At 44.7% G+C, this 53,223-nt stretch carries 47 protein-coding genes, 1 tRNA gene and 1 pseudogene (1 of these 49 cut by a window edge); 26 read left to right on the top strand and 23 right to left on the bottom strand.

What is annotated here, in order from left to right:
• The first annotated feature begins 232 nt into the window (after positions 1–232).
• A complete protein-coding gene (locus tag H6G17_RS02640; protein ID WP_192153863.1) occupies positions 233–1,009 on the top strand; it encodes a class I SAM-dependent methyltransferase in 777 nt (258 codons plus the stop codon).
• A 52-nt stretch (positions 1,010–1,061) separates the two neighbouring features.
• Here the strand turns inward: H6G17_RS02640 and nadA are convergent, their stop codons facing one another.
• Positions 1,062–2,042 carry a quinolinate synthase NadA gene (gene nadA, locus H6G17_RS02635; protein ID WP_192153861.1) on the bottom strand — a complete coding sequence of 327 codons (981 nt, stop codon included), beginning with the start codon at positions 2,040–2,042 and terminating at the stop codon, positions 1,062–1,064.
• 162 nt (positions 2,043–2,204) lie between these two features.
• Between nadA and H6G17_RS02630 the strand changes: the two genes are divergently transcribed.
• Both H6G17_RS02630 and H6G17_RS02625 read left to right on the top strand, forming a co-directional pair.
• The gene (locus H6G17_RS02630; RefSeq protein WP_192153859.1) at positions 2,205–3,131 is read left to right on the top strand and encodes a TIGR04168 family protein; all 927 of its coding nucleotides are present in this window, start codon (positions 2,205–2,207) and stop codon (positions 3,129–3,131) included.
• A 61-nt stretch (positions 3,132–3,192) separates the two neighbouring features.
• Positions 3,193–3,276: transfer RNA gene (locus H6G17_RS02625), tRNA-Ser, on the top strand.
• On the opposite strand, the gene H6G17_RS02620 is transcribed toward H6G17_RS02625, so the two are convergent.
• The gene (locus H6G17_RS02620; protein ID WP_192153857.1) at positions 3,277–5,229 is read right to left on the bottom strand and encodes an ABC-F family ATP-binding cassette domain-containing protein; all 1,953 of its coding nucleotides are present in this window, start codon (positions 5,227–5,229) and stop codon (positions 3,277–3,279) included.
• 131 nt (positions 5,230–5,360) lie between these two features.
• Positions 5,361–6,179: an NAD(+) diphosphatase gene (gene nudC, locus H6G17_RS02615; RefSeq protein ID WP_192153855.1), complete on the bottom strand. Its 819-nt coding sequence runs from the start codon at positions 6,177–6,179 to the stop codon at positions 5,361–5,363.
• A 144-nt stretch (positions 6,180–6,323) separates the two neighbouring features.
• On the opposite strand from nudC, the gene mug reads away from it, so the two are divergent.
• Positions 6,324–6,875, top strand: a complete 552-nt coding sequence (mug, locus tag H6G17_RS02610) for a G/U mismatch-specific DNA glycosylase (RefSeq protein WP_192153854.1) — start codon at positions 6,324–6,326, stop codon at positions 6,873–6,875.
• Here the strand turns inward: mug and H6G17_RS02605 are convergent.
• Positions 6,832–7,413: a PadR family transcriptional regulator gene (locus H6G17_RS02605; protein ID WP_106546385.1), complete on the bottom strand. Its 582-nt coding sequence runs from the start codon at positions 7,411–7,413 to the stop codon at positions 6,832–6,834. The two genes, mug and H6G17_RS02605, sit on opposite strands and share 44 nt — an antisense overlap.
• A gap of 371 nt (positions 7,414–7,784) precedes the next feature.
• Here H6G17_RS02605 and H6G17_RS02600 point away from each other — a divergent pair, with 371 nt between their 5' ends.
• Complete coding sequence (locus tag H6G17_RS02600) at positions 7,785–8,195, top strand: hypothetical protein (protein ID WP_192153852.1); 411 nt, start codon at positions 7,785–7,787, stop codon at positions 8,193–8,195.
• A gap of 137 nt (positions 8,196–8,332) precedes the next feature.
• On the opposite strand, the gene H6G17_RS02595 is transcribed toward H6G17_RS02600, so the two are convergent.
• A complete protein-coding gene (locus H6G17_RS02595; RefSeq protein ID WP_192153850.1) occupies positions 8,333–8,683 on the bottom strand; it encodes a DUF6717 family protein in 351 nt (116 codons plus the stop codon).
• A gap of 90 nt (positions 8,684–8,773) precedes the next feature.
• Between H6G17_RS02595 and egtC the strand changes: the two genes are divergently transcribed.
• The 3 genes from egtC to egtD all read left to right on the top strand — a co-directional run bounded on the left by egtC (position 8,774) and on the right by egtD (position 12,129).
• Positions 8,774–9,562 (top strand): ergothioneine biosynthesis protein EgtC, encoded by a 789-nt coding sequence (gene egtC / locus H6G17_RS02590; RefSeq protein WP_192153848.1) that lies wholly within the window; start codon positions 8,774–8,776, stop codon positions 9,560–9,562.
• On the top strand, positions 9,537–10,868 hold the full coding sequence (locus H6G17_RS02585; protein ID WP_192153846.1) for an SUMF1/EgtB/PvdO family nonheme iron enzyme: 1,332 nt from the start codon (positions 9,537–9,539) through the stop codon (positions 10,866–10,868). The genes egtC and H6G17_RS02585 overlap by 26 nt, the downstream gene beginning before the upstream one ends.
• Before the next feature lie 226 nt (positions 10,869–11,094).
• A complete protein-coding gene (gene egtD / locus H6G17_RS02580; protein WP_192153844.1) occupies positions 11,095–12,129 on the top strand; it encodes an L-histidine N(alpha)-methyltransferase in 1,035 nt (344 codons plus the stop codon).
• Positions 12,130–12,172: 43 nt separating this feature from the next.
• Here egtD and H6G17_RS02575 read toward each other — a convergent pair whose 3' ends face one another.
• Both H6G17_RS02575 and H6G17_RS33275 read right to left on the bottom strand, forming a co-directional pair.
• Positions 12,173–13,702, bottom strand: a complete 1,530-nt coding sequence (locus tag H6G17_RS02575) for a serine/threonine-protein kinase (RefSeq protein WP_192153842.1) — start codon at positions 13,700–13,702, stop codon at positions 12,173–12,175.
• 110 nt (positions 13,703–13,812) lie between these two features.
• The gene (locus tag H6G17_RS33275; RefSeq protein WP_192153840.1) at positions 13,813–15,093 is read right to left on the bottom strand and encodes an anhydro-N-acetylmuramic acid kinase; all 1,281 of its coding nucleotides are present in this window, start codon (positions 15,091–15,093) and stop codon (positions 13,813–13,815) included.
• A gap of 97 nt (positions 15,094–15,190) precedes the next feature.
• Here H6G17_RS33275 and H6G17_RS02565 point away from each other — a divergent pair, with 97 nt between their 5' ends.
• Positions 15,191–15,751 (top strand): thermonuclease family protein, encoded by a 561-nt coding sequence (locus H6G17_RS02565; protein WP_192153838.1) that lies wholly within the window; start codon positions 15,191–15,193, stop codon positions 15,749–15,751.
• Positions 15,752–15,938: 187 nt separating this feature from the next.
• Here the strand turns inward: H6G17_RS02565 and H6G17_RS34485 are convergent.
• A pseudogene (locus H6G17_RS34485) lies at positions 15,939–17,491 on the bottom strand (ABC transporter permease subunit).
• A 168-nt stretch (positions 17,492–17,659) separates the two neighbouring features.
• Between H6G17_RS34485 and H6G17_RS02555 the strand changes: the two are divergent.
• Positions 17,660–18,427 (top strand): amino acid ABC transporter ATP-binding protein, encoded by a 768-nt coding sequence (locus H6G17_RS02555; protein ID WP_192153836.1) that lies wholly within the window; start codon positions 17,660–17,662, stop codon positions 18,425–18,427.
• Between the two features lie 24 nt (positions 18,428–18,451).
• On the opposite strand, the gene crtO is transcribed toward H6G17_RS02555, so the two are convergent.
• Together crtO and H6G17_RS02545 are read right to left on the bottom strand one after the other, a co-directional pair.
• Complete coding sequence (gene crtO / locus H6G17_RS02550) at positions 18,452–20,152, bottom strand: beta-carotene ketolase CrtO (protein ID WP_192153834.1); 1,701 nt, start codon at positions 20,150–20,152, stop codon at positions 18,452–18,454.
• Between the two features lie 354 nt (positions 20,153–20,506).
• Entirely contained in the window at positions 20,507–21,004 is a 498-nt protein-coding gene (locus H6G17_RS02545; RefSeq protein WP_192153832.1) for a molybdenum cofactor biosynthesis protein MoaE, read from the bottom strand.
• A 472-nt stretch (positions 21,005–21,476) separates the two neighbouring features.
• Here H6G17_RS02545 and H6G17_RS02540 point away from each other — a divergent pair, with 472 nt between their 5' ends.
• A complete protein-coding gene (locus H6G17_RS02540; protein WP_192153830.1) occupies positions 21,477–24,290 on the top strand; it encodes a PAS domain S-box protein in 2,814 nt (937 codons plus the stop codon).
• 388 nt (positions 24,291–24,678) lie between these two features.
• On the opposite strand, the gene H6G17_RS02535 is transcribed toward H6G17_RS02540, so the two are convergent.
• Together H6G17_RS02535 and rimI are read right to left on the bottom strand one after the other, a co-directional pair.
• Positions 24,679–27,153: an ATP-dependent Clp protease ATP-binding subunit gene (locus H6G17_RS02535; protein WP_192153828.1), complete on the bottom strand. Its 2,475-nt coding sequence runs from the start codon at positions 27,151–27,153 to the stop codon at positions 24,679–24,681.
• Positions 27,154–27,551: 398 nt separating this feature from the next.
• Entirely contained in the window at positions 27,552–28,175 is a 624-nt protein-coding gene (gene rimI, locus H6G17_RS02530) for a ribosomal protein S18-alanine N-acetyltransferase (protein ID WP_192153896.1), read from the bottom strand.
• Positions 28,176–28,355: 180 nt separating this feature from the next.
• On the opposite strand from rimI, the gene lysA reads away from it, so the two are divergent.
• The 3 genes from lysA (at position 28,356) to H6G17_RS02515 (ending at position 31,566) form a co-directional block, all read left to right on the top strand.
• Positions 28,356–29,780 (top strand): diaminopimelate decarboxylase, encoded by a 1,425-nt coding sequence (lysA, locus tag H6G17_RS02525; protein WP_192153826.1) that lies wholly within the window; start codon positions 28,356–28,358, stop codon positions 29,778–29,780.
• Between the two features lie 104 nt (positions 29,781–29,884).
• Complete coding sequence (cdaA, locus tag H6G17_RS02520) at positions 29,885–30,823, top strand: diadenylate cyclase CdaA (protein WP_015157366.1); 939 nt, start codon at positions 29,885–29,887, stop codon at positions 30,821–30,823.
• Positions 30,820–31,566, top strand: coding sequence for an isoprenyl transferase (locus H6G17_RS02515; protein WP_192153824.1), 747 nt, complete (start codon positions 30,820–30,822; stop codon positions 31,564–31,566). Before cdaA ends, H6G17_RS02515 begins: the two co-directional genes overlap by 4 nt.
• A 108-nt stretch (positions 31,567–31,674) precedes the next feature.
• On the opposite strand, the gene H6G17_RS02510 is transcribed toward H6G17_RS02515, so the two are convergent.
• Both H6G17_RS02510 and H6G17_RS02505 read right to left on the bottom strand, forming a co-directional pair.
• The gene (locus tag H6G17_RS02510) at positions 31,675–31,947 is read right to left on the bottom strand and encodes a DUF3143 domain-containing protein (protein WP_192153822.1); all 273 of its coding nucleotides are present in this window, start codon (positions 31,945–31,947) and stop codon (positions 31,675–31,677) included.
• Positions 31,948–32,021: 74 nt separating this feature from the next.
• Entirely contained in the window at positions 32,022–32,552 is a 531-nt protein-coding gene (locus tag H6G17_RS02505; protein WP_347276401.1) for a J domain-containing protein, read from the bottom strand.
• 601 nt (positions 32,553–33,153) lie between these two features.
• Here H6G17_RS02505 and H6G17_RS02500 point away from each other — a divergent pair.
• Positions 33,154–35,079: an iron uptake porin gene (locus H6G17_RS02500; RefSeq protein WP_192153820.1), complete on the top strand. Its 1,926-nt coding sequence runs from the start codon at positions 33,154–33,156 to the stop codon at positions 35,077–35,079.
• A gap of 12 nt (positions 35,080–35,091) precedes the next feature.
• On the opposite strand, the gene H6G17_RS02495 is transcribed toward H6G17_RS02500, so the two are convergent.
• From H6G17_RS02495 to H6G17_RS02485, 3 genes are all read right to left on the bottom strand, one after another.
• Positions 35,092–35,355, bottom strand: coding sequence for a DUF1830 domain-containing protein (locus tag H6G17_RS02495; RefSeq protein WP_192153818.1), 264 nt, complete (start codon positions 35,353–35,355; stop codon positions 35,092–35,094).
• A complete protein-coding gene (locus H6G17_RS02490; RefSeq protein WP_192153816.1) occupies positions 35,339–35,833 on the bottom strand; it encodes a pentapeptide repeat-containing protein in 495 nt (164 codons plus the stop codon). Before H6G17_RS02490 ends, H6G17_RS02495 begins: the two co-directional genes overlap by 17 nt.
• Positions 35,834–36,073: 240 nt before the next feature.
• Positions 36,074–37,039 carry an orange carotenoid-binding protein gene (locus tag H6G17_RS02485; RefSeq protein WP_192153891.1) on the bottom strand — a complete coding sequence of 322 codons (966 nt, stop codon included), beginning with the start codon at positions 37,037–37,039 and terminating at the stop codon, positions 36,074–36,076.
• Positions 37,040–37,394: 355 nt separating this feature from the next.
• Between H6G17_RS02485 and H6G17_RS02480 the strand changes: the two genes are divergently transcribed.
• Both H6G17_RS02480 and H6G17_RS02475 read left to right on the top strand, forming a co-directional pair.
• The gene (locus tag H6G17_RS02480; protein ID WP_192153814.1) at positions 37,395–37,586 is read left to right on the top strand and encodes a DUF2949 domain-containing protein; all 192 of its coding nucleotides are present in this window, start codon (positions 37,395–37,397) and stop codon (positions 37,584–37,586) included.
• A gap of 74 nt (positions 37,587–37,660) precedes the next feature.
• The gene (locus tag H6G17_RS02475; RefSeq protein WP_192153812.1) at positions 37,661–38,443 is read left to right on the top strand and encodes an MOSC N-terminal beta barrel domain-containing protein; all 783 of its coding nucleotides are present in this window, start codon (positions 37,661–37,663) and stop codon (positions 38,441–38,443) included.
• Positions 38,444–38,536: 93 nt separating this feature from the next.
• On the opposite strand, the gene H6G17_RS02470 is transcribed toward H6G17_RS02475, so the two are convergent.
• Entirely contained in the window at positions 38,537–39,064 is a 528-nt protein-coding gene (locus tag H6G17_RS02470) for a GrpB family protein (protein ID WP_192153810.1), read from the bottom strand.
• Positions 39,065–39,342: 278 nt separating this feature from the next.
• Here H6G17_RS02470 and pcrA point away from each other — a divergent pair, with 278 nt between their 5' ends.
• From pcrA to H6G17_RS02435, 7 genes are all read left to right on the top strand, one after another.
• A complete protein-coding gene (gene pcrA, locus H6G17_RS02465; RefSeq protein WP_192153808.1) occupies positions 39,343–41,727 on the top strand; it encodes a DNA helicase PcrA in 2,385 nt (794 codons plus the stop codon).
• Between the two features lie 48 nt (positions 41,728–41,775).
• Positions 41,776–42,333: a Uma2 family endonuclease gene (locus H6G17_RS02460; RefSeq protein WP_192153806.1), complete on the top strand. Its 558-nt coding sequence runs from the start codon at positions 41,776–41,778 to the stop codon at positions 42,331–42,333.
• A 153-nt stretch (positions 42,334–42,486) separates the two neighbouring features.
• Positions 42,487–42,819 (top strand): hypothetical protein, encoded by a 333-nt coding sequence (locus tag H6G17_RS02455; protein ID WP_192153804.1) that lies wholly within the window; start codon positions 42,487–42,489, stop codon positions 42,817–42,819.
• 346 nt (positions 42,820–43,165) lie between these two features.
• Positions 43,166–44,719: a photosystem II chlorophyll-binding protein CP47 gene (gene psbB, locus H6G17_RS02450; protein WP_192153802.1), complete on the top strand. Its 1,554-nt coding sequence runs from the start codon at positions 43,166–43,168 to the stop codon at positions 44,717–44,719.
• A 129-nt stretch (positions 44,720–44,848) separates the two neighbouring features.
• A complete protein-coding gene (locus H6G17_RS02445; protein WP_009632497.1) occupies positions 44,849–44,947 on the top strand; it encodes a photosystem II reaction center protein T in 99 nt (32 codons plus the stop codon).
• A gap of 203 nt (positions 44,948–45,150) precedes the next feature.
• Positions 45,151–45,684, top strand: a complete 534-nt coding sequence (gene nrdR, locus H6G17_RS02440) for a transcriptional regulator NrdR (protein ID WP_192153800.1) — start codon at positions 45,151–45,153, stop codon at positions 45,682–45,684.
• A 345-nt stretch (positions 45,685–46,029) separates the two neighbouring features.
• Positions 46,030–47,172 (top strand): 30S ribosomal protein S1, encoded by a 1,143-nt coding sequence (locus H6G17_RS02435; protein ID WP_192153798.1) that lies wholly within the window; start codon positions 46,030–46,032, stop codon positions 47,170–47,172.
• A 217-nt stretch (positions 47,173–47,389) separates the two neighbouring features.
• Here the strand turns inward: H6G17_RS02435 and H6G17_RS02430 are convergent, their stop codons facing one another.
• The gene (locus H6G17_RS02430) at positions 47,390–47,932 is read right to left on the bottom strand and encodes a GNAT family N-acetyltransferase (protein WP_192153796.1); all 543 of its coding nucleotides are present in this window, start codon (positions 47,930–47,932) and stop codon (positions 47,390–47,392) included.
• 50 nt (positions 47,933–47,982) lie between these two features.
• On the opposite strand from H6G17_RS02430, the gene H6G17_RS02425 reads away from it, so the two are divergent.
• Positions 47,983–48,717, top strand: a complete 735-nt coding sequence (locus H6G17_RS02425; RefSeq protein ID WP_192153794.1) for an HAD family hydrolase — start codon at positions 47,983–47,985, stop codon at positions 48,715–48,717.
• An 84-nt stretch (positions 48,718–48,801) separates the two neighbouring features.
• Entirely contained in the window at positions 48,802–49,704 is a 903-nt protein-coding gene (locus tag H6G17_RS02420) for a class II fructose-bisphosphate aldolase (protein WP_192153792.1), read from the top strand.
• A gap of 9 nt (positions 49,705–49,713) precedes the next feature.
• Here H6G17_RS02420 and H6G17_RS02415 read toward each other — a convergent pair whose 3' ends face one another.
• From H6G17_RS02415 to H6G17_RS02400, 4 genes are all read right to left on the bottom strand, one after another.
• A complete protein-coding gene (locus H6G17_RS02415; RefSeq protein ID WP_192153790.1) occupies positions 49,714–49,986 on the bottom strand; it encodes a hypothetical protein in 273 nt (90 codons plus the stop codon).
• Positions 49,987–50,220: 234 nt separating this feature from the next.
• Positions 50,221–50,544, bottom strand: coding sequence for a hypothetical protein (locus H6G17_RS02410; RefSeq protein WP_192153788.1), 324 nt, complete (start codon positions 50,542–50,544; stop codon positions 50,221–50,223).
• Between the two features lie 119 nt (positions 50,545–50,663).
• The gene (locus H6G17_RS02405) at positions 50,664–52,244 is read right to left on the bottom strand and encodes an NAD(P)H-quinone oxidoreductase subunit 4 (RefSeq protein ID WP_192153786.1); all 1,581 of its coding nucleotides are present in this window, start codon (positions 52,242–52,244) and stop codon (positions 50,664–50,666) included.
• A 152-nt stretch (positions 52,245–52,396) separates the two neighbouring features.
• A protein-coding gene (locus H6G17_RS02400; RefSeq protein WP_192153784.1) for an NAD(P)H-quinone oxidoreductase subunit 5 crosses the window boundary here: on the bottom strand, positions 52,397–53,223 show its end. It continues 1,237 nt past the right edge of the window; the window shows 827 of its 2,064 coding nt (coding positions 1,238–2,064); its start codon lies off the right edge, out of view; the stop codon is at positions 52,397–52,399.

Here is a 53,223-nt window from a genome sequence, read left to right as displayed (position 1 = left end):
CACTCTGACTCCATCCCGAACTCAGGTGTGAAACGCGACTGCGGCGACGATACTCTGGGGGTCGCCCCACGGCACAATAGCTCCGCGCCAGGTTCATTTTTCCTCAAAAGCCTCGCTCTACAGAGCGAGGCTTTTGCTATGATGCACATTGTAAAGTAAAATTTTGTGTTGGTTAAACTTACATACTAAGGTACAGAGTAAATTTGTTTAAAAATAGATATAGATAAGGTTAATGCAGAGCAAGCAAAATATTATAGCTCTCAGAAAGACACAGTTTCAGCAGCGCCTCTTACTCAATCATCAGTTGATTGAAATAGTCAAGCATACAGAAAGCCACGCTTTTTTGACAAATCCAGCTGCTCACAATGTTTATCTATACTTGACGAACTACGTCCGAGTTTGTTCTGAAGCTTGGTTCAAAACTAAGTTAACAACTTTGCGCGTACTAGATTGGGGATGCGGTAAAGGTCACATTTCTTTTTTACTACGTGAAATGGGTGCTATGGTAACTAGTTGTGATGTGACTAGTGGTGCAGCATTTGGTCAGGATGCGCCTATTATCGATCGCGCATCCATATCAGTCGTCTCTTTAGAACATCCCTATTTACTTCCCTTTAATGATGCTACCTTTGATGTCGTCTTGAGTTTTGGTGTCCTCGAACACGTTTCAAACGATCTTGCATCTTTACATGAAATTCGGCGGGTACTCAGTCCACAAGGCTTATTCTTTTGTTTCTTCTTGCCCTACTACTTGTCTTGGACTCAACGCTTAGCACATTTACAGGGAGATTTTTATCACGATCGCTTATATACTAAAAAACTAGTAAAAAACCTCCTTAGTCAGAGTCAGTTCCAGCTCATCGATCTCTGGCATAGACAACTTCTACCTAAAAATCGTATTTCCTACGTTAACCATCATAGTTTTGAAAGCTTAGATCGGTGGCTGACTGAAAACACTTTTCTCAAATACATTGCTACTAATATTGAGTTTGTAGCTTTCAAAAATTAAACTCAGCTCATATGAAAGAGCTATATATTTCAACCATATGTTAACCGTAGACTTAGATTTGCTTAGTACTCATTGCTAACATACGCTGTAGTGGATTCAAAGCAGCCGTGACGATTTCTTCTGATAATTTAATTTCTGGGCTGCGGTTCTTCATTGCTAAATAAAGCTTTTCTAAAGTATTCAATCGCATATACGGGCATTCATTGCAATTACAATTACTATTTATTGGTGGTGCAGGAATAAAATTTTTATGAGGAGCTTCTTTCCGCATTTGATGAATAATTCCTGGTTCAGTGGCGACGATAAAAGAATTCGCGGTACTCTTTTGACAATATTTTAACAAAGCTGTTGTAGAACCAACATAATCTGCATGGCGCAAGATAGGAGGTTCGCATTCAGGGTGAGCTAAAACTTCCGCTGCTGGATGCTGAATTTTTAATTGAACGAGTTTCTTTTCTGAAAATGTTTCATGGACGATACAGCTACCTTGCCACAGCAACATATTTCGACCAGTTTGTTGCATGACATATCGCCCTAAATTGCGGTCTGGAGCAAAAATAATTGGTCTATCTAGAGGGATTTGGCGTACAATTTGCACCGCATTAGAACTGGTACAAATAATATCGCTCATCGCCTTAATTTCGGCAGTACAGTTAATATAAGAAATGACTAAGTGGTCTGGATGTGCTGCTTTGAAAGCGACAAACTCTTGAGCAGGACAACTATCTGCTAAAGAACAACCTGCTGCTAAATCTGGCAAAAGTACGAGTTTATTAGGATTGAGAATCTTGGCTGTTTCTGCCATGAAGTGAACGCCAGCAAAGACAATAACTTCAGCATTAGTCTTCGCAGCTTGTTGAGCCAACCCTAATGAGTCGCCAATATAATCAGCAATGTCTTGAATGTCTGGTTCTTGATAGTAGTGTGCCAGAATCACAGCGTTCAGCTCTTGTTTTAAAGCTTGAATTGCTGCAAACAAGTCTACAGGTATTTCACAGGTTGGATTATTTTGGACGATCGCAGTTGTAAACACAATTCAAATAGATAAAACTTACAATTTCTGGTCTTTTTACAATTATAGTATTTTTTACCAAAACTGGATGCTGGTAGAGGCAAAATCTTTCCTAACACCTAATGGCAGTGCCAAAAGCCGTCATGCTTTTCTATGCTGGATAAAGAAGATCGGGAATGAAGCATGACCAGTCAAAGCAAACAGGATGAAACAACCGTCATTGCAGTTGTCGGTGATATTCACGACCAATGGGAAGCAGCAGATGGCATAATATTGCAAAAACTAGGTATCGACCTTGCATTATTTGTAGGTGACTACGGCAATGAATCAGTAGATGTAGTCAAAGCGATCGCCGATCTCGACATTCCTAAAGCAGCAGTGTTTGGCAACCACGACGCTTGGTATACCGCTACTGCGTGGGGTCGCCAGAAGTGTCCTTACGATCGAAAAAAAGAAGACTGGGTGCAAGAACAAATAGACTTATTAGGAGAAGCCCATGTTGGTTATGGCAAACTAGACTTTCCTAAACTAAATTTAACTGTTGTTGGTAGCCGTCCGTTTACTTGGGGTGGTTCGAGCTGGAAAAACGAAGACTTCTATCAAGAAAGATTTGGCGTAGCAAGCTTTGAGGAGTCTACCGCACGCATTATAGCAGCAGCTCGTAGCGCCACCTACGATACCGTCATTTATCTCGGACATAACGGACCATCAGGGTTAGGAGATTGCCCTGAAGACCCTTGTGGCAAGGACTGGCAACCCTTGGGGGGTGACTTTGGCGATCCAGATTTGACAGAGGCGATCGCGCAAACTCGTGCCGCAGGAAAACAGATTCCTTTGGTCACATTTGGTCATATGCACCATAAACTACGCCACACCCAAAAGTACTTGCGTAAGCCAGTTCATGTTGGCTGCGAAACAGTTTATCTCAATGCTGCTAGCGTACCTAGAATCATTGAAAATGGCAGCGATCGCCAGCGCAATTTTTCCTTAGTCTATCTGCAATCTGGGATAGTATCTCAAGTGTCTCTCGTTTGGGTAGATCGAGATTATCAAATAGCGTCAGAGCAAATCCTTTATCAGCAACAAAGTCAGCTCGTGCAGCCTGCATAGAAAATAGAATGTGCTATCATTTATTAGCTTTTAGATCTAGCTAACAGCTAGTAGCTAAATTGGAGAGGTGGCAGAGTGGTCGATTGCGTTCGACTTGAAATCGAATGACCCAAAAGGTCCGTGAGTTCGAATCTCACCCTCTCCGTTAATCATTTTCACGTTCTGCCAGTTCTAACCAACGTTCGGTTGCCGTATCGATTGCTTGCACTAATTGAGCTAACTGCTCGGATAACTGCTGCATTTCGGTAAAATCGCTAGGAGGGTTGTTGTAGAAAATCTTTTCTAACTCTTCCTTTTGCGTTTCCATCTCGGGAATTTGAGTCTCTAGCGTTTCATATTCCCGTTTTTCTTTGAAAGATAGCTTGCGCGATTTGGCTGCGGGAATCGTAGGGGCGCACAGCTGTGCGCCCGTCCTGGAGTCGGGAATCGGGAGTGAATTTCGACTTTCAGCTTTTGGCTTTTGACTCTCAATTTTTGATTTTTCTTCCTCTTCAGCTTGCTTGTATTCCAAATACACTGAATAGTTGCCTGGATATTGACGTAAAGTTCCACCAGATTCGATCGCAAAAATAGTCTCCACCGCGCGATCGAGAAAATAGCGATCGTGGGAAACAACGATCGCACAACCGTTAAACTCTTCTAGATACTCTTCTAATACCGCTAGCGTTTGTACGTCTAAATCGTTTGTCGGTTCGTCTAAAATCAACACGTTGGGCGCACTCATCAGCACGCGCAACAAAAACAACCGCCGCTTTTCTCCGCCAGACAACATGTGGATGGGTGCATATTGCTGGTTGGGGGGAAACAGAAACCGTTCCAACATTTGGGAAGCCGTAATGATGCTACCATCAGCTGTTTTAACCAACTCTGCTACATCTTTGAGATATTCGATAACTCGCTGGTTTTCATTCAGCGTCAAATCTTCAGAATGTTGGTCGAAATAACCAATATGAATTGTGGAACCAATTTCCACCGTACCGAAATCGGGCTGCACTCGTCCGGTAATAATATCCATCAGCGTCGATTTTCCCGCGCCGTTACTGCCAATAATGCCAATGCGGTCTTCGGGATTGAATGTATATGTAAAGTCTTTGATGAGAAGGCGATCGCCGTAGGACTTGCTAATATTTTCTAACTCAATTACCTTTTTCCCAATCCGCCGACCTGGAGTAGAAATTTCTACCTTACCCTGCACTTGCTTAAATTCCCGCGCCTGCATCTCGTAAATGCGATCGATTCTGGCTTTTTGCTTAGTGCTACGGGCTTTTGGACCTCGTTTCAACCATTCCAACTCTCGCCGTAATACTCCGGCGTGTTTGTGCTGACTGCTGACGGCTGATTCTTCTACTTCTGCCTTTTTTTCCAGATAATAAGCATAGTTACCGGAATAAGTATAAAGGTCGCCGCGATCGATCTCGATAATGCGATTTGTGACCCGATCCAAAAAGTAGCGATCGTGAGTGATGAGTAACAGCGCACCGCGAAACCGAGTTAGATAACTCTGCAACCACTCAACAGATAGTGCATCTAAATGGTTTGTCGGTTCGTCCATCAACAACACATCTGGTTCCGACAGCAAAGCTGCTGCTAGCGCGATTCGCTTGCGATAGCCCCCAGAAAGATTGCTGATTTTGGCATCAAAGTCTTCAATTCCTAACTTGCTAAGAATGACTTTAGCATTAGTTTCTACTTCCCATGCTCCCAATGCTTCAATCTGCTGGGAAACCTTCGACAAACGCGCCATGAGTTTATCGAGATCGCCCTGTCCGTGCGCGAGTTTATCGGAAATTTCTTCGTATTCTTGCACTAGCGCCATCTGTTCGCCACCATCGGCAAACACTTGTTCTAACACAGTACGATTCTCATCTAAATTTGGCTGTTGGGGTAGGTAGACAATTTTAGCTCCCGAATTTACCCAAATCTCACCGCTATCTATTGGTTCCAGTCCGGCGATCGCCTTGAGTAGTGTTGATTTACCAGAACCGTTCACCCCAATTAGCCCGACTTTATCGCCTTCATCCAAGCTAAAGCTAGCATCTTTCAAGATTTCCTTGATGCCAAAGTCTTTTTTAACCGATCGCAGCGTGAAAATAGTCATGGGTTATAGGTAAGCTACCAGTTACCTAGTCTAACGTTGATGCGTAGGGGCGGGTTTTGACCAAAAGTTTCTGCTAGGGGCGATCGATCTGTCTGCTAAACCCGCCCGTACAAAAGTCAAAACCGTTATTTTCAGTGAGTCGAGACAAACCAATCGATTAATTTACGAGCAATACTCAACTTTGGGGGAATTTGGGGTAAATTATGCTTGTTAAACCAACCAGCATCTACTAATTCTTCTGGTTCGATCGCAATTTCACCGCTAGCATAGGTAGCTGTAAATCCAATCATCAGAGAATTGGGAAAAGGCCAAGGTTGGGAACCAAAATAGCGAATCTCTTTCACTTCAATCCCGACTTCTTCGCGCACTTCTCGCACTACCGTTTCTTCTAGCGATTCGCCTGGTTCGACAAATCCAGCTAATATACTGTACATCTTGGGTGGAAATCTGTGAGCGCGGGCTAATAACAACTCTTCACCGCGAGAGATGAGGACGATAACCGCAGGTGAGAGGCGGGGATAATTCACTAAGCCACAGTTAGGACAGCGTTTTACCCGTTCGTGGGGTAATTGGGTGGTAGGGGTAGCGCAGTAACTGCAGTACTGATGGGTGCGATTCCATTCGACGATTTGAATCGCACGACCGCTCAGAACAAATAGATCTTCGTCCAGCGTACCGTATAATTCTCGCAGCCCTTGTAATGTCATGCCCGTAGGTGTAGATATATCTTTGGGGAGTTCGGCACAGTAGCAGGGGCGATCGCCTAACGTACCGAGAAATTGCGTCCGGATCGGAGTTAAGCCAATCTCTTCTAAACTAGTAAGTTGGGGGATTTGATTCGCTGTTCTTTCTTGATGTACTAGTAGTTTTTTACCTACAAAGGCAAACCACCAAGCGGGTACAGATTGTTCTACGGGTGGAGTAATGCCAGGAGTGAAAGTACGATGCATTGTTAAGCCTTGGGGTCAAAGATTTGATTTTAGGTCACGCATCAGCCGTAGGCGTTAGCGATAGCGAAGGCGAAGCCGTTAGCGTAGCGTTAGACGCAGAGGCGCAAAAGTTAGCATTGTAGGGGCTGAATTTAATGTGAGGAGATGGTGCAACGCAAACCTACCACGGCAGAAATTCAAGCGGCATACGGGCGCACGGTTCCAGATATTATTGCTCCAAATTTAAATGTTTTGTTTTGCGGGATTAATCCTAGTCTCTATAGTGCTGCTGTCGGACATCACTTTGCCCGCCCAGGAAATCGCTTTTGGCGATCGCTTCACGCTGCGGGTTACACAGAACGGATACTGTCACCGTTTGAAGACCGGGATCTGTTACAGTTTGGTTATGGTTTGACAAATATCGTCGATCGCGCCACGGCTAGGGCAGATGAGTTAAAAGCTGAAGAATTGATCTTCGGTCAACAACAGCTAGCAGTCAAGATCGAACAATATCAACCGCGATTTTTAGCTATTTTGGGTATCAGCGCCTATCGGACAGCATTTTATCAACCCAAAGCTGTCATGGGAAGACAAGCTGAGTTATCGTCTGGCACAACGATTTGGGTATTACCTAACCCCAGTGGGTTAAACGCTCATTATCAAATAGCAGATCTTACGCGGGTGTATCGAGAATTGCTGCTGGCGGTGAAGGATTGAGCGCGTCTTGAGTGAGTACCTCGATCGCTGTCTTTAACCAATCAATATAAGTCTGTTCTTTGCGGATTGCTAGTTCTAATACCAGTCGTTGCATCAACTGTTCGCGGTTATTTATAGGATTGCTTAACGTTGGTAGTTCTATTTGTTCGCATTCAGCCAACTTGTCGCGTCGTGCTGCTAGCTGTCGTTCTAATAAGTGAATCGTAGCTTCATTTGACAGATGTGCGGCGAAAAATAATTGAATTGGTAGTGGATCTCTTACTGTTGGTATGGGTTGAGGGCTTTGCAGCCACTGAGTTAATTCGGCTTTTCCTGCTTCAGTGACGCTGTAAACTTTACGGTTGGGGCGATCGCACTGAATTTCAACCTTATAGGTAATCCATCCTTGCTCGACTAGTTTATCAAGGGTTCGATAAATTTGTGCCTGATCCGCAGACCATAAGTAAGTCATGCAGCGATCGAAGCAGCTCGTTTTCAAGTCATACCCTGTCCTTTTTGCTTGTAGGAGAAAGCCCAATATTGCGTGTGCTAATGACATACGGTTTTCTATATATAAGGTAGTAAATTCCCCATCTTTTACTACAGATCTAATCTTATGTTACTATACGATAAGTCATATATAAGAGGCATCAATTATGATGATGCTGATAACAACTTACCACGACAAAGAACGTTGACACAAAAACACAAGGCTCGGACGTAGAACGTTTAGGAGACGGGTAGATGGAACTGTGTTAACGATAAAGTGCTAACAATAAAAGAGTCGCGATCGCCTGCCCATCAAATCTAAGTTGCGATTCGCACGCATATTGTCAAAAGCCGTTAACTGTTAAACTCCATCTGTAATAAATACCGCAGCAGCAAAAATTTCAACGATTAAAGACTATTGTAACGGGAGGATGGATTCCATTGACTTCTCACAAATTGCTACAACGAATACATCGACATCAATATCTGCGCGATCTGCGGAATAAATTGCTCTATTTACACCGTATATTGTTAGATACCGAACGCATTGCTTACGAACAAGTTAGCGGGCGAGTATCGAGTGGAGAACTGTTGCAATTAGCGATCGATCGCGAACAATTTGCTTGGCTACATCGCATCTCTGAATTAATCGTGCAAATTGATGAAATGTTACAAGCAGATGAACCAGTTACACCAGGTATCATCAAAGAGTTAACTACTTACATCCACACGCTATTAACACCATGTGAAACAGGCGATGAGTTTGCTAGAAGATACTACAATGCCTTCCAGCAAGAACCTGCCGTTGTGTTAGCACATGCAGAAGTAACGCAGTTGCTAAATAGTCGTTAGTCATTTGTCATTGGTCATTTGAAGATTTTGAGGGGCTGGCATCTTGCCAGTCCTTTAATAATGGGAGTTTTAATCTTACTAAAGAATAGTTGACAGCGGATAGAGCTAGGCAGATGACAGAAGGAAGTTGCATTTTACTACGTATATAAACTCTCAGCTTTACAAGAAATCTTTTGCGGTGGTTCGGTAAAATATTTAAACAAAGCTGGACAAAGCCAACCTTCTAAATTTTGCTGTTGCCAACAATACCAATGACCGCCAAATTCTTCTTTTATCCAGATTAATTCTGTCTGAAATTTAGGGAAAGCAGTAGCAGAAAATAATAGCCTGAAGCCTGCATTATGATGGGAAATGTCTTTAACCAAAATATCGAGCATTTCCGGTATACCACTGACAAATGGTTCTTTAAATAATCCTACTGTTTCATCGTCAAATACCCATGTTTGCTGGTAGCGATAGGGAAAAATGACCATAATTGCGTTTGCCATCAGCCTCACCTCAAATAGTAATAGCCGATCGTATGTCACGAATGGCGATCGCAAGCTAAAATGTAAAGCTGTGTAAATAAATACCTAAGTATGTGCCGTTTACTTGGCTACCTGGGTGAAATAGTATCGCTAGAAAAACTGCTGTACAAACCAGAACACTCACTGATCGTCCAAAGCTATCAACCCCGCGAAATGAATTCTGGATTGCTGAATGCAGATGGTTGTGGGGTTGGCTGGTATCATACCCAGCGCGATACTAACCCGTTCACCTATAAAAGCGTCCTACCCATTTGGAACGATGTCAATCTGCCCAGTTTGAGTCGTTATGTCGAGTCTGGCTGCGTGCTTGCCTACGTCCGCAGTGCTACGCCTGGACAAGCAGTCGATTTAAGTAACTGCCAACCATTTGACAATCAAAGGCTTTTGTGCATCCACAACGGGCGGGTAGAGAATTTTCACCAAACCATCTATCGTCCGATCCGCGATCGCCTCAGCGATTTTGCTTACCAGGCAATTAAAGGCAGTACCGACTCAGAACACATATTTGCGCTATTACTAGATGAAGTCCAAGCCAATCCCTCTATGAGTTTAGAGCAAGCATTATCAGCTACCATAAACAATCTCGATCTATTGGCTAAGTCCCATCAAACTAGAGCTTCCGCCAACTTGCTGATCGGCGACGGCAAGCGTCTAATTGCTTCTCGTTTTGCCAGCGATCGCAACTCTCCCTCTCTCTATTGGCTGCGAGACGATCCAGCATTTCCAGCCGCAGTCATCATTGCTTCCGAACCTTTATTTAAAGGTGACTGGCACTCTATGCCAGAACATAGCATCGTCAGTGTAGGAGAAGACCTTGAAATCCAGTTCCATCAAATTTAGACCGAGCGATCGCCCCCAGCAGCAATGTCACCAACTAAGAGAATGGTACGAGCAGTGTCGTCAAGGAACTTTAGCTATATTCGAGCAAGTAGAAGAGGAAACTTTCTGCGCTCAAGCACACCCTGACTTTAGCCCTGTAGGATGGCATTTCGGTCATATTGCCTACACAGAATCCCTGTGGCTGCGAGAACGTAATGCGGGACTAGCACCACTATTTCCCGAACACCGCCGCTTGTTTATGGCTGACGGTTTACCAAAATGCGATCGCGTTAAGTTGCCAGGTAAAGCCGTTATTCGTCACTATCTAGATACAGTCAGGCAAGAAGTTTTACAAATCCTAGAAACAATAGACTTAGATCGACACGAACGCCTCTGGCGCTGGATGCTACAACACGAAAGCCAGCACTGCGAGACGATCGCGTTTTTATTGCAATTATCAGGGAGCAGGGAGCAGGGAGCAGGGAAGAGAGCTGAGGGAGCTAAGGAAGCTGAGGAAGCTGAGGGAGCAACTACCAATTACCCATTACCCATTACCCATTACCCATTACCAACTACCAACTACCAAAATCAAACGATAAAAATCCCTGCTGGCTACTTCGAGCAGGGGAGTCATACCATTGACGCTTTAGATAACGAGCGTCCAGCACATCAAGTTTATTTAGATACTTACTGGATCGATCGCTATCCCGTAACTTGCGCTGAATATCGCTTGTTTATGAAGGCGGGAGGCTATCATAATCCGGTGTGGTGGTCGGAAAATGGTTGGCAATGGTTGCAACAAGAACAGATCGCTCGACCCCTTTACTGGTTAGAAGATCCGCAATACGATAATCATCCCGTTTGTGGTGTCAGTTGGTACGAAGCCGAAGCTTATGCCAAATTTGCCGATAAACGCTTACCCACAGAAGCTGAGTGGGAAAAAGCTGCTAGCTGGGATGCATTAAATAGTCTTCATCGTACCTATCCTTGGGGGGAAGTAGAGCTAGACCTAGATCGGTGCAATTATAACTATGCGATCGCACAAACAACACCAGTCAACGCCCATCCCAACGGACGCAGTGCCTATGGTTGTGAAGATATGTTGGGCAATGTTTGGGAATGGACGGCTTGTGTATTTGATGGCTACGCAGGTTTTGCCAGTTATCCCTACACTGGTTATTCCCAAGTTTATTTTGACGGACAGCATCAAGTTCTCAAAGGTGGCAGTTGGGCAACTCGTCCTTGGGCGCTTAGAGCGAGTTTTCGCAATTGGTATCATCCAGGCGTGCGGCAAATCTTGGTAGGGTTTCGGTGTGCGAAAGATTAACATGTCATCGATAGTTAGTCACTTGTCATTAGTTCTCACAAATGACGAATAACAAATGATCGATGACAAATTTGTGAGAAAATGCGTAAGGAATTGGTAGTAGCTGAGTTGATCTAACTCCAGCATGATTTTTTGCTAATTGGCTTTGTGTTTTACTTCTGAAGGTCGCAGACTATTGCAAATCGGCGATCGCGATTGGTATGTTTAAATTTGACGGAGGTTGAGCGTGTCCATATTTGAAACTGCAAGCAATATCTATCCCCGTTCCATCGAGCAACGCTTGCAGATAGAGAATCTCATCGCTCCCGCAGCGATCGCGACAAGCCGACTCACAGAAGGAAAAGACGCGATCGCGGGATTGACTCAAACGCCTAAAACCCTCCCACCGCGATACTTCTACGATGACCGAGGTTCGCAGTTATTCGAGCAAATTTGCGAATTACCAGAGTACTATCTGACGCGCACCGAAACAGCTATCCTGCAAAAATATGCAACTGAAATTGCGCGGCTAACAGGTGCGTGCGAACTCGTCGAATTGGGTAGCGGTAGCTCGACTAAAACGCGCATTCTCTTGGATGCTTATCACAAACTGGGATACCCACTACACTACATTCCAGTAGATGTCAGCGCGGGAATACTAGAGAGCAGTGCTAAACAACTCTTAGCCGACTATACCACGCTCAAAGTTCGCGCTTTAGCCAGTACTTACGAACTTGCACTAGAACGACTTGCGCCAACTTTTTTACCCAGTCGCACGATCTGTTTTATTGGTAGTACTTTAGGCAATTTAACCCCTTCAGAATCTGATGAGTTTTTCGCCCGGATTTTTGCAGCACTTGAAGTAGGAGAGTATTTCTTATTGGGTGTAGATTTGCAAAAGCCAAAATCAGTTTTAGAGGCAGCTTACAACGATCGCCAAGGAGTCACGGCAGCATTTAATCTCAATATGCTGCAACACTTGAACTGGCGCTATGACAGCAATTTTGACCTGCAAAACTTCGAGCATTGGGCTTTCTATAACGAAACCGAGCATCAAATTGAAATGCATTTGCGAAGCTTGCGATCGCATCTGTACGGTTTGCGATCGCTCAATTTAACCGTTGAATTTGCTGAGGGAGAAACAATCAGAACTGAAATTTCTCGTAAGTTCAACCTCAAAACTCTACAGCAACAACTACAAACACGAGGATTAACTCCCATCCAAACTTGGACAGATCCCAAAAATTGGTTTGGTTTATTACTTTGTCAAAAGAAGGGTTAAAGCAGTATGTAGGGTAAGCATTGCCCACCCTACATACTAACCATCAAACACTTGCTTCCAATTTCATCAAAATTTGTGGTTTGATCTTCTCGTATTCCTGCTTAAGCAAACTTTTACTCAACTGCACATCACCATGAATATTTGAAGATTGACTGAGGAGATACCATTGTTGCAGCAGTATTCCTTGGCTATAGGCAACATGAATTAATAAGCAAGAACTAGCATATTGTGGAGTTTCGCGCGCAAATAGAAGGATGCGATAGTATCCCTTGATGCCGATTGATTGAATTAAGTCTCGATTTTGACTATTTTTTAAATCGAGATAGTAAGTCAACCATTTTGTCCCATAAGTACGGTGATGGAGAGCAGTAATCCATAGCATCATGGGAGAAGGCGAGGTGATAAATAAGAAGTGGTTGTAGGTTCTATTGACTAAACGTTTATTCACTTCTGTTTGAGATAACATCACCCACAAAGCAGGACTCTCTTCATCGTTAATTTGGATTGATTGAGGAAAAACAATATCTGCGATCGGTTTATTTTGCGGCCAACGAGTTAGCCGACAAATAGCATCTGTGGTAAGTTGACCTTGCTGTGGTGCAACAATCGTATTCGCTGGCTCACTACTGCTACTTGGCGTTTGTGGTGTTATGGGTTGAGTCGTTAAAGGTAAAGACCGATCGCGCGGCTGTTCGAGCAGGGTAAAAACCTTGATAATTTCACTCACATTTTGCGGGCGATCGCTAGGTGCTTTTGCCAAGCAGCTCATGACTAAATCTTTCAACTGTGGCGGAATGGGAAACTTTGGTTCCGATGTCTCGAAAGAACGAGGTGGTTGATAGTGGTGGGCTTTAAACCAACCGCCAAATGAGTCCGTGTTGGCTTGAATCGGGATATTACCCGTCAGCATCTCAAATAGCATGACTCCCAAACTATAAATATCAGAACGATTAGTAAGTTCGCTACCCTCCATTTGTTCTGGAGAAGAATAAGCAAACGTTCCCATGTAGTATCGAGTTTGACTGCTATCTGCTTGGAGTAACTTAGCAATACCAAAGTCTAACAGTTTTGCCAATTCTCCCAAGCTATTATCTTGAATTAATAAAACGTTACTTGGCTTAATATCTCGATGGATAATTGGATAAGTTTTTCCATCAACTGGAATTCCTTGGTGGGCGCATTCTAAACCAAGACTAATTTGCCGTCCGATACTCAAAAACCTCGGTAGTGATAGAGCATAATTGCGAATTACATCGCTCAAGTTTTTCCCTTTTAAGTATTCCATCACGTAGAACGGTGTACCATTCTCCTCTACAACACCGTAATCCATGACGCGGACGATATGAATGCTTTTTTGACCCAAGATAGCGCAGGTTTTTGCTTCTTGTTCAAAACGTTCTTGCACGCGAAGTTTTTTATTATGAATCGATATACTTAGTAATTTGACAGCAACGGGAACTCCTCCTAACAATTTATCGTGGGCAAGATACACTTGACCCATTGCCCCTGCTCCAAGCACCTGTTGAAGTTGATAGCGGTTAGCAAGTATGCGGTTGAGATTGGGATCTCGCATGAATTAAAGTTCCACCACAGCAAAAATTTGTGGCATCTAGTTGTCATTAGTATTCTGCCCAAAATACAGTTATCAGTTATCAGGGAGCAGTTATCAGTGACCAGTGACCATCAACCAACAACCTCACCTAACAAAACCGCTTGCTTTGCCCCAGTCACTTGAGGTAGGTTGCCTGGTATGCCTTGTTGTCGCCAGTAGGCTAGAACGGCAAAGGCGATCGCTTCTTTGAAATCGGCACTCAATCCCGCTTCATCTGTTGTGATAACTGGTACTTCTAAATGAAATTGCAATCGCTGCTTTAAATATAAATTTCGACTACCACCGCCACATAAAAGAACTCTTGCTGGCATTTGCGGTAGAAATGTCCGGTAACTATGCACGATTGACGCAACCGTGAATTCTGTCAAAGTTGCTAGCAAGTCAGATGCACTCAATTGGTAACTTCGAGCATCAACCAAACATTGTTGTAAGTATTCCCAGCCGAATAACTCTCGTCCTGTCGATTTTGGTGGTGGGAGGTGAAAGAAATCTTGACTGAGCCATTGCTCTACAAGAGGATGACAAGGAGTACCGCTAGCTGCCCAATTGCCATCGCGATCGTAAGTTTGTGCGCCCTCAGTTAAGTGCTGGACTGCAAGATCTAATAAAGTATTGGCTGGTCCCGTATCCCAACCTCTAACTTTTTCCTCCCAGTTGACATGACTGCGGGGAGGAAGATAGGCTAAATTTCCAATTCCACCCAAATTTTGGACGCATCGCGCCTCATGCATGTGACTGAGCAGGTAAGCGTCAACTTTCGGCACTAAAGGCGCTCCATGACCTCCTACAGCAATATCTGCTGCCCGAAAATTACTGACTGTTGGAGTATTTGTGAGTTGAGCAATAACAGCCCCGCGTCCGAGTTGAAGGCTGTAGCCGAGTAAGTTTTGAGTAGTACAGACGTTGCGTGCAACGTCTGTACGGGAGTCGGGAGTTGTAGGGGCGGGTTTTGACCAAAAATCGCCAGCTTGAATTGTCAAGCTATCTGCTAAACCCGCCCGTACAGGGGAGTCGAGAGTTGCTCCCTCAGCTTTTTTCAAGGGTGGTCTGTGAAAAACAGTCTGTCCGTGGGAACCAATTAATTCGGCGGGAGGATGTCCGGCTTGGATGTTTTGAGCAGCTTGAGCAAAACACAGCGCGATCGCATCATCTAAAGCTGCTAATTGAGATATGGAGATGGCTTCACCTTTACAAGCTGCTAAAATTTGCGATCGCAAATCGGTAGGATAAGGATAAGTGTTTGCCGCTAACAGTTCTACCTGAATATCTTCAGTTCTGCCTGTAATATTTATCAAAGCGGCATCTATGCCATCAACAGACGTACCGCTAATTAAACCAACTACTAAGGTCATTAGTTATCAGTGAAGAAAGGGAGCGCACGAGCAGGGAGCAGGGAGCAGAGTAATTCTGAGCAACCACCAACCACCAACTACCCATTACCCATTACCAGTGCAACTCATCCGAAAGCTATTACCGTATTTATTCACAATTATTTTTATTTTGTTTTTAACAGGATGTCAGCCGCGCTATGGTGCTGCTGCATATTCAGTTAAGCGCGTCAGTGACGGCGATACTATTAGGGTGATAAACGCTAAGGGCGATGAGTTTACCGTTCGTTTTGCTTGCGTGGATGCACCAGAGATCCCCCATTCTGTAAAAGAAAGAGCGAGCCAAAGCCGTGTAGATGTCGATCAATTTAAATGGGGACTTCAGGCACAGCAGCGGTTACAAAAATTAATTCATCAAGGAGGCGATCGCGTTAATTTAACAATTACAGATAGCGATCGCTACGGGCGAAAAGTGAGTGAGGTACGTCTAGGTAACAGTACTCTCGTCCAAGAAGTTATGGCGCGGGAAGGACTGGCATTAGTCTACACACCTTACTTAAAAAACTGTCCCAGCGCCGCAGTTGTGGAACGAGCCGCAATCCAAGCACAAGCACAGCGCCGAGGCGTATGGAGCGATGCTCAATTCGTCGCCCCTTGGAAATATCGCAGCGCCAAAAAGTAAATAACTCCTTACACCAATACTTCAAACAATTGCTTTGCACGCCAGTTGCTACAACGGAGGAAACCTCACGCCAGTCGCGGGACTCGAGGGAAACCCCCGCACGGCGCTGGCTCCGCAACGCACTGGCTCGTCTTTGCGTCTTTGCGTGACACTATCATTAACTTCCGATGGCAATTTCACAAACTTCCTAACTCAGCTTAGCCGATTGCTGCTTTTGCCGAGCCACGGGGTTAAGCCACTTTTCTAACCAAGAAAATCCTTGAGAAGACAGCAGAGTTAAACACAAATAGACGATCGCTACAGCTGCATAAATCTCAAAAGCGCGATAGTTGGTGGCAACAATCAACTGTCCTTTGCGGAACAACTCTTCAAATCCAATTACTGCTACTAAACTCGTATCTTTAAGTAAAGTAATAAACTCATTCCCCAAAGGTGGTAACATGCGGCGGAAAGCTTGGGGAAAGATGACATAGCGCATAGTTTGAACTGAATCTAAGCCCAAAGATTCAGCAGCTTCCGATTGTCCTAACTCAATTGATTGAATCCCCGCACGAACAATTTCAGCAATGTATGCCGCGCTATTTAAACTCAAAGCTAACACTGCCGCAGCTAAACGATCTAGAGAAAAATCAAACCCGATTTGTTGAGCGATCGCGGGTAAGCCAAAATAAATCATAAAGATTTGGACTAACAACGGCGTACCTCGAAAAAAATCGACATATGCCCTCGTCACCCAGCGCAAAGGTACGATATGAGAAAGTCGCGCAATTCCGACTAACGAACCACCAATTAATCCCAAAAGGACAGAAAAGGCTGTTAATTGGAGCGTGACTAAAGCACCAGCTAGTAGAGTAGGAATTGCCTGAAAAATAATCTCGAATGCATTAGTCATAATTGCGATATCCGAGTTTTTTAGTTAGCAAAGGGCGATTTCTCGGGCAATTTAGGCGGTTCGGCATTAAACCATTTTTTATAAATTTGAGCATATGTATTATCACCCAAAGTTATCTCTATTCCCTGATTAATTAAAGCTAAATTAGGAGAATTTTTAGCCGTAGCAATACCGTAAAACTCTTCCGTCAGCAATTGACCGACAACTTTAATCCCTGAAAGGTTAGCATTTTTAATCGCATATAAAGTGACGGGTGCATCGTTAATAACTGCATCCACATTACCATTTTTCAATTCTTGTAAAGCTAAAGGTGCAGAATCAAAACTACTGATTTTCGCTCCTGCAACTTTCTTGGCTTCTTCTGCCCCAGTTGTACCAATTTGAACGGCAATTCTTTTATTTTCGAGACTTACAAAATTCGTAATATCTTGGTTGTCGCTCCGAACCGCGATTGCCAACCCTGCCTTAAAATAGGGACGAGAGAAATTAACTGTTTGCGATCGCTCTTTAGTAATCGTCATGCTACTAATAGCTGCGTCGATCGTTTTTCCCTGTAAAGCGGGAATCAAACCATCAAAGGGTAAACTTTGAAAATTGACTGTAAATCCAGCCGACTTAGCGATCGCATTCATCAGATCGATACTAAACCCCTGCAACTCACCATTTGTACCTTTAAACTCAAATGGCGCAAATGCGGGTTCGGTTCCCACAGTTAATGTTTTCGTACCGCCTGTATTCCCCGTCCCACTAGTACCAGAATTATTACTACCACAGCCAATCGCTAGCAGCAAGCAGCACAAGCTGATAACTAAATACCGACGCAACCACCGGATCGTACTTGTAGCCATTATTTCTTTTCCTTGTGCATTTTCTATACTTGCAGTAATGAGTTCAATTTCAGTGAGTTAAACTTCCTTTTATCCCCTTCTACACGAGAGTATTGTGCCATAGAATACAATCAAGTGGAGTGTAATCAACATACCCTGTAACCAACTCAAACCACTTCCAACGTAGGTATGAATAGTGCTACCCCCGCGATCGCATTTGAAGGTGTAGAGAAAAACTTCGGTTCCCTCAAAGTCCTCAAAGGAATTAGCGGTGAAATTTATCGCGGTGAAGTCGTTGCTGTTATCGGTTCCTCTGGTTGTGGCAAAAGTACCCTGCTACGCTGCTTCAATCGCCTAGAAGCCATTAATGGCGGACGTTTAGTTGTTAATGATATCGATATATCACGTCCCAATCTCAACCGCAACGTACTGCGCCAACTGCGATCGCAAGTCGGAATGGTATTTCAACAATTTAATTTGTTTCCTCACCTGAATGTATTAGATAACTTAACCCTGGCACAGCAAAAGGTGTTAGGAAAATCTAAAAAAGAAAGCGCCCAACTTGCCGCACAATATTTAGAAAAAGTTGGCTTATCTGAAAAAGCTAACGTTTATCCCGAACAGCTTTCTGGCGGACAAAAACAACGAGTCGCGATTGCTCGGAGTTTGTGCATGAACCCCCAGATCATGCTATTTGACGAACCTACCAGCGCCTTAGATCCAGAACTGGTAGGGGAAGTTTTGCGCGTGATGCAACAACTTGCTGCTGATGGAATGACAATGATCGTCGTCACCCACGAAATGCTATTTGCGCGGGAAGTCGCCAACCGCGTTATGTTTTTACATCAAGGACAAATTGAAGAACAAGGATCGCCTCGGGAAGTTTTAGTTAGTCCGAGAAGCGATCGATTGCGAACGTTTTTGAGCCGTTTGAATCCCGATCTAGACCATCAATAAGAATTTGAAAATTCAACTGAAAATTCAATCTTGTTTCGTGCCAAACACGGATTCAAAAGTTGACTTCACCGACTCTCTTGCATCCTTAAACGTTTGCGATAGCGGATTTTGCGTCTGCAAAAATACCCTAGCACAATTGCGCCCTGGCATTCCCGAAATCGATCCGCCTGGATGAGTTCCCGCACCCGTGAGAAATAAGCCATCAATCGGAGTTCTATAGTTAGCTATTTCTGGCAAAGGACGGAAGAAAACCATCTGATCGAGAGTCATATCAATATGGTAATAATTACCTTTATACGCACCCAATCTTTCACCTAATTCAGCCGGACTTTCTACTCGACGGGCAATAATGGAATCTTTTACATTAGGAGAGTATTCTGCTAGTTTATCGATGATGCGATCGGCAACTTTGTGTTTCAACTCATCCGTCCAACCCGTCCCTTTTAACCCTGTACCTTCTGCCCCAGCAATTTGATATGGTGCAAAAAATTCAATCCAAACTGTATGCTTTCCAGCCGGAGCCATTGACGGATCGAGTGCTGTAGGCATGACGACATACATAGATGGATTCGCATCGGGAATTTGCCCTAACGTACACAAACTGTGTGCTTGTTCTACATGGCTGACGGAATCGGCGATTAAAATTGAGCCAATTAAATACTCATCTTTGTGTTCGTGATGCTCAAAACACAGTGGTTTATCAATTGCTAGATCGACTTTAAGAATTGTTTCATTATTGTTGACAATTCGACGTTCTAATCTTTCGCGTAAATGCGGTTCGGCAGCATCCAGTTCGCTCGGATCTACCATGTGTAAAAATATTCGCTGAGCATCAATGTTAGAAATAACAGCTTTGTTGGCTCGATATTCTTTACCATTAGCAACTTTTACACCCACAGCCCGACCGTTATCAATTAAAATCTTCTCTACATGCTGGTCGGTAAGAATTTCACCACCCTTACTTTTGACTAAATTCACTAAAGCTTGCACTAATGCACCCGTACCACCACGCGGTCTAGCCATCCCCGGATCGTGACGCATTGCCATCATAATTGCACCAATCCCAAGGGTTTTCTGCGAAGGAGGCGCACCCAGTTCTGATGAGAGCCTTGCCAAGGGTGCTTTTAAAAATTCAGAATCAAACCATTCGTTTACCATGTCCTCCCCACTACTGAGCATGGTACGCACAAAGTCTAAAGTTTTTGAGGGAGAACCAATGACAGAAAATAAATCTTTTATTTTAGTAATGTCATAGTTACCGAGAATATCTAATAATGACTTTGGTGGAGCGTTAAACATCGGAATCATCGCACCGAGCGCCCGTTGCCAATAATCTGTAAATTCAGCATATTTTTCTGCATCTCGTTGACTGTAGCGGGCGATTTCCGCACAAGTCTTTTCAACAGATTTATGACCTAAAAAGTACTTGCCATCTGGATGCGGACAGAAAACGACTGGATCGCAATAAAGATATTCCAATCCATACTTTTCTAGTTCTAGTTCTTGAACAACTGGTCCAAGGTGAATAAATTCGTGATCGATCGCGCAAAGGTTAAATTTGAATCCTGGTGCTTCTTGAGGTAAGCATTCTTCTGTCGTTGCTGCTCCACCAGGAACAGAGCGCTTTTCCAATAATAAAACACTATATCCGGCTTTTAATAGATAAGCCGCGCACACTAAGCCATTGTGTCCTGCCCCAATGATGACAATATCATAAGCCTGCATATTCTCTACTCCAGCCAGATTATCTCTTTCCGATATTAGGCAGAAGTCAAAGAATATACAATTGTCTGGGGGTAGAAGATAAAGATAAGGCTATGTTTTACTGCCGCATTGGATCAATTCTCTCGTACGACCGATCGCGCAAGAACGCCAAAGTGTGACAATACGTGTAGCTTTGTAAAAGAGAGGTATACCTAATGGATGACAAAAACTATTCCTTCAAAGGTAGTCCAAATGCAGGTATGGTGCTTTCAATCTTAGCAGTAGTAGGTGCTGTGTTGATTTTTGCCTTGGGTTTTAGCAACTAATTGAGTCAAAACTTAAGTGTGGGGTGGGCATTGCCCACCTTATCAACTTTTAGCACCCTTGAGTCTCGCACGCCCCAATACTCACCCAACTGGAAGATCCGTCTTGCCAGTGTTCTTTTTTCCAGATTGGGGCATTATGCTTTAACGTGTCGATCGCATAGCGACAGGCTTCAAATGCTTCAGAACGATGGGGACAACCAACAGCGACTAAAACGCTAATTTCGCCAATTTTTAACTTGCCGATGCGATGGTGAATGGCGACTCGATTCACGTCTTGCCATTGTTGGCGAATCTCTGCCGCAATTTGCTTGAAGATCTGCATTGCCATCGGTTCGTAAGCCTGATACTCCAACGATACGACTGGTTTGCCGTCTGTTTGATTGCGCACCATCCCACTCATAACGACAATCGCTCCATTGCTTGGATCGTCAGCAAGGGCATAGACTGCCTCTAAAGACAAAGGTGCAAAAGTTATCGCAAAGCTATCTTCCGATCTCGCTTTGACTGGAGATGAGAGGTAGTTAGTAGTAACTCCCGCGTTGCTCACGTTTTCCTATTCTCTGCGTTCAGAAGGACTGTATTTATTCTAGTAGCAAGTATTCGTAGGGGCGGGTTTTGAGCCAAAATATCCGGCTTGGGATGGTACGATCGCTTCTTTACTTGAGTAATTTTACTCAAAATAATTACTCTCTAGATTTATGTATTTTGTTTGAAAATGATTAAAAATTGTCAAAAAAAATATAACAAAAGTCAAATAAAAACATTACTATAATAAAAGGTTTTTTAGCGATCCCCATAGCGATTTCGGTAATTCAAAAGCAATATTCACGTATTTGTCATCTATCCAAATAAATAGAGTGGAGTAACAGCATAAACTAGCGATCGCGATCTATTTGCCTCGATCGCTAAGATTCAGAATAGATAACCTGCCAGCAAAAACGGAATCAAAGCTATTTGTTTTTCCAGAGCGATCGAAGGGAAAAAATAATCAAAGAGCGTAATTGAGCGTAGGGAAGAGTATGAAAGCTGTAGCGCCTATAAATGAAGCTATGAGGCTTGCAGCCCTCAATAAATACCAAATTTTAGACACTCAGCCTGAAGCTGAATTTGATAGTCTTACCCATTTCGCTGCTCGGATTTGCGCTACCCCGATTGCTCTGATTAGTCTGATCGATCGCGATCGGCAATGGTTTAAGTCTAAAGTTGGTTTAACCGTCACTCAGACCCATCGCGATTTAGCTTTTTGCGCTCACGCAATCTTACAACGAGATGTATTCATCGTTCCAGATGCTTTACGCGACGAACGATTTGCGACTAATCCTCTCGTCACGACAGATCCGCAAATTCGATTTTATGCTGGCGCACCATTGGTAACACCGGAAGGTTATGCCTTGGGAACTTTGTGCGTCATCGATTACGTACCGCGAGAGTTAAATCCCGAACAAATTGCCATACTCAAAGTTCTCAGCCAGCAGATCGTTACCCAGTTAGAATTACAGCGCAAGTTAGCAGATTTAACCATAGCTCATACTCAGTTCGATCGCTCAGTTGCAGCTCTCAAACAAGCATCGGCAAAAAATTTGATGCTGGCTCAAGCAATGGCTGCTGTTTCTGAGGGGGTTTTCATTACCGATCCGCATCAGCATGGGTGTCCGATTGTCTATGCTAATTCAGTTTTCTGCGGCATGACTGGATACCAACTAATAGAAGTATTAGGCAAAGATTGGCGCTTGCTTTGTGGAAAAGCCACAGATCCGCAAGCGATCGCCAAAATCGAGCGGGCGATCGCTCAAAATATAGAAGTGCAAACCACGCTATTAAATTATCGAGCTGACGCACAAACGTTCTGGAGCGAGATAAAAATTACCCCCGTGTTCTCAAATACGGGAAGTTTGCTCTATTTCGTCAGCATTTTAACCGATATTAGCGATCGCGTTACAGCCGCTGCCGCACTGGGAGAAAGCAAATCGATTCTGCGGAGTTTCTATGACAGCGCCTCTATGATGATGGGGATCGTAGAACTGCGCGAAAACGATATTTTACATATTTCTGACAACGCTGCCGCTGCCAATTTTTTCGGCTTATCTCCTCAGATGATGCAGCATCGACTTGCGAGCGAAATGGGAGTACCGCAGCATCACATCCAAACATGGCTCGAATGTTACCGAGAAGCAGAACGCAGCCAAACTCCAGTTAAATTTGTGTACCCCCACAAAACACCATTAGGGAAAAAATGGCTCTCAGCCACAGTTTCGGCAATTGCTGGCAACCGAGAGCATCATGCTCGATTTGCTTATATTGTTGAAGATATTACTGAAAGTAAGCAAGCGGCGCAGAAGATTCGTCAACAGGCTGCTTTATTAGATGTCACTACCGATGCGATTTTGGTCAAAGATTGCAGTAGCGATCGCATATTATATTGGAATCGCGGTGCAGAGCGGCTGTATGGTTGGACAGCAGCAGAGGCTATAGGCAGGAGTGCATTTGAGCTGTTATACAAAAAAGCATCTTTACACGCCCAAGCTTTACAAACGGTTCTTAGCACGGGTGAGTGGTATGGCGAGTTAGAAAAAGTGTCGCAAGCTGGCAAAGAGATCGTCGTCGAAAGCCGTTGGACGTTGATGCGCGACGAACAAGAACAACCCAAATCGATTTTATGCGTCGATACAGATATTACTGAGAAAAAACAACTGACAACTCAATTTTTACGCGCTCAGCGATTAGAAAGTATCGGTACTTTAGCAAGTGGTATCGCTCACGATTTAAACAATGTTTTGGCTCCAATTTTAATGTCAGCCCAACTATTGCAGTTGAAAACTTACGACGTGCGCAACTTGCAGATTTTACAAACAATTGAGGCTAATGCTAAGCGAGGAGCAGCCTTAATTAAGCAAGTGCTATCATTTGCCCGTGGAGTTGAAGGGCAACAAACAGTTTTACAACTGCGGCATTTGTTAGCAGAAATCAAACAAGTTATTAAAGAAACTTTTCCTAAGTCAATCGCAGTTTATACAGATATTGCACCAGATTTATGGGCGGTGGCTGGCAATGCTACGCAACTGCATCAAGTATTAATGAATTTGTGCGTCAACGCTCGCGATGCAATGCCAAATGGTGGAGTTTTAAAAATTGCGGCTGAAAACTTGTTAGTAGACGAACATTATGCAGGGATGCATTTAGAAGCAAAGGCTGGTGCATATGTTGTCATCACCATTGCAGATACAGGAATGGGCATGTCAAAAGCAGCGCAAGAGAGAATTTTTGAGCCGTTTTTCACAACCAAAGACATTGGGAAAGGTACTGGGTTAGGACTTTCTACCGCAATTGGAATTGTCAAAGGTCACGGGGGGTTTATTCAAGTCACGAGTGAGGAGAAAAAAGGAACTCAATTTCAGGTGTATCTACCTGCAAAAGAGGCTGAAGAACAGCCACGATCGCCCGAACGAGAAATTCCATTTGGTCGTGGAGAATTGATTTTAGTTGCAGATGACGAAGTAGCAATTCGTGAGATTATTAAAACTTCTTTAGAAGCACATAATTATCGAGTGCTGACTGCGGTTGACGGGATTGATGCGATCGCAATTTACGTGCAACATCGCTCGGAAATTAGCGTGGTGATGGTCGATATGATGATGCCTACAATGGATGGTGTCACGACGATTCGCACGTTACAAAAACTGAATTCTGAGGTCAAAATTATAGCTACAAGTGGGTTGGCAGCAAACGATCGATTATTGACATCTGTAAGCGATCGGGTCAAGGCATTTTTGGTCAAACCCTACACTGCTCAAGAGTTACTAAGAACTATTCGCCAGTTGTTGGATACAGAATAGCTTGAGTTTTTTTAAAATTAACTAGATTTAAAATTAACTAGATTTGTCAAGATTGAAAAAATCTTGTCAGTTGAGGAGTATAGTTCTGTTGAACAACCACAAAACTCGTTCCAAACAGCCAGTTTTCTTATTACTAAAACCGATTGTACTAAACATGCTGTGTGTAGCAATAATAACAATCATACACGGTAGTAAGAGTATGACTTTTAGCCATCAAGTTGCAATTTTTTTTGGTGACAGCATTACATATGGTGATGGTGCATCAAATAGCAATACTCGCTGGTCTACTTTAGTTGAAGGCAAATTAAACTCGTGTTGAGCTGAAAGAAATTAATCAATAAAAAAGGTGGGCAACGCCCACCCTACAAATTTAAATTAGCTTAACTAATTACTCAGCTGCTTGAGGCAATAACTCTTTGCGCTCTTGCGATAACACTTTTACATTACCAGTGTCATCGACATCTACCACAGCTTCATCGCCTTCTTTGATGCGACCGGACAGAATTTCTTCTGCCAAGCTATCTTCTAACAGGCGCATAATGGCGCGGCGTAATGGTCTCGCACCGTAGCTGGGGTTGTAGCCTTCTTCTACCAAGCGATCCTTAAATCGTTCTGTAACTGTGAGGGTGATACCCTTCTCAGTTAAGCGTCCGAAGACTTCCTTGAGCATGATATCGGCAATTTCTTTCACTTCTGCCTTGCTCAACTGACGGAAGACAATAATTTCATCCAAGCGGTTGAGGAACTCTGGACGGAAGTATTGTTTCAATTCTTCGTTCACCAAGGAACGAATGCGGTTGTATTGGGTTTCGGCTGCATCTTCCGAAGAGAACTCAAAGCCGATACCACCGCCACCTTTTTCAATTACCTTAGAACCAATGTTAGAGGTAAGAATAATCAAGGTGTTCTTGAAGTCTACAGTACGTCCTTTCGCATCTGTTAACCGCCCGTCTTCCAAAATTTGCAATAGCATGTTGAAGACATCGGGGTGTGCTTTTTCAATTTCATCGAATAGCACTACGGTATAAGGACGACGACGCACGGCTTCTGTTAACTGTCCGCCTTCGTTATAACCGACGTAACCAGGAGGAGAACCAATTAATTTAGAAACGGTGTGCCGTTCCATGTACTCCGACATATCCAAGCGGATCATCGCATCTTCGGAACCGAAGAAGTAAGCCGCCAAAGATTTTGTTAACTCGGTTTTACCAACCCCAGTAGGACCGGAGAACACGAAGCTAGCGATCGGACGGTTGGGATTCTTCAAGCCGACACGGGCGCGGCGAATTGCCTTAGAAACCGCTCTAACCGCCTCTTCTTGACCGATCAAGCGCTGGTGCAGGGTGTCTTCCATGTGCAGCAGCTTTTCAGACTCGGATTCAGTCAGCTTGTTGACTGGTACGCCAGTCCAAGAAGCGACAATTTGAGCGATATCTTCTTCGGTGACTACGGGAGAGTCGTCACCCTCGCTCTTAGTGCTGCCAGTTTTGGATTGAGCGATCGCCCGAATTTCTGCTCTCAGCTCCATTTCGCGATCGCGCAGTTCTCCCGCCCGGTCGAAATCTTGGGTGCGAACGGCATCGTCTTTTTCTTTCAATACCTGACGCAGTTCTTTATCCAGTTCCTTCGCCGCGGGCGGTAATTGAGAATTAATTAACCGTACCCGCGAACCTGCTTCGTCAACTAAGTCAATGGCTTTGTCTGGCAGGTAGCGATCGCTAATATAACGGTCGGACAGTTTGGCTGCTGCTTCTAGCGCCGCATCAGAGATTTTCAGCTTGTGGTGCTGCTCGTAGCGATCGCGCAGTCCGAAGAGAATTTCAATAGTTTCATCAACGGAAGGTTCGCCCACCATCACGGGTTGGAAGCGTCGTTCTAGGGCTGCATCCCGCTCGATGTGCTTGCGATACTCATCAAGGGTTGTTGCACCGATACACTGCAATTCACCCCGCGCCAAAGCTGGCTTCAGAATGTTTGCTGCATCGATCGCCCCTTCTGCTGCACCCGCACCGATGAGGGTATGCACCTCGTCAATTACCAAAATCACGTTCCCAGCAGAACGGATTTCGTCCATAATCTTCTTCAGGCGCTCTTCAAATTCACCTCGATATTTCGTACCTGCTACGAGCAAGCCAATGTCGAGGGTGACGACGCGCTTTTCTTCCAAAATATCGGGTACGTCTTTGTTGGCGATCCGAGAGGCTAAACCTTCGGCGATCGCGGTCTTACCTACCCCTGGTTCCCCGATCAGCACGGGATTGTTTTTCGTGCGCCGACCCAGAATCTGAATCACGCGCTCGATTTCTTTTTCACGACCGACTACAGGATCGAGTTTGCCTTCTCCTGCCATTTGGGTCAAATTGGAACCGAACTCGTCCAATGTGGGGGTCTTGGTGCGTCCGGACTGGGAGCCTGCCGAAACTTCAGCCGTTTCTCCCAACATGCGAATTACCTGAGTGCGTACCTTCGATAGGTCAACTCCCAAGTTTTCCAACACTCTAGCCGCTACGCCTTCTCCTTCACGGATCAGACCCAACAGGAGATGCTCTGTGCCAATATAGTTATGCCCTAATTGGCGAGCTTCTTCTAAAGATAGCTCCAGAACCCGCTTCGCTCTTGGGGTGAAGGGAATTTCTACAGCTACAAATCCCGAGCCGCGTCCGATAATTTTCTCTACTTCGATCCGGGCATCTTTGAGATTGACACCCATCGTTTTGAGGACTTTAGCTGCTACGCCCGTGCCTTCTCCAATCAGACCCAGGAGGATCTGCTCTGTGCCTACAAAGTTGTGACCCAGGCGGCGAGCTTCTTCCTGGGCCAGCATGATCACCTTAATTGCTTTTTCTGTGAAGCGTTCAAACATGGCTGTATTCCATCACCTGAGTCGTGCCGGTACGCTGATTTTAGCACATGCTAATTATCTGGCTGTCTATTGATATTACCGACAACCAGCTCAGGATTCACCTACTGCGAGCGCAATCTTTATCTTTTGTTAATAGTTTTTTTAATCCACGCCTACTTTACAATTCATATCTAAGAGCGTCACTACGCCACCTAACCTGGCAAAAACCGCCTTATGCAGTCAAAATTTTTGCCTCAAATCAGAAGCTCCGCTTATCTGCTGTAATTGCTGCCCTTGACTCAGCCTGAAAAAGCGATTGCTTGTCGCTCTTAATTCGGGATAAATCCATCGGTATTTCAGCCGCGTAATTGCTTCCAAACAGAAATTATGTAGATAAAATCAGTCACTTGTCAAGCTTTTTAGCTCAAATTTCTTGACTCTGGACGGGTAATCTCTAGTTTTTGAACGTTTAAGCTGAAACCAGATTGTTGGAGGCGATCGCTTACCAAATCGTGCCAGCCTGTCAACTTAGCTTGAAACTCCGGTTGTTGCAACCCACTCTGCCACAGAATCAGGGCATCTTCATTCGTATCTTTGTAGTATCGTCGCCTGCGCCCAGCTAGTTGAAAACCAAATTTGCTGTAAAGAGAGATAGCTGGTTGATTAAATTCTCTCACTTCCAGAGTTGCTCGTGACAAAACGCGATCGCGTGCAGCCTGCATCAATCCCCAAAGCAATGCTTGTCCCAAACCTCGTCCCTGGTAATCGGGATGAACCGCTAGCAAGGTAATGTGAGCTTCATCTAAAATTGCCCAGAAACAGCCCATTGCGAGTAAGTCGTAAGTCGTAAGTCGTAAGTCGTAAGTATTTTCTCGATCCTGTTTTTTTTGAAGAAATAAGCCTAATAACTCGCTATTTGGGCTATCTATTTCCCGTTGATAGGCTTCGAGAGTCCATAGTTTACCGAAACAAAGATTGTCGAGTTCCAGTACCGCAGGTAGGACAGATGGCAATATTGGTTGAATTGAGAGGCTAGCACTCATTTGAGATGGGGAGTAGCGGTCATTTGTCATCGATTGGTTGTAATTTCACTACTCACTGATAATTGATAATTTTGTACAGACGTTACATGTAACGTCTGTACACCGATAACTGACAGGCTGCAATTGTAAACTTAAAGTCTAGACCCACTCACATCCTGCAAGAGGATAGCTTACACGATTATGTTATCGACTCAGCCCGCTGGAATCGAAAATTCCGGTCGTCAATATATTCATAACGCAAACAACGGCAACAATGGAGACGCTGCTAAGCGATCGCCCAACCAAGAACTTTTACCACTGACAGCAGGAATCAACAGCCACGACCATCTAGAAATTGGTGGTTGCGACGTGACAAAACTCGTACAGCAGTTTGGTTCGCCGCTATATATTCTAGACGAAGAAACCCTCCGCAGCGCTTGCCGTCAGTATCGCGAGGCGTTTCAAAACTATTACCCTGGAGAATTTCAGGTACTTTATGCCTCAAAAGCTTGGAGTTGCCTGGGAGTATGCGCGATCGCCCACTCGGAAGGCTTAGGAATTGATGTTGTTTCTGGAGGAGAACTTTATACTGCACTACAAGCAGGTGTCAAGCCAGAAGTTATCTACTTTCACGGTAATAATAAATCTGTAGAAGAACTGACATTAGCGATCGAGTCTGGCTGCACGATTGTAGTGGACAACTGGTACGAGCTGAAGTCCTTAGTAAATATTGTAGAGAAGTTGCGTGCAACTTCTCTACAACAAACTCGGATAATGTTGCGGCTAACACCAGGAATCGACTGTCACACTCACGACTACATTAGAACGGGACATTTGGATAGTAAATTTGGTTTCGACCCCGACCAAATTGAAGCGGTTTTTGCCTCGATCGGACAACAATCCAATTTAACTTGTGTCGGATTGCACGCTCACATTGGTTCGCAAATTTTCGAGCGCCAACCCCATCAAGATTTGGCTGAAGTGATGGTGCAGTGGATGGAAAAAGCGAAAAGCTACGGACTACCAGTTACGGAGTTAAATTTAGGAGGTGGATTGGGAATTCGATATACAGAATCCGACGATCCACCCAGTATTGACGAATGGGTACAAGCACTTTGCCAAGCAGTGAAAGCAGCCTGCGAGTCCCAAAACTTACCTTTACCAAAATTATTGTGCGAACCCGGGCGATCGCTCATCGGTACTGCTTGCGTTACTGCTTATACGATTGGCTCTAGCAAAACCGTACCGGAAATTCGGACATATGTGGCGATCGATGGCGGGATGTCCGACAATCCTCGACCGATTACCTATCAATCGCTCTATCGTGCTGTAGTTGCCAATCGCATGTCCGCACCAGTCAGCGAAACCGTCACAGTAGCTGGAAAACACTGCGAGTCAGGCGATATCCTAATTAAAGAGGCATCTTTACCACAAACCGAACCAGGGGATATTTTGGTAGTAATGGGAACTGGTGCTTATAACTACAGCATGGCTTCCAATTACAACCGCTTGCCCCGACCGGCAGCAGTGGTAGTGGCGAATCAAGAAGCAAAGATGCTTCTGCGTCGCGAAACCTATCAAGACTTAATTCGGCAAGACTGCCTGCCCGATTCATTACTAGGCTAAGAGCAAAAGGTTGACAGTTGACAGTTATAAAGTTAACCGTCAGCCACTGATTTTTAACCGCCAACCGTTAACAAATTCAATTCTTCAGATTTCATATTTCGCTCATGAGAGATTGGTGGAAGCAATGGCTGACAACAGACTTTGGCTGGACTCAGTCGTTGTTATTTTACGCTATCGATCTGGGCTTGGTTTTGGCGCTAATCTACATGGTGCTGGTCATCATTGGAGAGCGCCGCACCTTGTGGATGGTCAGGGGTTTTATTCTCCTCATGCTTGCCTCTGCCATCAGTGCCAGACTGGGTTTGCCGCTATTGAGTTTTGTATTGGAGAAATTGGTGGTTGGTTCTGCTGTAGCAATGGCAGTCACTTTCCAATCTGAGTTTCGCCGTTTTTTAGAACAATTGGGTAGGGGAGAATTTCGACAGTTATTGCAGCCAGGAAGACGTATCGTACCCAAACCCGATAGCGTCATTGATGAGATTGTAGATGCGGTGAGAGAACTATCTCAAAATCGCATCGGTGCTTTGCTCATTTTGGAAACAGACAGTCCCATTGACGAGCGAGATCTCAAAGTTCCAGGCGTAAAGTTAAATGCGGAAGTCTCAAAAGAAATTTTACTGACAATTTTTCATCCAAAAACAGCATTGCATGACGGCGCTTGTTTGATTCGAGGTTCGCGGGTAGTCGCAGCAGCAGTGATTTTGCCCCTTTACGAACGTCCAGCTCCTCGTCAATTGGGGACGCGCCATCGAGCTGCTTTAGGCATCACGGAGAAGGTAGAAAACTGCGTATGCGTGGTCGTGTCAGAAGAAACAGGGTCAATTTCGCTTGCAGAACGAGGGATATTAAATAAACCGCTGACCAGCAGTAAACTGAAAGAATTGTTGGAAGCTCGATTCTCGCCAGCTGTGGAACGGGAAGCTGTAGCCCCAAGCATACGCGGTCTGGTAAATCAAATTGGCAACCGAGTTAGGATTCTCATGACTCGTTTTTTTGCGCTTTTTGGTCTAAACTTACCAGCGTCTCCCCGAAATAAAAAATGACTGTAAAGCCGATTGTGTTGCAATTGCCTCTCGATCTAGAAAAAGAAAAACTGCCCAGACACGTTGCAGTAATTATGGACGGTAATGGTAGGTGGGCAAAAAAGCAGGGTTTACCCCGTATCATGGGACACAAACGGGGGGTGGATGTTCTCAAAGATTTATTACGCTGTTGTCGAGATTGGGGTATACAAGCATTAACGGCGTATGCTTTTTCGACCGAAAATTGGGGCAGACCGTTAGAAGAAGTGGAATTTTTGATGACTTTGTTCGAGCGCGTTCTGCGGAAAGAATTGCAGGAAATGCTAGAGGAAAACGTCCAAATTCGATTTGTAGGCGATTTGGAGGCTTTACCGCGAAGTCTCCAATCGGAAATCGAGCGATCGATGGCTGAAACGAGGTCGAATCGAGGTATTCGCTTCACTGTTGCCACGAATTACGGTGGTAGACAGGAAATTTTGCACGCTTGTCAAGCGATCGCCCAGCAAGTACAGCAAGGTTTGCTCCAACCAGAAGAAATTGACAAAGAAATCTTCGAGCGCCACCTCTACACGGCTGGAATTAGCGATCCTGACTTATTGATCCGTACCAGTGGAGAAATGCGCATCAGTAATTTTCTCCTCTGGCAAATGGCTTATGCCGAAATTTATATTACCGAGTCTCTGTGGCCCGACTTCAACCGCACGGAGTTTCATCAGGCCTTGGCTGCTTACCAACAACGGGAACGACGGTTTGGGAAAGTGTGATTGTAAGGGAGTAGGGAGCAGGGAGCAGGGAAAGAGTGTGTGATGCTCTTTAAGAAGGGAGTAGGGAGTAGGGAAAGAGAGCGTGAAGAGCTAGAATCTCAAATTGAGTTAGGGACCTGAAAATACAGCCTGCTCTATATCTTTTCGGCTGAGAGAATATTTAAAAGAGCGTTGAATGTCTTGTCCTACTCCTTCAGCATCAATGTATCGGATCGTCAACTGGTCGATATCCAGCCATAGTTCGGCTTCCCAGTTCGATTTTTGAATGCGCCAGCAATGTAGTTGCTTTTGGTCTTGTTGGCAACCTTGGTCTTTCAACCACTGCTCGATTTGCGGTAAAGGATGATTGTATAAGGGAATGTCGGCAGAAGGTAAGGACATATATTAGAAGTTGTAAGTCGTAAGTCGTAAGTCGTAAGTTGGAATTACCCAGCCACCAGCCAAAGCGCCACTCTTTACTGATAACTTTGTAGAGACGCTACATGTAACGTCTCTACACTGACAACTGATAACTGAGCTGGCGGGACTGGAGTTTGCAAGGTATCACCCCGGATCGTAGCAATAGCGATCGCCAATAATATACAACCTATGAAGGTCAATCCCAAAATAAACAAGACAAATACTTCTCCAGATGACAGGGGACGATCTGTAGGGTCGAGGTAAGCAGAGGAACGCCGTCCCTCTTGTCGTGCGGCTGCGCGCTGAAAATCTGGAGGTGGTTGGATGACATACAGACGAGAATAGCCAATGTGTAAGTCGTAATTCGTCCGCCGTTCTGGATTGCTCAGCGTGGCATATGCTTCGTTGAGCTGCTGAAATTTGACAGTAGCAATTGCTGAAGGTAAGTCAGTTGTATCGGGATGATAAAGTTTGCTGAGATGTCGGTAGGCACGACGAATCTCGATTGGCGATGCCGAGGGATGCAGTCCAAGCAGGGTATAGTGAGTGGCTTGGTCTGTCATGCGGTCTGACACGCGGTCTGACATGGGGCGATCGCTATTATTTGGCATTCCCCAGTGTTGAGTCACGGCAGTTTGACTAGTGCGGTTAGTTTTTTATCTATTTTAAATCTACTCATGCTAAGCAGCTGCATTCCAGCTCAGATTTAATTTAAAAGTTTAGTAGTAATAAAATTTACGTTTGATTCAACATCTAAACTTAAAAGTACAGAAAATATCTCTGTTTCAGAAAAATATATTTCTACTATGTTTGCACTTTTAAAGTAGTTAAAACATACTTTTTATACAAGCAAATAATTATAGAGTTCAAGTATAAAACCAAGATTTTCAAATTTTCCTGATGGATGAATACAAGCGTTAGACTAGACTTAGAATTTTTTTGCTTGCTTTTTGGTTACGCGATCGAGACTCTGAATTATAGCGGTTTTCAATTGGGTGAAATACACAGACTGTAGGGGCGCACAGCTGTGCACCCCTACCAGCGTTATATATGCGATCGAGACTCTGAATTAGAGTTCGCAGCGCGTCCGAATAAATTGTATATAAAAACACATTTAACCGAAGCTAGTTTTGCTAGTCTAAACCCTGCATTCTGAATATTAAAGTGTGCGTTTGGGTGTGAGGATCAATGCATAAATTCTTGTTGCAAGTATTGCCGATCGCCTCGGTAATATTAGTGTGTCATGCTGTTGATAGTTATAGAGCAAGTGCAGAGACGAACGCGGTAGAAGTTAGCTCAAAACAGACAATAGCTAGCACGAATTACAATCGCGAAGCCAAATTATTGTTACCTACTAATCGCGGCGATCGTCACGCAACCAATCGTACTTCCATAGAACCTGAAACCGATCTAGCGACGACTCCTAGAGTCGAGATACCGGAAGCAGCAAGTGGCGACCCGATGGCGCAAGTCACATCTGTATCGCAGCTATCAGATGTCCAACCTACCGACTGGGCATTTCAAGCCTTACAGTCATTGGTAGAGCGCTACGGCTGTATTGCAGGATATCCAGACAGCATCTATCGAGGCAGCCGTGCTTTAACGAGATATGAATTTGCGGCTGGTTTGAATGCCTGTTTGGACAGAATTAACGAACTCATTGCTACAGCATCGGCAGATACCGTTAAGCAAGAAGATGCCGATACGCTGCAAAAATTGCAGACAGAATTTGCCGCTGAATTGTCTGCTTTGCGCGGTCGCGTGGATGCTTTAGAAGCAGCGACAGCAGAACTAGAAGCCAATCAATTCTCGACTACGACGAAATTAAGCGCTCTAGTTTGGGCTAACGTCACGGGAGCTTTTGCCGATGGTGACGTACAATTTGAATCAGTCGATCTCTTTCCGCCAGCTGCATTTGGCGGCGTTGTCGCTAGACGAGGGGGAAGAGATGCAGCCACAGGGAGACCAGTCGTACAAGAACTTACAGACGATCCAGAAATTACTTTCAGCGATCTGATCTGGTTGAATTTCGATACTTCCTTCAGTGGTAGGGATAGCCTCAAGGTGCGGCTAGTTGCAGGTAATGCCGACTCTCCCGCCAATCAATTCACCTCAGCAGGGCTGTACAACACCTACGGCGTACCCTTTTTTGACCAAACTGCGGGGATTCAAGGGTTGGGTAATGATGTTGTTATCCACGAGTTGTATTACAGCTTTCCCGTGGGAGATAGTGTTGAAATTGCTTTTGGTCCCCGGATTAACTGGTATCGCCTATTTGACTACAACGCTTTTACCTTCATCCTCACGGGTGCGAATAGTTTTAACTCTAATGGCGGTACGCTAGTCAATGCGATCGACCGAGGATCGGGGGCGGCTATAACTTGGAAGCCTAGCAAGCAATTGCAATTGACCGCAGGTTACATTGGAGAAAATACAGAATTTCTTTCTAGCACGATCGCACCTGGATTTAACACCTCTAGCGATCCGAGGTTTGGCTTATTTGGTGGTACGTACACCGCAACAGCTGAACTCACTTACTCGCCCAGCCAAAATCTCAATTTAAGGCTGCTATACAATCGGACGCGGATTCAAGCAATTGGCGGAGTCATTGGTGGTGCAGCAGGAGAGCCAATTTACGGAATTGCGGATAATGGTAGTTCTGCGGTATTCGACCCAGTAACAGGACTCGTTGCTGATGGTGGTTTGGATGCTGGTTTGGCTGATACCTATGGAGTTAATTTTGATTGGTTGCTAACTCCTGGGATCGGTTTATTCGGACGTTACACCTATGCCAAGACAAATCTAGTGCCTGGTGATGGAGAAATTGAAGCCCAAGCAATGCAAGCTGGTGTTGCTTTTCCCGATTTAGGTAAGGAGGGGGCGCTATTAACTATCTCTTATGTCAGACCGTTTGCCATCTTGGATGGACGCGATTTTCTTGTTGCTGGAGGCGGAAATGGTGGCGTGCAGTACGAGTTTGAAGCAAATTATTATTTTCCATTAACAGATAATATAGCTTTAGTACCAGCGTTTTATCTGATTGCCAATCCAAATAACTTTAGCGATAACCCAACGATCTATGTGGGTAACTTAAGAGCGCAGTTTAGCTTTTAAGCGATCGCTTCATCAATTGCCATTGTCAACTTGAAGGTGCAAACAAGAAATTTTATCGGCTAAGATCGAACCAATTGTCATACCCGTATGAACTTCTAATTCAGCACTGGGTAAAGCTTCAAAAAAAAGCCGTTGTCCTGGAAAAACTGCCCGTTCAAAATAGTAACTGGGAAGATCGACAATGCGAATCACCTGAATTTGGCTGGTTACATTAACATAGCAGCATAGTATAGGACTCTCTTGCTCAGATGGTAGAGAGCTAATTATTTTCGTCATAATCATACAATAATGAGTCTTGGAGCGATGCTCCAACTATACATGCTTGACTCAGATCTACCCCAGTTAGTTCTACTAACTTTAATTGTGCGTAACGTAAATCTGTTCCGGTCAGATTAGCACCACTGAGATTGGCTCCAGTCAAATTCGTTAAGCGCAAATCTGCTCTATTTAATAAAGTGTCGCGTAGATCTACACTGCTCAAATTGGCTTTAATGAGAATTGCTCTACTCAAGATGGCTTTATACAAAGTCGCATTGCTAAGGTCAGTTCTCCAAAGGGTAGCTCCAGTTAAGTTTGCCTCGCTGAGCTTGACTCTTTTTAAGTTGGCTCCATTCAGGTTGGCTCCAGCTAACTCCGCTCTGCTTAAGATAGCTCCGCTTAAGTCGATTTCACTCAAATCGACTCTGCGCAAGTCAAAACAGCTAAAATCTCTTTTGCCAGCAGTATAAAGCTCTAGTAGAGTATCAACATTCATAGATCGGCATTCATAAATACGCCAGGAGTTACGCACGGAAGTTGAAGATCTCGATCCCCCCAACCCCCTTCAAAAGGGGGGAATTTAAAGCCCCCTTTTGAAGGGGGTTGGGGGATCTTCTATAAAGCCCCCGATTTTGCGGGGGTTGGGGGATCTCCTAAATCTTTTCACCGCGCTTGCGAGATATATTGGGTTTGAAAGAGCAGTGCTAGCTAGCACCACTCCCCTATTTAGAACGTTTTACATCCGCCGCAGGTTGAGTAGCTCTTGGGGAGAAGCAAGCATATCAATTGCTACGAAGAAAATCTTGCCTTGAGGATCGATCAAAAACCGCCAAGCAATATTCATTCCAACGTTGACACCAAACCAAGGAGTTTGGACGACACCAGTGACTTTTACTTGTTTGGAGCCATCTGGTTGTACTTCACAGATACCTTGTTTCGGCATCATGTTTAAACCCTGTGCTTCTTCGCGCATGTATTTCGCGATCGCCTCATGACCGACAATTGGCTTTTGAAATGGGGGTTGTAAAGCACCATTAGCAGTAAACAAAGCAATAGCAGCGGCGAAATTGTCTGCGTTCATTGCTTCGACATATTGCAACACCGCAGGCTCGTTAATTCCTTCAATCTTGACATTGGTGGTGACGGGTTCGGTGCGTTCAAATACTGGTTCTGCAATCTTTCGAGAACTGCTGGGAGTCAAGTCGGATGTATCGAATCCCATGTCTACGACTGTGTTGCGCAGAACTGTGATCTGCTGACCTGGATCGAGTTTCTGGGTTGCTTCTAGGACGACTTTGACACCAGGAGACATTTGATAGCCAGTTGGAATTGGAGCGACGATCCCCTGTTTCATCAACTCTCCTAACTCGTACCAAAAAGCTAGCTTGGTATTCACGCTGAAGAAACCATAGGAACGGTTGATCGGAGTGTCAACGCGATCGGCAAGGTCGCGCATGACTTTGGTTTGCTCCTCAGGGGACATTTGTTTGATTTGGGTGAGCAATCCTTCCGCCAGTTGTAAGCGAGCCGCGCCTGGAGCTGCGGGGGTGATTGTCCGACCCATTTCTGTGTAAGCATACCAAAGGTACGCTAGGCGATCGTCAACGCTCAGTTGGTCAAACAGCGCTATAGTGGCTGGAATTGGACTGGGGATTTGAGTTCCAGAGAAAATATTTTGTGCCGACTCGATAGTATAAGTCACGATCGGAAGCTCCAGATTGCTTTGTATTAGTCGATTTTGAGACTTAAGGCAAAATGCTAAAGCTGGGGCTTTAGCACGTACCCATTTGGTTACGTAAATAAATGTAACAAAGTAGTTAACTTTTGTAAAGAAGTTTATCGATTTCGATCGCTTTGCCGCTCGATCCAGTAGATAGCACGCGCCATTAGGTAGTTTAATCGAGCAAGCGATCGCGCGGTCGCACACCATGTTACACAGTAGCGGCTAGTCCAAGTGCTGCCTGCAAGCTAAATAATTCTGAGAAAACGTTGCATAACTTTACAATGCTTGTTACATTACCATTTAGTTAAAAAATGCATTAATTGGATAAACGTATATGAAATCTAACGTTCGGGATGATTTGATGAGCTTTTTACGCGACGAATTGTCGGTTTCAGAAGCAGCGATCGCGTTAGCTTTAAAAAAGGGAGAACAGGAACTAAACTTTCTGCCGATGGTACTTTGGCAATACGGATTTATTACCTTGTCACAACTAAACCGCGTGTTCGATTGGTTAGAAATGGTGTAGGATCTACTGACGCTGTAACTCGTTTAATTCCACATCTAGCTATTGTCTTGAGTAGCAATGTAAAGTGATGGCTTATGATACAGCCTTATCTGGCAAAAATTTCGATTTTTCCGGTTAAATCGCTTGATGGCATCACTTTGTCTCAAGTCAGTGTATTCGCAAGTGGCGCACTCCAACACGATCGCGAGTATGCCTTATTTGACCAAAAAGGGCGATTTGTGAATGGTAAGCGCAATGCTAAGGTTCATTTGCTGCGATCGCAATTCGATGTAGATTGTCAACAGCTATCGTTACAAGTTCAAGGAACAGATGAGAGCGTTACTTTTCACTTGGATGAAGAGCGTTCGGAGTTAGAAGCTTGGTTGAGCAATTATTTTGGTTTACCTGTCAACATTAAGCAAAATAATTTCACAGGGTTTCCAGATGATACTAATGCTTCTGGACCTACAATAATCAGTGCAGCTACGCTTGCAGAAGTTGCCTCATGGTTTCCTGACATAAGTGTTGAGGAAATGAGGAATCGGATCCGAGCAAATATAGAAATTGATGGCGTACCTCCATTTTGGGAAGACCGATTATTTACTAAAGTAGGGGATAGTATCCAGTTTCAAATTGGTGCAGTTGTATTTGCTGGAATTAATCCTTGTGCGAGATGCATCGTACCCACAAGAGATTCAAAAACAGCAGCAGCCACAGAGAATTTTCAGAAAATCTTTGTTTCTAAACGCAAAGAAACCCTACCAGATTGGACAACTTCAGAGAGATTTGACCACTTTTATCGGTTAAGTATCAATACAAAAATTCCGTCGTCAGAAGTAGGAAAAATCTTAAAAATTGGCGATCCAGTTTCAATATAGGATCGTAGGGTGGGCATTGCTCACCTTACGATTCAGAATTTAAATAGGGCGAGTAGAATTCGCGGCTACACAAGCAAAGTCCGCCTGCGCGGACTAAGAGTTTGTTGCGTCTAACTTGGCTTTAGTAGTAATTAGAACTACATAATCGCTTTTACCATTAGTATAAGCCTCGCGATCGCCTGAAAATTGTGCTGCTAAATCTCGCTTTAGTTGTGCGTAGCGTGCGGCTTCTGCTGGGTGGCTACAGAGATAATCGCGAAAATACAATCTTTCCCATAATGTGTGTCCAGCAGTCGCCATATGAATGTGATGGGTACGCTTACCATCAGGCGATCGCTTAACAAACATCATATGCCCTGGAGGGCGATCGCTACGCCATAGATATTCATATCCTGCATCTACTAACTTGGGTAAGGCTTCCTGCTGAATGCGATCGAAGCTGGGGATTTCCACTAATATATCGATTATGGGCTTAGCAGGCATTCCAGGTATAGCCGTACTGCCAAAGTGTTCGATTCGGAGGATCGAAGCTTTTCCCAGCAGATTTCGTAGGTAAATTGCTTCTTGCTCGAATAACTCTACCCATTGGCGATCGTATTCCACGATAACAATATTATCCATACCTTACCCCTAACTCTTTACCCCGCAACACCTGTGGCGATCGCATCCCTACAACTGCCACAAAGCGGCTACCATATAATTTCTATGGTCTGTTAGATGTATCTCTAATAGAGAAGGACAAGCAGAGGCATTCTATAGTAAGAATGGCTATCGCAGAAGTCAGAAAATTATTGTCATGTCGCAACGACTCGGCTCTAGAACAGATTTATGGACATTTTAGCGAAGAATAGCACATTTCCAGCTATTAAATATAAAACTATAATTCTAGTTTTTAAATTATGAGCAAAACCACAGATTTTTTAAGTCACCTTAACCCCAGTCAGCGTACAACTGTAGAGCATTTTTGCGGTCCCTTGCTAGTGGTTGCGGGTGCGGGTTCTGGTAAAACGAGAGCATTAACTTATCGGATTGCAAATCTGATTCTCAAACACCGTGTCGATCCTCATAATATTTTAGCCGTGACTTTTACTAATAAAGCAGCACGGGAGATGAAAGACAGGATTCAAAAAATCTTTGCCGAACAAATAGCACTGAGTCAATACAATAAACCATTAGATAAATTAGCCCCACACGAACAAACAAGATTGCGATCGCAAGTTTACAAAACCTATATTAAAGATTTGTGGATCGGTACGTTTCACAGTTTGTTTTCCCGGATTCTCCGATTTGATATTGAAAAATATCAAGATGAAAAAGGGAGACGCTGGACGAAAAACTTTTCTATTTTTGATGAATTCGACGCTCAAAGTGTAGTTAAAGAAATTATTACTAAAAAACTCCAATTAGACGACAAAAAATTTGAACCGCGTTCTGTCCGTTACACTATTAGCAATGCTAAAAACCAGGGACTTTCTCCCCGCGATTTTGAACGAGAGCAACCTAACTATCGCGGTAGAGTTATTGCAGAAGTTTACGGGTATTACGAAGATAAGCTAGCCGAAAACAACGCTTTGGATTTTGACGATCTGATCTTAATGCCAGTTAAGCTATTTCAGCAGAATGAACAAGTTCTCGGCTATTGGCATCAGCGATTTAGACATATTCTAGTTGATGAATATCAAGATACAAACCGAATTCAGTACGATCTGATTAATTTACTCACAACCAATGGTGAGACGAGAAAAAGTGAATGGAATTGGCGCGATCGCTCAATTTTTGTAGTTGGCGATGCCGATCAATCAATTTATAGTTTTCGCATGGCGGATTTCACCATTCTGCTAGACTTTCAAGCCGACTTTGGTGATGGCTTACCTGACGAAGATACTCGTACGATGGTTAAGTTAGAAGAAAACTATCGCTCTAGAGAAACTATTCTACAAGCCGCGAACCAACTGATTGAAAACAATACTCAGCGGATCGATAAAATTCTGAAGCCAACGCGGGGAGAAGGAGAAAAAATCTACTGCTTTAAAGCTGATGATGAAATTGCCGAAGCTCAATTTGTCATCAACCATTTACGTAGTTTAGAACAGCAACATTCAGAATTTAATTGGGGTAGTTTTGCTGTTCTTTATCGTACTAATGCTCAATCTCGTCCTATCGAAGAGAATCTAGTACGTCAGGGTATTCCTTACACAATTGTCGGTGGATTGAAGTTCTACGATCGCAAAGAAATTAAAGATGTTTTGGCATATTTAAGAGCAATTGTCAATCCTTACGATACCGTGAGTTTATTACGAGTGATTAATACTCCCCGTCGCGGTATAGGTAAAACCACAATTGATAATTTAGTTAATGCTGCTCAACAGTTAAATCTACCCTTTTGGGAAATTCTCAACGACGAAACATCAGTTAACACTTTAGCAGGGCGATCGGCTAAAGGTGTCAACAATTTTGCTCAGTTAATTCGTAAATGGCAAGAACAGGTAGACACTCTTACTCCTAGTGCGATCGTGCAGGGAGTTTTAGATGAATCTGGCTATGTCAAGGATTTACAAAATCAAGGCACGGATGAAAGTTTAGATAGGCTGCAAAACGTACAAGAACTTTATAACGCCGTCTTACAATTTGAAGAAGAAAATGAAGAGGTTAACCTCTCTAATTTCCTTGCTAGTACTGCGCTAACTTCCGATTTAGATAATTTGAAAGAAGGACAAGCCGCTGTCTCTCTGCTTACTCTTCATGCTTCCAAAGGATTAGAATTTCCCGTTGTTTTTCTTGTGGGGTTAGAACAAGGACTACTTCCTAACTATCGTTCGCTTGACGATCCTAAATCCTTGGAAGAAGAACGCCGCTTGTGCTATGTAGGAATTACTCGCGCTCAAGAAATACTTTACCTCACCCACGCCCGCGAACGCCGCCTTTACGGTTCCCGCGAACCTGCGATCGCCTCTCAATTTCTAGCAGAATTACCCAAAGAATTACTCAGTTTTCATCTTTCTAGCCAAGCGAAAGTTCCTAATACATCGACTAGATCGACTCACCAACCAACTCAAAAGTGGAGCCATCCTCAGAATAATAGTGCTAGCAAAAATTCATCAGAGGCAGATTTAGAGAAGGATTGGCGTGTAGGCGATCGCATTTTCCATAAAAACTTTGGGATTGGTGAAGTAACTCACATTTTCGGTTCTGGTAACAAAATCTCTTTAGCAGTTCGGTTTGCTAGTCTTGGCACGCCAAAAATTGTCAATCCTAAAATCGATCCGCTGCAAAAAGTAGAATGAATTGGTAATTGGTAATTGGTAAGCGATGACTAATACAAGGAGCTTTTTATGAGTCAGGCGCGAGTACGATGGACGGCTAGCGATTTAGAGTTGTTGCCAGATAATGGCAATCGCTATGAAATTGTCGATGGGGAGTTATTTGTGACACGCGCACCAGGTTGGAAACATCAAAGAGTTTGTAATAACATTTGTACGGAATTAAATCTTTGGTCGCAACAAACTGGATTAGGGGAAGCAGTCACTAACCCTGGCATTATTTTTACTGATGCCGATAATGTCATACCAGACGTAGTTTGGATAAGTAAAGAGCGATTGGCTGCTTTGCTAGACGAAGCAGAACACTTGACCGGCGCACCAGAATTGGTTGTTGAGGTACTATCTCCAGGGGAAACCAACGAACGCCGCGACAAAGAGGCTAAGCTAAAATTGTATGCCGCTCAAGGAGTGCGTGAATATTGGATTGCAGATCCGCGCTTGGAGCAAATTCAAGTTTATCGCCGCGAAAATGCAACGCTGGTAATGGTAGCAACTTTATTTACCAGTGACGAACTTACCTCGCCTTTACTACCAGGTTTTAGTTGTGCTGTAGCAAGATTGTTTGGTTAGACTTTTTACAGAAGTCAGCTTGATAGAAGTCAGTGCGATCGCAGTGAAATTGTTTTTCTCCAAAACTAAAACTGTATCAAATCCAGTTTGTTTCTAGAAATCAAATCCTCTAAGCTAGTCGAGGAGTATCCAGTCGAATAGCTGCAAAAACCCGTGAAATATTTCTTTCTCACTGAAGGATGGACAGTAGGTAGAATCTGGGCATCTGATGGTCTATGGAATGAAACAGCATGGCGGCGACGACCAGACATTCAGCGGCTTAACGTTTGTCTAGTAGAAGCAAACGAAAAATTATGGCTGTATCGGGTAGAAGACACGATTATGACTGTAGAAGTCAGACCCGCTACTGCTTCAAGTAATGGTATAAAACAAGCGATCGGACAAGTCGTACTCAAGCGATTAATCACCGCCGAACAAGTCATCGATCGCTTGGGAATAGCCGAAGCCATGTGTCAACTCAAAAGCATTCAATCTGTAGTACAGTGAGTGGTGCGTGGTGCGCGATCGGATTTCTATTCATATTCTCCTAACTCCTGGCTCAGCAACTCCTGTACGGGCGGGTTCACCCGAAATCTTCGTCGGAGTCAGAGATCTTTGGTGAACCCGCCCCTACGATAACTGAATAACTGATAACTGATTCTCGTATTGCATTCAGTCCCGCCAATAGTTACACTTCTTTAATAATTCTCATTTTTGTATTGAATACCATTGCTGAATTTTACAAGCGATCTGGATCGTCCAGATCTAGATCTAGTAAGGCTCTGTTGATGGCAATAACAAAAAGCCGAAAAATTATCCCGTAGAAATAACTCATCGAGGAGGAGCGTAGTCGATGGGACTACCTTGGTACAGAGTACACACAGTCGTCCTGAACGACCCAGGGCGGTTGATTGCTGTACATTTAATGCATACAGCACTAGTTGCAGGCTGGGCTGGTTCGATGGCTCTATACGAACTAGCTATTTACGACCCCAGCGATCCAGTATTAAACCCCATGTGGCGGCAAGGTATGTACGTACTGCCCTTCATGTCACGCTTGGGTGTAGTTGGCTCTTGGGGTGGCTGGAACGTCATGGGCGCTTCCAGCTACGATCCTGGTTTCTGGTCGTTTGAGGGCGTTGCTGCCGCTCACATCGTTCTTTCCGGTTTATTATTCCTAGCTGCTTGCTGGCACTGGGTTTATTGGGACTTGGAACTCTTCCAGGACTCCCGCACGGGCGAATCTGCTCTAGACCTGCCAAAAATGTTTGGTATCCATTTATTCTTGTCTGGTCTACTTTGCTTTGGCTTTGGTGCTTTTCACCTCACCGGACTATTTGGTCCAGGGATGTGGGTTTCTGACCCCTACGGCATCACCGGACACGTAGAAGCAGTCGCGCCGGAATGGGGACCAGCAGGTTTTAACCCGTTTAATCCTGGCGGCGTGGTGGCTCACCACATTGCTGCGGGTGTTGTTGGTATTATTGCTGGTTTATTCCACTTAACAGTTAGACCTCCCGAACGGCTCTACAAAGCTCTGCGGATGGGGAATATCGAAACCGTGCTTTCTAGCAGTATTGCTGCCGTCTTCTTCGCTGCTTTCGTTGTAGCAGGGACGATGTGGTACGGTAACGCCACAACTCCAATCGAACTGTTTGGACCTACCCGCTATCAGTGGGATGATGGTTACTTCAAACAAGAAATGACCCGCCGCGTGCAAGCTAGCGTGGCTGAAGGCAAGAGCTTATCTGAAGCTTGGTCGGAAATTCCCGAAAAACTGGCGTTCTACGACTACGTAGGTAATAGCCCCGCTAAAGGTGGTTTGTTCCGCGTCGGTCCGATGAATAAGACTAATGGTATTGCTCTGTCTTGGGCAGGACACCCCGTATTCAAAGATAAAGAAGGGCGAGAATTAGAAGTTCGTCGTCTGCCTAACTTCTTTGAAACTTTCCCTGTGGTTTTAACGGATAAAGATGGTGTCGTCCGCGCCGATATTCCTTTCCGGCGGGCAGAATCCAAGTACAGCTTCGAGCAAACTGGCGTAACTGTCAGCTTCTATGGCGGTGAGTTGGGCGGTCAAACCTTCACCGACCCTGCCGATGTGAAGAAATATGCTCGTAAAGCTCAAGGTGGCGAAATTGTCAATTTTGACGGAGATCAAAGCACCAGATTTGGCGATTTAGCACTTGCTAAGCCAGACGGTGTATTCCGTACTAGCCCTAGAGGTTGGTTCACCTTTGCTCACGCTACCTTTGCCTTGCTATTCTTCTTCGGTCATTTATGGCACGGTTCTCGCACGATCTTCCGCGATGTATTCGCAGGGGTCGAGGCAGATTTGGAAGAACAAGTCGAATGGGGGCTGTTCCAGAAAGTGGGTGACAAGACCACTCGCCGTAAGGAAGCCTAAACTGAGGTCAGTTGTTAAGAACGGTTAAATATATTGTCGGGAAACAATTTTTCTAGCAGTTAATGTAACCGTTCTTTTCTTTTGATTGATAAACTATCAGTAAGAAGGAAGTCGTTAGGGAATACTGACATGGAAAGCGTTGCTTACATTTTGATTCTCGCGCTGGCTATTGGTACTCTATTCTTTGCCATAGCTTTTCGCGAACCACCTCGCATTGAGAAAAAGTAAATTTTTTCGGCTTAATTCGCTAAAAATAGCCAAATCATATCCATTTTCCACCGCTGTTATCGTCCTTGATAGCAGCGGATATTCCTTTATCAGTGACCAGTGACCAGTGAAGAGTGGTAATAGGTAATTAGTAATTGGTAGTTGCTCTCTTCTTTCCCTCAGCTCCCTCAGCTTTCTTCAACCCTAGCCCCCAGTCCCTGCCTATGCAATGCCCTTTCTGCCAGCATCCAGATAATCGCGTTTTAGAATCGCGTTCTGCGGAAGCGGGACAGAGTATCCGTAGGCGACGGGAATGTTTGCGGTGTCATCGCCGCTTTACAACTTACGAACGGATTGAATTTGTGCCAATTACCGTTCTGAAACAGAATGGCGATCGCCAGTTATTCGATCGCTCTAAAGTTTTAAGGGGAATTGTCCGCGCTTGCGAGAAAACGGGAATTTCGGCTTTGCGGATGGAGGCGATCGTCGATGAAATTGAAGCAGAACTGCAACAACGTGTCTCGCGGGAAGTTAGCAGTTTGGAAATTGGCGAATTAGTCTTAAAACACCTGCGATGCGAGAGTGAAGTTGCCTACGTGCGTTTTGCTTCTGTTTATCGCCAATTTCAAACTATGAAAGATTTTGTCGAAACTTTGGACGATCTGTCGCGTCAGGAAGCTCCAAATAATATTTCGATTGAAGATGAATATTGCCAGTGCCATGAATCCCCAGCTCATACTGTGGCGATCGCCGATTGAGAGATTTTATCGCGATCGCCAGAGCAGAATTGTATACTGTTGACTCGCAATAAACACTTACAACAAGCACTTTTCGGCTCAGGGGTGCAATGACATTACTAGCTTGAATTCCATCGTATCCATAACTCAAACTCTATCGACTCGAACTACATCTCAAGAATTTCAGTAAATTTATTCACAAAGCTCAGTTATAATTGTGAGTCTGTACTTAAATTGCGTTTAGATTAACTTCTCCTACGTTAGGATGGAATCAGAGATGTAGGTGTAAATCTGCCTACGCTCGCCTTGCATATACATCGAGAGGAGGAAAAACCTTTCGGAGACTATTCCCAGGAAACAACCAGCATGGTCAATCAGAAAACACTTACTACAGAAATAGGCTTTACTCACGAAGATTTCGCGGCTTTACTCGACAAATACGATTACCACTTCAGCCCTGGCGACATCGTAGCTGGTACGGTATTTAGCATGGAGCCACGGGGCGCTCTGATTGACATTGGTGCTAAGACCGCTGCCTACATTCCCATCCAAGAAATGTCGATAAATCGGGTGGATGCTCCAGAAGAAGTTTTGCAGCCCAACGAAACGCGGGAGTTTTTCATTCTTACCGATGAAAACGAAGACGGACAGCTAACGCTTTCGATTCGCCGCATTGAGTATATGCGAGCTTGGGAGCGCGTCAGACAGTTACAAAACGAAGATGCAACGGTGCGATCGCTCGTATTCGCTACAAACCGCGGCGGCGCACTCGTGCGAATCGAAGGTCTGCGCGGATTTATTCCTGGTTCCCACATCAGCACTCGTAAGCCTAAAGAAGAGTTGGTCAGCGAGGAGCTACCATTAAAGTTTCTAGAAGTTGATGAAGACCGCAATCGTCTGGTACTTTCACACCGTCGCGCTTTAGTCGAGCGCAAGATGAACCGCTTGGAAGTTGGCGAAGTCGTCATCGGTACGGTACGCGGGATCAAGCCTTACGGTGCATTTATCGATATTGGTGGTGTCAGCGGTCTGCTGCACATCTCGGAAATCTCCCACGACCACATCGATACACCTCACAGCGTCTTCAACGTCAACGATGAAGTCAAAGTCATGATCATTGACTTGGATGCCGAACGGGGTCGGATTTCTCTGTCTACAAAACAGCTAGAGCCAGAACCAGGCGACATGATCAAGAACCGCGACTTGGTTTACGATAAAGCAGAAGAAATGGCTGCAAGATATCGCGAACAGATGGCAGCTAAGCAACAAGGAATTGATTTAAATGCTCCTGCTGAGGTAGAAGAACCAGTAGCAGTGGAAGAAGAGATTCCAGTGGCTACCGAAGAACCTGTTGCTGTCGATACCGAAGAACCTGTTGCTGTCGATACCGAAGAACCTGTTGCTGTCGATACCGAAGAACCTGTTGCTGTCGATACCGAAGAACCTGTTGCTACCGATGCTGAGGAATTGCCAGCCTCTGATGAGGATTTGCCAGCAGCAGTTGAGTAAGAATATTTAGCAATTCAATGTAGAGGCGTTATATTGGCATTTCTATATGAAAGAGGGTTTAACCCTCTTTTTTTGTGGCGATCTTTTTTCGTGGCGATCGCTGGAATCACAGGCAGTAGGGGCGCACAGTTGTGCGTCCCTACCAAATTACCAGATCTCGGAGGGCGGGTTTAGCAGTCAGATTGATTTGTAGTGAGACATGTCGATAAACCCGCCCCTACGATCGCGCGATTGTTTTGCTCATGGGGACAAACTCAATGCTGACTCCGTTGCCAATTGTATAGGCAACGCGATCGCTACCCGTGTACCCGTATGACCGATATAGCTTTACCCCTGGTAGGGTTGCCATTAATTCCAGCGATCGAAAACCACTGGCTTCAGCTTCCATTTCACATCGTTGTAAAATCGCTCTGCCGATGCCTTGTCTTGCCCAGTGAGGATGCACGAAAAAAGCTCGAATCTTTGCCGCATCGTAATTGGGATCGAGATAACCAGACTCGCGATCGCTATAGCGATCGCCGCCAAATAGCGTTTTGCGTTTACTCCAACCACCGCACCCTACCAACATTTCAGCAGCCTCGGCAACAAAGTACGTACCATCTACAATCAGATCTGTATCGACACCAAAAACCGCAGCGATCGCCGCCTCAATCTGCTCGTCAGTGTAATCTTCTCGACTCAAACCCCGTGCAGACGCAGCAATTAATCCTTCGATTTGGACACGCTCGTCCAGGCGTGCTTGTCGTAAAATGATGCTCATCTCACAAGCAGTATGGTAGCGCTTAGATCGAAGCGTCAGTTAACACGAATATGGTAACAATTCAATGTAAAGACAAGCGCTTCAGTAATATCCAAGCAATTGTCTTCGATAAAGATGGCACGTTAGAAAATTCTGAAGAGTATTTACGCAATTTAGGACAAAAGCGATCGCGCCTGATCGATGCTCAAATTCCTGGGATTGGCGAACCCCTGCTGATGGCATTTGGGATTAATGGCGATCGCCTCGATCCGACAGGACTGTTAGCTGTAGGTAGTCGGCGCGAAACGGAAATTGCCGCAGCTGCCTATATTGCCGAGACTGGGCGCAGTTGGTTTGAGTCCTTGGCGATCGCCCGTCGTACCTTTGAGGAAGCCGACCAGTATATCGGGACTGCCCCTTCACCGTTATTTGTAGGCAGCTTGGAAGTTTTGAAATATCTCAGCGATGCTGGGATCAAACTGGGAATTCTTTCCGCCGCTTCCACCGAACGAGTCCGCACCTTCGTCCAGCGCCATCAATTAGAAGCTTACGTACAGCTACAAATGGGTGTAGATACTATAATTAGCAAACCTAACCCCGCCCTGTTTTTACAAGCTTGCTTGTCCTTGGGTGTAGCGCCCCACGATACCTTGATGGTAGGAGATTCTGCCGCTGATATTGAAATGGCACGCAATGCAGGGGCAGCGGGTTGTATCGGCATCTGCTGGGGCAGACCGGAAGCCGCCCATTTAGAAGCAGCAGACGTGGCGATTTCCCAACTTGATGAAATTCAATTGATTTTTTGACGGTTGTACGGGCGGGTTTATCCACAGTATTATTTGTTCGTTTACAGGTATATTCAAAAAAAACCCGCCCCTACGATTTTAAATATGCTTGCTTCTACTCAAGAACTCCTCCAAACAGCACGGCAGAATATTTACGCGATCGGAGCTTTTAATATCTATAACTTGGAGGGAGTCAAAGCGGTAGTGAGTGCAGCCGAGATGCATCGTAGTGCTGCCATGTTGCAGATCCATCCGAGTGCCTTAAAGTACGGGCGATCGGCTTTAGTAGCAATGTGTTTAGAAGCCGCACGCGCTGCTACAGTCCCTATTTCCGTCCACTTAGACCACAGTACCAATGCTAATGATATTCGCCAAGCCCTTACAGCAGGTATGAACTCAATTATGGCGGATGGCTCTCATTTACCATATGCAGAAAATATGGCATTTACGCGGGAAATGACGCAGCTTGCTCATACACGCGGTGCAATCGTTGAAGCTGAAATTGGTCGCATCAGCGGTACTGAAGATGGCTTAACTATTGCCGAGAAAGAAGCCAAAATGACCGACCCAGCGCAAGCAATTGAATTCGTCCGCACAACGCAGGTAGATGCTCTAGCGGTAACGATTGGTAACGTTCACGGAGAATATAAAAATCCGCCCCGCTTAGACTTCGATCGCCTTGCTCGCATTCGCCGCTTAATTGATATTCCCCTTGTCTTGCATGGCGCGTCGGGACTACCAGCGTGGATGATTAGTCGTTCGATTCAATTAGGCGTATGTAAGTTTAATGTCAATACTGAAATACGACAAGCTTACATGCGATCGCTCAAACAGGAAGTTTGTGCAGGTAATGGCAGCGACTTACTCGATATAGCAGGTGTGGCGATCGCGGCAATGCAGAAAGCGATCGCCGAAAAATTGCATCTCTTCGGCTCTGTCGGCAAGGCACACCTGCACGAAACACCTTATGCGCGATCGCTAGCGGGATTAGAACGTTTTTCCCATTAAATATTCAAATTAAACCGCAGCAGACTTCATCGGATACATATCTCTCTGTTGTTCGGTGAGTTCGTCCCAGAGTCTATCCATTGCTGAATCCACAACCGAACCAACAACAGCCCCCACCAGCGATCCGACTACCGATCCCGCCAGAGAACCAACTAAAGAGCCAAGGAGTGCCGTACCAATCGAACCACCAATGCCTCCTACAATTGCCCCCGCAACTGACCCAACCAACGAACCGCCAATAGAACCAACAAACGAGCAGAAAAGAGAGCCGATCTGAAACATCAGTTGCGCTCCTGTAGTTATAGATTTCTTCTTTTACAGTACAGGAAATTTCTTTTTTTATAGTAGTGCGGATCGAAATTTTAACTTTTAAAATTTATGTTTGACGATCTAAGCAACATTTAAAAATGATAAATTGCAATTTCGCTAATTATATATATTTTAAATTTAAAACATCACTACCTTGCAAATAATTATGTTTTCTGTAGAAGTGATAGGCTCACAAGATTTATGACACTACCATTCAGGTTGAGATTGACTGATTTCTCCGAGCCAACTTAAGCCAAGTTGTTTATTATGTTCGCGGTAATAACTAACCATACAATTAATGTAAGCACCTTCTTGCGCCCACTGAGTATTATCTAAGGGCAGTTCTTGACTCCCCTCTTTGTAGAGAGCTATATGACCAATATCAATTAATCCTATATACTTATTGCTATCCTTCGGACTATCGCTAATTTCGACAAATATACCAAAGGGTTTAATTCTTCCCACTCTTGCCCAAAACTTACGACCGATAGGATATCGCTGCTTCAGCAAAAACCATTGTTCATCGTTCATTTTCATTGGTAGTATCAAGCAGAAGTAACAATCGACAGAAATAGAAAAGTAATTAATAGCAAATAAAATACCCCTACCGACAACGCGGCAAGGGCTGAAAAAAATCTCGTACAAGCTAACTATTTGATCGCCAATTGAGGCGCTTTCAAAGATACAGCTGGTGTTAGCTTTTGTTCTGCTAATGTTGGCACTGATTCCCTTAAATGAGCTGTTAGTTTTATAGTTGTGGCATCGTACATTTGAGTCAGCATTTTCGGGTACAAACCAATACCAATAATTGGTACTAGCAGACAAGCGATAATAAATATTTCTCGCGGTTCGGCATCAATTAAAGCTTCGTGAGAAGTTAATTCTTTGTTTTCTTGCCCGTAGAAAATCTCTCGCAGCATGGAAAGGAGATAAATCGGAGTCAAGATCACACCGACTGCCATCAAAAAGACGATAATCACTTTGAAAGTGGAATTATAAGCATCGCTAGTTGCAAAGCCTACAAATACCATCAATTCTGCAACAAAACCGCTCATACCTGGCAGCGCCAAAGATGCCATCGAACAAGTCGTCCACATGGCGAAAATCTTCCGCATCTGTTGCCCGACACCACCCATTTCATCCAGCATCAGGGTATGGGTGCGATCGTATGTTGCCCCAACGAGGAAGAATAGACTCGCGCCAATCATCCCGTGGGAAATCATTTGTAAAATCGCGCCATTCAATCCTAAATCGGTGAAGGAAGCGATCCCAATGACCACAAATCCCATGTGAGAAATTGAAGAATAAGCAATTTTGCGCTTCAAGTTCCGCTGGGCAAAAGATGTTAAAGCCGCGTAGATGATATTTACTACCCCCAGAATTACCATCGCCGGGGCAAAGAAAGCATGAGCATCGGGAAGCATCCCCGCATTCATCCGAATCAGGGCGTAACCACCCATTTTCAGCAGAATACCAGCCAGCAACATATGTACTGGGGCTGTCGCTTCACCGTGGGCATCTGGTAGCCAAGTGTGTAACGGGAAGATTGGTAATTTTACGCCGTAGGCAATCAGAAAAGCCCCATACAGCCAAAGCTGAAAGTTAAGGGGAATATCTTTAGCAGCCAGCGATCGCATGTCAAATGTTACGGTATCGCCGTAAAATGCCATCGTCAAACCAGCTACCAAAATAAAGAGCGACCCGCCAGCAGTGTACAAAATGAATTTGGTTGCAGCATACTGCCGTTTCTTACCACCCCAGATTGCCAGCAACAAATAAACAGGAATCAGTTCTAGTTCCCACACCAGGAAAAACAACAACATATCCTGCACGGCGAATACAGCAATCTGTCCGCCATACATTGCCAGCAACAGAAAGTAGAACAGGCGCGGTTTTAAAGTTACGGGCCAAGCTGCCAGAGTTGCCAGTGTCGTGATAAACCCTGTCAAAATCACCAAGGGCATCGACAAACCATCGACCCCTACCGACCAATTCAAGTCCAATTGGGGAACCCAAGGATATCTTTCGACCAATTGCAACTCTGGATTAGCCAGATCGTACTGAGTGTAAAATACGTAAACGATAATTGCAAAATCAATTAGCCCCACTACCAGAGCGTACCAGCGCCCTGTCGATCCCTCTTTGGAAGGTGGCAGTAGCGGGATGAATAGCGAGGCAACGATCGGAAACAGAATGATTATTGTCAGCCAGGGAAAATTAGCTGTATTCATCTCTAACTAGGGAGTAGGGAGTAGGGAGTAGGGAGTAGGGAGTAAGAGGATGGGGGGAGGGGGTGAGTGGGGGATGGGGGAAAATTCTCCTTGTCCCCTTGTCTCCTTGTCCCCTTGTCCCCTTGTCCATCTCCTGTCTTCTATCTCCTGCTTCAAGTTACGCCGAACACGATCACCATGCCCAGAACTGCGGCAAACACAATCAAGGCATAGAATTGGGCGCGACCGTTTTCTAGGTATTTTAAGCCTTCACCACTGATGAGCGTGAAGAAGCCCGTGAGGTTCACCGCACCATCGACGACACGATAATCGACTTCCATCACTTGACGGGCAAGGCGACGGCTACCTTGGACGAACACCTTGTCGTAAATGTCGTCAAAGTACCACTTATTAAGCGATAGCTCGTAAAGCGGTTGAATTTTGGCGGCGATCGCGGCAGGGTCGATCTTGCGCCACAAATACATCAACGAAGCCAAAGTAATTCCTATCAAAGAAATCCCTACCGAAGCCCCTGCCAAAGTGTAGAATTCTGTCGGCTCGAACTCGGCAGCTTTCTCCATCGCCATAGCCGCAGTTTCGTTGGGAGGGTAGATAAACTCCTCGAAGTAATTAGCAAATGGCGTACCGACTAAACCAATCAGCATCGACGGGATAGCTAGGACTACCAAAGGTAGAGCCATCGTCCAAGGAGACTCATGCGGATGTTCGCTGTGTCCGTGGTCGTGGCTGTCATGGCTACTTGCAGTTGCTGCTAATTCTCGCGTATCCATTGCCCCTGGTCCAAAATTAGGTACGAGGGCTGCCGATTTGAGTTCGTGGCGGATTTCCATTTCATTGCCTCGAAATTTCCCTTCAAATGTCGAGAAATACATCCGAAACATGTAGAAAGCCGTAATTCCTGCCGTCAGGTAGCCTACACCCCAAAGTAAAGGATTCGTGGCAAAAGCTGCCCCTAGAATCTCGTCTTTCGACCAAAAAC

Source organism: Chroococcidiopsis sp. [FACHB-1243] (genome assembly GCF_014696895.1).
Taxonomy (GTDB): domain Bacteria; phylum Cyanobacteriota; class Cyanobacteriia; order Cyanobacteriales; family Chroococcidiopsidaceae; genus Chroococcidiopsis.
The sequence above is the reverse complement of the archived record's forward strand: the minus strand, read 5'-3'. Positions and strand labels throughout refer to the sequence as shown.

What these genes read in the sequence shown, in the direction of transcription:
- H6G17_RS02640 (WP_192153863.1), top strand. Translation starts at nt 233, where the DNA reads ATGCAGAGCAAGCAAAATATTATAGCTCTCAGAAAGACACAGTTTCAG.
- H6G17_RS02630 (WP_192153859.1), top strand. Translation starts at nt 2,205, where the DNA reads ATGACCAGTCAAAGCAAACAGGATGAAACAACCGTCATTGCAGTTGTC.
- H6G17_RS02620 (WP_192153857.1), bottom strand. Translation starts at nt 5,229, where the DNA reads ATGACTATTTTCACGCTGCGATCGGTTAAAAAAGACTTTGGCATCAAG.
- nudC (WP_192153855.1), bottom strand. Translation starts at nt 6,179, where the DNA reads ATGCATCGTACTTTCACTCCTGGCATTACTCCACCCGTAGAACAATCT.
- mug (WP_192153854.1), top strand. Translation starts at nt 6,324, where the DNA reads ATGGTGCAACGCAAACCTACCACGGCAGAAATTCAAGCGGCATACGGG.
- H6G17_RS02605 (WP_106546385.1), bottom strand. Translation starts at nt 7,413, where the DNA reads ATGTCATTAGCACACGCAATATTGGGCTTTCTCCTACAAGCAAAAAGG.
- H6G17_RS02595 (WP_192153850.1), bottom strand. Translation starts at nt 8,683, where the DNA reads ATGGCAAACGCAATTATGGTCATTTTTCCCTATCGCTACCAGCAAACA.
- egtC (WP_192153848.1), top strand. Translation starts at nt 8,774, where the DNA reads ATGTGCCGTTTACTTGGCTACCTGGGTGAAATAGTATCGCTAGAAAAA.
- H6G17_RS02575 (WP_192153842.1), bottom strand. Translation starts at nt 13,702, where the DNA reads ATGCGAGATCCCAATCTCAACCGCATACTTGCTAACCGCTATCAACTT.
- H6G17_RS33275 (WP_192153840.1), bottom strand. Translation starts at nt 15,093, where the DNA reads ATGACCTTAGTAGTTGGTTTAATTAGCGGTACGTCTGTTGATGGCATA.
- H6G17_RS02555 (WP_192153836.1), top strand. Translation starts at nt 17,660, where the DNA reads ATGAATAGTGCTACCCCCGCGATCGCATTTGAAGGTGTAGAGAAAAAC.
- crtO (WP_192153834.1), bottom strand. Translation starts at nt 20,152, where the DNA reads ATGCAGGCTTATGATATTGTCATCATTGGGGCAGGACACAATGGCTTA.
- H6G17_RS02540 (WP_192153830.1), top strand. Translation starts at nt 21,477, where the DNA reads ATGAAAGCTGTAGCGCCTATAAATGAAGCTATGAGGCTTGCAGCCCTC.
- H6G17_RS02535 (WP_192153828.1), bottom strand. Translation starts at nt 27,153, where the DNA reads ATGTTTGAACGCTTCACAGAAAAAGCAATTAAGGTGATCATGCTGGCC.
- rimI (WP_192153896.1), bottom strand. Translation starts at nt 28,175, where the DNA reads ATGAGTGCTAGCCTCTCAATTCAACCAATATTGCCATCTGTCCTACCT.
- lysA (WP_192153826.1), top strand. Translation starts at nt 28,356, where the DNA reads ATGTTATCGACTCAGCCCGCTGGAATCGAAAATTCCGGTCGTCAATAT.
- cdaA (WP_015157366.1), top strand. Translation starts at nt 29,885, where the DNA reads ATGAGAGATTGGTGGAAGCAATGGCTGACAACAGACTTTGGCTGGACT.
- H6G17_RS02515 (WP_192153824.1), top strand. Translation starts at nt 30,820, where the DNA reads ATGACTGTAAAGCCGATTGTGTTGCAATTGCCTCTCGATCTAGAAAAA.
- H6G17_RS02510 (WP_192153822.1), bottom strand. Translation starts at nt 31,947, where the DNA reads ATGTCCTTACCTTCTGCCGACATTCCCTTATACAATCATCCTTTACCG.
- H6G17_RS02505 (WP_347276401.1), bottom strand. Translation starts at nt 32,552, where the DNA reads ATGTCAGACCGCGTGTCAGACCGCATGACAGACCAAGCCACTCACTAT.
- H6G17_RS02500 (WP_192153820.1), top strand. Translation starts at nt 33,154, where the DNA reads ATGCATAAATTCTTGTTGCAAGTATTGCCGATCGCCTCGGTAATATTA.
- H6G17_RS02495 (WP_192153818.1), bottom strand. Translation starts at nt 35,355, where the DNA reads ATGACGAAAATAATTAGCTCTCTACCATCTGAGCAAGAGAGTCCTATA.
- H6G17_RS02490 (WP_192153816.1), bottom strand. Translation starts at nt 35,833, where the DNA reads ATGAATGTTGATACTCTACTAGAGCTTTATACTGCTGGCAAAAGAGAT.
- H6G17_RS02480 (WP_192153814.1), top strand. Translation starts at nt 37,395, where the DNA reads ATGAAATCTAACGTTCGGGATGATTTGATGAGCTTTTTACGCGACGAA.
- H6G17_RS02475 (WP_192153812.1), top strand. Translation starts at nt 37,661, where the DNA reads ATGATACAGCCTTATCTGGCAAAAATTTCGATTTTTCCGGTTAAATCG.
- H6G17_RS02470 (WP_192153810.1), bottom strand. Translation starts at nt 39,064, where the DNA reads ATGGATAATATTGTTATCGTGGAATACGATCGCCAATGGGTAGAGTTA.
- pcrA (WP_192153808.1), top strand. Translation starts at nt 39,343, where the DNA reads ATGAGCAAAACCACAGATTTTTTAAGTCACCTTAACCCCAGTCAGCGT.
- H6G17_RS02460 (WP_192153806.1), top strand. Translation starts at nt 41,776, where the DNA reads ATGAGTCAGGCGCGAGTACGATGGACGGCTAGCGATTTAGAGTTGTTG.
- psbB (WP_192153802.1), top strand. Translation starts at nt 43,166, where the DNA reads ATGGGACTACCTTGGTACAGAGTACACACAGTCGTCCTGAACGACCCA.
- H6G17_RS02445 (WP_009632497.1), top strand. Translation starts at nt 44,849, where the DNA reads ATGGAAAGCGTTGCTTACATTTTGATTCTCGCGCTGGCTATTGGTACT.
- nrdR (WP_192153800.1), top strand. Translation starts at nt 45,151, where the DNA reads ATGCAATGCCCTTTCTGCCAGCATCCAGATAATCGCGTTTTAGAATCG.
- H6G17_RS02435 (WP_192153798.1), top strand. Translation starts at nt 46,030, where the DNA reads ATGGTCAATCAGAAAACACTTACTACAGAAATAGGCTTTACTCACGAA.
- H6G17_RS02430 (WP_192153796.1), bottom strand. Translation starts at nt 47,932, where the DNA reads ATGAGCATCATTTTACGACAAGCACGCCTGGACGAGCGTGTCCAAATC.
- H6G17_RS02425 (WP_192153794.1), top strand. Translation starts at nt 47,983, where the DNA reads ATGGTAACAATTCAATGTAAAGACAAGCGCTTCAGTAATATCCAAGCA.
- H6G17_RS02420 (WP_192153792.1), top strand. Translation starts at nt 48,802, where the DNA reads ATGCTTGCTTCTACTCAAGAACTCCTCCAAACAGCACGGCAGAATATT.
- H6G17_RS02415 (WP_192153790.1), bottom strand. Translation starts at nt 49,986, where the DNA reads ATGTTTCAGATCGGCTCTCTTTTCTGCTCGTTTGTTGGTTCTATTGGC.
- H6G17_RS02410 (WP_192153788.1), bottom strand. Translation starts at nt 50,544, where the DNA reads ATGAACGATGAACAATGGTTTTTGCTGAAGCAGCGATATCCTATCGGT.
- H6G17_RS02405 (WP_192153786.1), bottom strand. Translation starts at nt 52,244, where the DNA reads ATGAATACAGCTAATTTTCCCTGGCTGACAATAATCATTCTGTTTCCG.